At 42.2% G+C, this 57,671-nt stretch carries 57 protein-coding genes (1 of these 57 cut by a window edge); 30 read left to right on the forward strand and 27 right to left on the reverse strand.

Translation table 11 applies throughout. The features are described 5' to 3' along the window. Positions 1–37 precede the first annotated feature (37 nt). Together rpsJ and FTV27_RS03510 are read right to left on the reverse strand one after the other, a co-directional pair. Entirely contained in the window at positions 38–349 is a 312-nt protein-coding gene (gene rpsJ, locus FTV27_RS03505; protein ID WP_000070912.1) for a 30S ribosomal protein S10, read from the reverse strand. Positions 350–617: 268 nt separating this feature from the next. Continuing rightward, on the reverse strand, positions 618–1,355 hold the full coding sequence (locus FTV27_RS03510; RefSeq protein ID WP_180035663.1) for a type 1 glutamine amidotransferase: 738 nt from the start codon (positions 1,353–1,355) through the stop codon (positions 618–620). A 158-nt stretch (positions 1,356–1,513) separates the two neighbouring features. Here FTV27_RS03510 and FTV27_RS03515 point away from each other — a divergent pair, with 158 nt between their 5' ends. From FTV27_RS03515 to FTV27_RS03545, 7 genes are all read left to right on the forward strand, one after another. Continuing rightward, positions 1,514–2,716 (forward strand): PLP-dependent transferase, encoded by a 1,203-nt coding sequence (locus tag FTV27_RS03515; RefSeq protein ID WP_180035662.1) that lies wholly within the window; start codon positions 1,514–1,516, stop codon positions 2,714–2,716. Between the two features lie 14 nt (positions 2,717–2,730). Next, entirely contained in the window at positions 2,731–4,314 is a 1,584-nt protein-coding gene (locus tag FTV27_RS03520; RefSeq protein WP_180035661.1) for a helicase HerA-like domain-containing protein, read from the forward strand. A 150-nt stretch (positions 4,315–4,464) separates the two neighbouring features. Beyond that, positions 4,465–5,673 carry an NO-inducible flavohemoprotein gene (gene hmpA, locus FTV27_RS03525; RefSeq protein ID WP_078192460.1) on the forward strand — a complete coding sequence of 403 codons (1,209 nt, stop codon included), beginning with the start codon at positions 4,465–4,467 and terminating at the stop codon, positions 5,671–5,673. A gap of 86 nt (positions 5,674–5,759) precedes the next feature. Continuing rightward, positions 5,760–6,203: an Rrf2 family transcriptional regulator gene (locus FTV27_RS03530; RefSeq protein WP_180035660.1), complete on the forward strand. Its 444-nt coding sequence runs from the start codon at positions 5,760–5,762 to the stop codon at positions 6,201–6,203. An 85-nt stretch (positions 6,204–6,288) separates the two neighbouring features. Continuing rightward, complete coding sequence (yihA, locus tag FTV27_RS03535; RefSeq protein WP_180035659.1) at positions 6,289–7,149, forward strand: ribosome biogenesis GTP-binding protein YihA/YsxC; 861 nt, start codon at positions 6,289–6,291, stop codon at positions 7,147–7,149. Positions 7,150–7,306: 157 nt separating this feature from the next. Further along, positions 7,307–8,251 (forward strand): metal-dependent hydrolase, encoded by a 945-nt coding sequence (locus tag FTV27_RS03540; RefSeq protein ID WP_180035658.1) that lies wholly within the window; start codon positions 7,307–7,309, stop codon positions 8,249–8,251. A gap of 224 nt (positions 8,252–8,475) precedes the next feature. Continuing rightward, on the forward strand, positions 8,476–8,901 hold the full coding sequence (locus tag FTV27_RS03545) for a VOC family protein (RefSeq protein ID WP_180035689.1): 426 nt from the start codon (positions 8,476–8,478) through the stop codon (positions 8,899–8,901). On the opposite strand, the gene FTV27_RS03550 is transcribed toward FTV27_RS03545, so the two are convergent. Next, a complete protein-coding gene (locus FTV27_RS03550; RefSeq protein ID WP_171525930.1) occupies positions 8,898–10,157 on the reverse strand; it encodes a dicarboxylate/amino acid:cation symporter in 1,260 nt (419 codons plus the stop codon). The genes FTV27_RS03545 and FTV27_RS03550 overlap by 4 nt on opposite strands. A gap of 249 nt (positions 10,158–10,406) precedes the next feature. Next, positions 10,407–11,279: an acyl-CoA thioesterase II gene (locus FTV27_RS03555; protein WP_180035657.1), complete on the reverse strand. Its 873-nt coding sequence runs from the start codon at positions 11,277–11,279 to the stop codon at positions 10,407–10,409. A gap of 287 nt (positions 11,280–11,566) precedes the next feature. On the opposite strand from FTV27_RS03555, the gene plsB reads away from it, so the two are divergent. After that, complete coding sequence (gene plsB / locus FTV27_RS03560) at positions 11,567–14,140, forward strand: glycerol-3-phosphate 1-O-acyltransferase PlsB (protein ID WP_180035656.1); 2,574 nt, start codon at positions 11,567–11,569, stop codon at positions 14,138–14,140. 97 nt (positions 14,141–14,237) lie between these two features. On the opposite strand, the gene FTV27_RS03565 is transcribed toward plsB, so the two are convergent. After that, on the reverse strand, positions 14,238–14,849 hold the full coding sequence (locus FTV27_RS03565) for a hypothetical protein (RefSeq protein ID WP_180035655.1): 612 nt from the start codon (positions 14,847–14,849) through the stop codon (positions 14,238–14,240). Positions 14,850–14,970: 121 nt separating this feature from the next. Further along, positions 14,971–15,747, reverse strand: coding sequence for an NAD-dependent epimerase/dehydratase family protein (locus FTV27_RS03570; protein ID WP_180035654.1), 777 nt, complete (start codon positions 15,745–15,747; stop codon positions 14,971–14,973). A gap of 59 nt (positions 15,748–15,806) precedes the next feature. Between FTV27_RS03570 and recG the strand changes: the two genes are divergently transcribed. Then, positions 15,807–17,852: an ATP-dependent DNA helicase RecG gene (gene recG / locus FTV27_RS03575; protein WP_180077068.1), complete on the forward strand. Its 2,046-nt coding sequence runs from the start codon at positions 15,807–15,809 to the stop codon at positions 17,850–17,852. A 175-nt stretch (positions 17,853–18,027) separates the two neighbouring features. Then, positions 18,028–18,624, forward strand: coding sequence for a ComF family protein (locus tag FTV27_RS03580; RefSeq protein ID WP_180077069.1), 597 nt, complete (start codon positions 18,028–18,030; stop codon positions 18,622–18,624). Between the two features lie 43 nt (positions 18,625–18,667). Here the strand turns inward: FTV27_RS03580 and FTV27_RS03585 are convergent, their stop codons facing one another. Continuing rightward, complete coding sequence (locus FTV27_RS03585) at positions 18,668–19,075, reverse strand: NUDIX domain-containing protein (RefSeq protein ID WP_180077070.1); 408 nt, start codon at positions 19,073–19,075, stop codon at positions 18,668–18,670. Beyond that, a complete protein-coding gene (locus FTV27_RS03590; RefSeq protein ID WP_180077071.1) occupies positions 19,072–19,680 on the reverse strand; it encodes a TIGR00730 family Rossman fold protein in 609 nt (202 codons plus the stop codon). The genes FTV27_RS03585 and FTV27_RS03590 overlap by 4 nt, the downstream gene beginning before the upstream one ends. Before the next feature lie 155 nt (positions 19,681–19,835). Between FTV27_RS03590 and FTV27_RS03595 the strand changes: the two genes are divergently transcribed. Further along, positions 19,836–20,849: a CorA family divalent cation transporter gene (locus FTV27_RS03595; RefSeq protein WP_078189297.1), complete on the forward strand. Its 1,014-nt coding sequence runs from the start codon at positions 19,836–19,838 to the stop codon at positions 20,847–20,849. A gap of 76 nt (positions 20,850–20,925) precedes the next feature. On the opposite strand, the gene FTV27_RS03600 is transcribed toward FTV27_RS03595, so the two are convergent. From FTV27_RS03600 to dxs, 8 genes are all read right to left on the reverse strand, one after another. Further along, complete coding sequence (locus FTV27_RS03600) at positions 20,926–21,186, reverse strand: lipid asymmetry maintenance protein MlaB (RefSeq protein ID WP_218945760.1); 261 nt, start codon at positions 21,184–21,186, stop codon at positions 20,926–20,928. A 39-nt stretch (positions 21,187–21,225) separates the two neighbouring features. Further along, entirely contained in the window at positions 21,226–21,861 is a 636-nt protein-coding gene (locus tag FTV27_RS03605) for a phospholipid-binding protein MlaC (protein ID WP_078189299.1), read from the reverse strand. A 17-nt stretch (positions 21,862–21,878) separates the two neighbouring features. Next, complete coding sequence (locus FTV27_RS03610; RefSeq protein ID WP_180077072.1) at positions 21,879–22,559, reverse strand: outer membrane lipid asymmetry maintenance protein MlaD; 681 nt, start codon at positions 22,557–22,559, stop codon at positions 21,879–21,881. Next, positions 22,559–23,338, reverse strand: coding sequence for a lipid asymmetry maintenance ABC transporter permease subunit MlaE (gene mlaE / locus FTV27_RS03615; protein WP_180077073.1), 780 nt, complete (start codon positions 23,336–23,338; stop codon positions 22,559–22,561). The genes FTV27_RS03610 and mlaE overlap by 1 nt, the downstream gene beginning before the upstream one ends. Next, entirely contained in the window at positions 23,335–24,153 is an 819-nt protein-coding gene (locus tag FTV27_RS03620) for an ABC transporter ATP-binding protein (protein WP_111885426.1), read from the reverse strand. The genes mlaE and FTV27_RS03620 overlap by 4 nt, the downstream gene beginning before the upstream one ends. Before the next feature lie 407 nt (positions 24,154–24,560). After that, positions 24,561–26,372 carry a DEAD/DEAH box helicase gene (locus tag FTV27_RS03625; protein ID WP_180077074.1) on the reverse strand — a complete coding sequence of 604 codons (1,812 nt, stop codon included), beginning with the start codon at positions 26,370–26,372 and terminating at the stop codon, positions 24,561–24,563. A 456-nt stretch (positions 26,373–26,828) separates the two neighbouring features. Further along, positions 26,829–27,659, reverse strand: coding sequence for an inositol monophosphatase family protein (locus tag FTV27_RS03630; RefSeq protein WP_180077075.1), 831 nt, complete (start codon positions 27,657–27,659; stop codon positions 26,829–26,831). A 112-nt stretch (positions 27,660–27,771) separates the two neighbouring features. After that, a complete protein-coding gene (dxs, locus tag FTV27_RS03635; RefSeq protein WP_180077076.1) occupies positions 27,772–29,682 on the reverse strand; it encodes a 1-deoxy-D-xylulose-5-phosphate synthase in 1,911 nt (636 codons plus the stop codon). Positions 29,683–29,993: 311 nt separating this feature from the next. Here dxs and ribA point away from each other — a divergent pair, with 311 nt between their 5' ends. Continuing rightward, the gene (gene ribA / locus FTV27_RS03640; RefSeq protein WP_168379100.1) at positions 29,994–30,596 is read left to right on the forward strand and encodes a GTP cyclohydrolase II; all 603 of its coding nucleotides are present in this window, start codon (positions 29,994–29,996) and stop codon (positions 30,594–30,596) included. Positions 30,597–30,691: 95 nt separating this feature from the next. Here the strand turns inward: ribA and hemN are convergent, their stop codons facing one another. Then, the gene (gene hemN / locus FTV27_RS03645; RefSeq protein ID WP_180077077.1) at positions 30,692–32,065 is read right to left on the reverse strand and encodes an oxygen-independent coproporphyrinogen III oxidase; all 1,374 of its coding nucleotides are present in this window, start codon (positions 32,063–32,065) and stop codon (positions 30,692–30,694) included. Positions 32,066–32,342: 277 nt separating this feature from the next. Between hemN and hemF the strand changes: the two genes are divergently transcribed. From hemF to aroE, 3 genes are all read left to right on the forward strand, one after another. Continuing rightward, the gene (hemF, locus tag FTV27_RS03650; protein WP_180077078.1) at positions 32,343–33,284 is read left to right on the forward strand and encodes an oxygen-dependent coproporphyrinogen oxidase; all 942 of its coding nucleotides are present in this window, start codon (positions 32,343–32,345) and stop codon (positions 33,282–33,284) included. Between the two features lie 231 nt (positions 33,285–33,515). Then, the gene (locus FTV27_RS03655; RefSeq protein ID WP_078189308.1) at positions 33,516–33,737 is read left to right on the forward strand and encodes a hypothetical protein; all 222 of its coding nucleotides are present in this window, start codon (positions 33,516–33,518) and stop codon (positions 33,735–33,737) included. A 102-nt stretch (positions 33,738–33,839) separates the two neighbouring features. Continuing rightward, a complete protein-coding gene (gene aroE / locus FTV27_RS03660) occupies positions 33,840–34,628 on the forward strand; it encodes a shikimate dehydrogenase (protein ID WP_180077079.1) in 789 nt (262 codons plus the stop codon). An 85-nt stretch (positions 34,629–34,713) separates the two neighbouring features. On the opposite strand, the gene FTV27_RS03665 is transcribed toward aroE, so the two are convergent. Continuing rightward, positions 34,714–37,224 (reverse strand): hypothetical protein, encoded by a 2,511-nt coding sequence (locus tag FTV27_RS03665; RefSeq protein ID WP_180077080.1) that lies wholly within the window; start codon positions 37,222–37,224, stop codon positions 34,714–34,716. A 230-nt stretch (positions 37,225–37,454) separates the two neighbouring features. Between FTV27_RS03665 and FTV27_RS03670 the strand changes: the two genes are divergently transcribed. Next, positions 37,455–39,278 (forward strand): acyl-CoA dehydrogenase C-terminal domain-containing protein, encoded by a 1,824-nt coding sequence (locus FTV27_RS03670; RefSeq protein WP_180077081.1) that lies wholly within the window; start codon positions 37,455–37,457, stop codon positions 39,276–39,278. Positions 39,279–39,620: 342 nt separating this feature from the next. After that, a complete protein-coding gene (locus FTV27_RS03675) occupies positions 39,621–39,923 on the forward strand; it encodes a hypothetical protein (protein WP_180077082.1) in 303 nt (100 codons plus the stop codon). A gap of 42 nt (positions 39,924–39,965) precedes the next feature. On the opposite strand, the gene FTV27_RS03680 is transcribed toward FTV27_RS03675, so the two are convergent. Beyond that, positions 39,966–40,373: a hypothetical protein gene (locus tag FTV27_RS03680; protein WP_180009514.1), complete on the reverse strand. Its 408-nt coding sequence runs from the start codon at positions 40,371–40,373 to the stop codon at positions 39,966–39,968. A gap of 133 nt (positions 40,374–40,506) precedes the next feature. Continuing rightward, positions 40,507–41,661 carry a radical SAM family heme chaperone HemW gene (gene hemW, locus FTV27_RS03685; protein ID WP_180077083.1) on the reverse strand — a complete coding sequence of 385 codons (1,155 nt, stop codon included), beginning with the start codon at positions 41,659–41,661 and terminating at the stop codon, positions 40,507–40,509. Between the two features lie 125 nt (positions 41,662–41,786). On the opposite strand from hemW, the gene FTV27_RS03690 reads away from it, so the two are divergent. The 3 genes from FTV27_RS03690 to FTV27_RS03700 all read left to right on the forward strand — a co-directional run bounded on the left by FTV27_RS03690 (position 41,787) and on the right by FTV27_RS03700 (position 44,518). After that, positions 41,787–42,245 (forward strand): DMT family transporter, encoded by a 459-nt coding sequence (locus tag FTV27_RS03690; RefSeq protein WP_180010501.1) that lies wholly within the window; start codon positions 41,787–41,789, stop codon positions 42,243–42,245. Positions 42,246–42,286: 41 nt separating this feature from the next. After that, entirely contained in the window at positions 42,287–43,645 is a 1,359-nt protein-coding gene (locus FTV27_RS03695; RefSeq protein ID WP_373685866.1) for an MATE family efflux transporter, read from the forward strand. 441 nt (positions 43,646–44,086) lie between these two features. Then, positions 44,087–44,518: a hypothetical protein gene (locus FTV27_RS03700; RefSeq protein WP_180009516.1), complete on the forward strand. Its 432-nt coding sequence runs from the start codon at positions 44,087–44,089 to the stop codon at positions 44,516–44,518. Here the strand turns inward: FTV27_RS03700 and FTV27_RS03705 are convergent. After that, positions 44,515–44,727 (reverse strand): DUF1737 domain-containing protein, encoded by a 213-nt coding sequence (locus tag FTV27_RS03705; protein ID WP_180010499.1) that lies wholly within the window; start codon positions 44,725–44,727, stop codon positions 44,515–44,517. The two genes, FTV27_RS03700 and FTV27_RS03705, sit on opposite strands and share 4 nt — an antisense overlap. A 201-nt stretch (positions 44,728–44,928) precedes the next feature. Here FTV27_RS03705 and FTV27_RS03710 point away from each other — a divergent pair, with 201 nt between their 5' ends. Continuing rightward, the gene (locus tag FTV27_RS03710; RefSeq protein WP_180077084.1) at positions 44,929–46,227 is read left to right on the forward strand and encodes an AarF/ABC1/UbiB kinase family protein; all 1,299 of its coding nucleotides are present in this window, start codon (positions 44,929–44,931) and stop codon (positions 46,225–46,227) included. A 104-nt stretch (positions 46,228–46,331) separates the two neighbouring features. Next, positions 46,332–46,586 carry a type B 50S ribosomal protein L31 gene (locus FTV27_RS03715; protein WP_078189321.1) on the forward strand — a complete coding sequence of 85 codons (255 nt, stop codon included), beginning with the start codon at positions 46,332–46,334 and terminating at the stop codon, positions 46,584–46,586. Between the two features lie 120 nt (positions 46,587–46,706). On the opposite strand, the gene crcB is transcribed toward FTV27_RS03715, so the two are convergent. Beyond that, complete coding sequence (crcB, locus tag FTV27_RS03720; protein WP_078189322.1) at positions 46,707–47,090, reverse strand: fluoride efflux transporter CrcB; 384 nt, start codon at positions 47,088–47,090, stop codon at positions 46,707–46,709. Between the two features lie 168 nt (positions 47,091–47,258). On the opposite strand from crcB, the gene FTV27_RS03725 reads away from it, so the two are divergent. Next, a complete protein-coding gene (locus tag FTV27_RS03725; RefSeq protein ID WP_078192490.1) occupies positions 47,259–47,591 on the forward strand; it encodes a HopJ type III effector protein in 333 nt (110 codons plus the stop codon). A gap of 89 nt (positions 47,592–47,680) precedes the next feature. Here FTV27_RS03725 and FTV27_RS03730 read toward each other — a convergent pair whose 3' ends face one another. Continuing rightward, on the reverse strand, positions 47,681–48,106 hold the full coding sequence (locus FTV27_RS03730) for a protease inhibitor I42 family protein (RefSeq protein ID WP_257229960.1): 426 nt from the start codon (positions 48,104–48,106) through the stop codon (positions 47,681–47,683). Between the two features lie 73 nt (positions 48,107–48,179). After that, the gene (locus tag FTV27_RS03735) at positions 48,180–48,740 is read right to left on the reverse strand and encodes a hypothetical protein (RefSeq protein WP_078189325.1); all 561 of its coding nucleotides are present in this window, start codon (positions 48,738–48,740) and stop codon (positions 48,180–48,182) included. A gap of 304 nt (positions 48,741–49,044) precedes the next feature. Between FTV27_RS03735 and FTV27_RS03740 the strand changes: the two genes are divergently transcribed. Beyond that, positions 49,045–49,671 carry a class I SAM-dependent methyltransferase gene (locus tag FTV27_RS03740; protein ID WP_180077085.1) on the forward strand — a complete coding sequence of 209 codons (627 nt, stop codon included), beginning with the start codon at positions 49,045–49,047 and terminating at the stop codon, positions 49,669–49,671. 47 nt (positions 49,672–49,718) lie between these two features. Here FTV27_RS03740 and FTV27_RS03745 read toward each other — a convergent pair whose 3' ends face one another. Next, complete coding sequence (locus FTV27_RS03745; RefSeq protein WP_180077086.1) at positions 49,719–50,312, reverse strand: hypothetical protein; 594 nt, start codon at positions 50,310–50,312, stop codon at positions 49,719–49,721. A 55-nt stretch (positions 50,313–50,367) separates the two neighbouring features. Then, a complete protein-coding gene (locus tag FTV27_RS03750) occupies positions 50,368–50,838 on the reverse strand; it encodes a Holliday junction resolvase-like protein (RefSeq protein WP_078192492.1) in 471 nt (156 codons plus the stop codon). A 132-nt stretch (positions 50,839–50,970) separates the two neighbouring features. Here FTV27_RS03750 and FTV27_RS03755 point away from each other — a divergent pair, with 132 nt between their 5' ends. The 6 genes from FTV27_RS03755 to FTV27_RS03780 all read left to right on the forward strand — a co-directional run bounded on the left by FTV27_RS03755 (position 50,971) and on the right by FTV27_RS03780 (position 56,854). Next, positions 50,971–51,615 (forward strand): ParA family protein, encoded by a 645-nt coding sequence (locus FTV27_RS03755; RefSeq protein ID WP_078192493.1) that lies wholly within the window; start codon positions 50,971–50,973, stop codon positions 51,613–51,615. Positions 51,616–51,765: 150 nt separating this feature from the next. Then, positions 51,766–52,887, forward strand: coding sequence for an AI-2E family transporter (locus FTV27_RS03760; protein ID WP_162689724.1), 1,122 nt, complete (start codon positions 51,766–51,768; stop codon positions 52,885–52,887). Positions 52,888–53,003: 116 nt separating this feature from the next. Continuing rightward, positions 53,004–53,552, forward strand: coding sequence for a superoxide dismutase family protein (gene sodC, locus FTV27_RS03765; protein WP_180077087.1), 549 nt, complete (start codon positions 53,004–53,006; stop codon positions 53,550–53,552). A 124-nt stretch (positions 53,553–53,676) separates the two neighbouring features. Further along, positions 53,677–55,827 (forward strand): YccS family putative transporter, encoded by a 2,151-nt coding sequence (yccS, locus tag FTV27_RS03770; RefSeq protein ID WP_373687143.1) that lies wholly within the window; start codon positions 53,677–53,679, stop codon positions 55,825–55,827. An 18-nt stretch (positions 55,828–55,845) separates the two neighbouring features. Further along, positions 55,846–56,412, forward strand: a complete 567-nt coding sequence (locus tag FTV27_RS03775) for a hypothetical protein (protein WP_180077088.1) — start codon at positions 55,846–55,848, stop codon at positions 56,410–56,412. A gap of 142 nt (positions 56,413–56,554) precedes the next feature. Further along, positions 56,555–56,854, forward strand: a complete 300-nt coding sequence (locus tag FTV27_RS03780) for a DUF3817 domain-containing protein (RefSeq protein ID WP_078189335.1) — start codon at positions 56,555–56,557, stop codon at positions 56,852–56,854. A gap of 79 nt (positions 56,855–56,933) precedes the next feature. On the opposite strand, the gene FTV27_RS03785 is transcribed toward FTV27_RS03780, so the two are convergent. Beyond that, positions 56,934–57,671, reverse strand: partial view of an MFS transporter gene (locus tag FTV27_RS03785; RefSeq protein ID WP_180077089.1) — the 3' portion only. The gene runs 492 nt beyond the window's last position; 738 of the gene's 1,230 nt are visible here — the last part of the coding sequence; the start codon falls outside the window, past its right edge; it ends in the stop codon at positions 56,934–56,936.

Raw genomic sequence — 57,671 nt, forward strand, 5'->3', positions numbered from 1 at the left:
GGCCTAATTAACTTAGAGCGTTAATTAACCGAAAGCCTTAACCCAAAGCGATCTGAACATCAACACCAGCTGCAAGATCTAACTTCATCAATGCATCAACAGTTTTATCTGTAGGTTGAACGATGTCGATCAAACGTTTGTAAGTGCGGATCTCGTATTGGTCACGCGCATCTTTGTTAACGTGTGGTGATGTTAAAACGTTAAAACGTTCGATACGTGTAGGCATCGGGATTGGACCACAAACTTGTGCACCAGTACGTTTTGCTGTTTCTACGATTTCTTGAGCTGATTGATCAATTAAACGGTGATCAAAAGACTTAAGACGGATACGAATTCTCTGGTTAGACATACCAGTTAACTCCAAGCCAAATATATAAAGAATCACCCTTGACGCATCTCACCCCACTTTAAAAGAGGCAAGTGTCAAGAGCAGTGAAATATCACTAAGGTCACGATCGATGCCGCGACTGTCACGATGTTAACTACTTTATTCGTAGCTAACCCCCTTCATCAAAGGGTCGCCCATTATAGCTATTGTTTAATGCATAAGCAAATCCCTTTTGCTGTTTTTCTTATATTTTTCATTTTTTATGCAAGATCAATTGCTTAACTTTTAATCAACAGGCATTTTTTCTTAATACATACTCTATTGCTTGGTTTAGTATTTGATTTCCCTCAATAAATTTGTTTTTTGCGCTTTTCCGCAGATCATGTACTGGCTGTACATGTGTTCCTGAAAAAAATGCCACTTCTTCATCATTTTCCAAAAATAAATCGAGTACTTCAGGGGTAATTTCAGGATGAAATTGAAAGCCCAAAACATTTTGTCCAATTTGATACATTTGATTACGACATGCATCATTTTCCGCCAGTAATACCGCTCCTTTAGGAATTTCAAATGTTTCACTGTGCCACTGCATGACTTTAAACTCTTCCGGTAGTTTGAAACAGCCATGCGGTACGTTAGCGACCTTACGGATGGTCGTCCAACCCAATTCTTGTTGTGCATTTCGACTCACCGCACCACCCAAAGCATTGGCAATCAATTGCCCACCTAAACAAAGGCCGATTGCGGGTTTACCGATGGCTAAATAGCGTCGCAGCCAACGTTTTTCTATTTTTAACCATGGGAAATTTGCCTCATCATTTACGCTCATGGTTCCACCCATAATGATAAGTAAATCGACATCTTCAACATGCGGCAAAGCCTCGAGATCTAAGGCTTGATCGACAGGTAATGCAAAGAATTCTGTGGCCGTAATTTTGGCCTGATGCTGTTTTAAAAATTCATAACAACTGCCGAACCCTTCGCCAGCAATATGCTGAAAATAATGTACTTTTAAATGCGACTTCATGCGCTAAACCTATTGTTGTTGCTCTGATATCGGTTTTGCAAGAATGAAGCCAACTTTGCTTTTCACTTAATTTTCTATACAAAAGCATCGTAAATCCATGCGTTTTAGTCGTATTCTTTTGAACATTCATTATTATTTTGATCATTTCAGAGCGCCACGTGAAAAAGAATCCTCAAACCGAACTCATTCATGCACCAAGAAAGGCACCGCAATACATCAATAGTGTTCAACCTCCCCTGTTTCGTGCATCCACTATAATTTTCGAAAATACAGATGCGCTATTTAATCGCCATTGGACTGATGATTATGACTATAGCTATGGCACACATGGTACCCCCACAACATTTACCCTAGGCGATCAGATTGCTCAGATTGAAGGTGGCTTGTATCACTTACTCGCACCAAGCGGTTTATCTGCAATTAATTTGGTCAATTCATGTTTTTTAAGTCAAGGGGATGAAGTGTGGGTCGCAGATAATATCTATGGCCCAAATATGGACCATTTACGCAATTTAGAAACCCGCTATGGCATCGTGGTCAAGGTTTATAACCCTATTGATGTCGATTCATTTAGCCCTTCAGCGCAAGCCAAGCTTATCTGGTTAGAAGCCGCGGGTTCTGTCACTTTAGAGTTTCCAGATTTAGTTGGCTTGGTCAAAAAAGCTCAAGCGCAGAACATTCTCACTGCACTGGACAATACGTGGGGCGCAGGACTTGCCTTTAATGCTTTTGATTTTAGTGCTGAGCACCTGGGTGTCGATATCAGTGTGCATGCCTTGACCAAATACCCAAGTGGCGGCGGGGATATTTTGATGGGTTCGGTAATTACACGAGATAAAAAGCTTCATCACAAACTGTTTCGTGCGCACGCCATTCAAGGCATTAGTATCTCTGGTGATGACGCCGCGCAAGTACAACGCAGTCTGGCTTCTATGCGCCTGCGCTATGAACACCAGTCACAAAGTGCTTTAACTTTATTAAATTGGCTAAAACAGCAACCAGCCTTTGTACAGGTTTTACATCCTGCTGATGAAGCTTCCGCAGGACATCAGTATTGGAAAGAAATTTGTACAGAACAACACAGTGCCGGCTTGGTCAGCGTGGTATTTAATGAAAAATATAGCTTGCAAGATGTACGCCGCTTTTGTGATGCGCTGAAACTATTTAAACTCGGTTTTAGCTGGGGTGGCCCAGTCAGTTTAGTCATGCTATATAACTTAAAAGATATGCGTGTACTCGAACATTCACATATTCAAGCCGGCTTACTGGTTCGCTTCTGTATAGGACTAGAACATCCTGCAGATTTAATACAAGATATAGAAAACGCACTACAACATTTTAATAAACAGCAACCCGAATAAATACAGGAACATCTATGGGTACACCAATTATTATTGGCAAAAAAACACAAGACACCACACAAGATGTGGTGCTTTATTCACAATTTGCAAACCGCCATGGTTTAATTGCTGGAGCAACAGGCACTGGTAAGACGGTGACGTTGAAGGTGTTGGCAGAAAGTTTTTCTCGGCTGGGTGTACCTGTATTTTTAGCTGATGCCAAAGGGGATGTTTCTAGCCTTGCCAAAGCAGGTGAAAGCAATCCTAAGTTTGACGAACGAATTAAAAGCTTAAATATCGAGAGCATTCCTTTTGCTGCCTCCCCTGTGGTGTTTTGGGATTTGTTTGGTGAACAAGGACATCCCATTCGCACCACCATTTCTGAAATTGGTCCACTGCTCCTTGCCCGAATTCTAAATTTAAACGACACGCAAGAAGGTGTGCTATCTGCGGTCTTTCGTATTGCCGATGATCAGGGCTTATTGCTCATCGACTTTAAAGACTTAAAAGCCATGATCAGCTACGTCAGTGAACATGCATCCGAATTTAAAAATGAATATGGCAATTTATCACCTGCAAGCTTAGGTGCAATTCAACGTAATTTGCTTGCATTGGCAGATCAAGGCGGTGACAAGTTCTTTGGTGAGCCTGCGCTCAATATCATGGATTTCATTCAAACGGATGCGCAAGGTCGTGGCAACATCAACCTGCTCGCAGCCGACAAGTTAATGAATACCCCTAAGCTCTATGCGACTTTCTTACTTTGGATGCTGTCAGAACTGTTTGAACAATTGCCCGAAGTTGGAGATATGGATAAACCCAAACTAGTGTTCTTCTTCGATGAAGCGCATTTATTGTTTGATAATGCCAGCCCTGCTTTACAAGAAAAAATTGAGCAAGTGGTTCGTCTGATTCGCTCTAAAGGCGTTGGGATTTACTTTGTAACGCAAAACCCACTTGACCTACCTGAGAGTGTTTTAGGACAACTGGGTAACCGCGTTCAGCATGCGCTACGTGCATTTACCCCAAAAGATCAGAAAGCAGTTAAAACGGCAGCAGATACTTTCCGAGCTAATCCTGCGTTTAAAGTCGATCAAGTAATTACGGAACTGGCTGTAGGTGAAGCATTAATTAGCTGTTTAGATGAACAAGGCACACCACAAATCGTTGAACGTGCTTGGGTGATGCCACCCTACTCATCATTTAGCCCAATTGCTGTAGAAGAACGCAAAGCACTCATGACAAATAGCGTTGTTGCAGGCGTGTATGACACCGAAGTAGACCGTGAAAGTGCCTATGAACTTTTACAAAATAAAGTGGCGGAGCGCCAACAACAAGCCGTCCAAGCGGAACAAGATAAAATACAAGCCAAAGTACAAGAAGCGTTAGCCAAACAACAAGCCAAAGAAGCAGATGCACTCGCCAAACAGCAAGCGCGTGAACAAGAACGACTTGCACGCGAACAACAAAAAGAAGCTGAGCGTTCAGCCAAACAACGTGAAAAACTGATTCAAGACACGGTAGGAACTTTTGCAAAAAGTGCTGCACGCAGCTTGGGTGGGTCGACAGGTCAGAAAATCGTACGCGGTTTGCTAGGTTCACTGTTTGGTAAAAAATAATTCGCCATTACGATTATCTATGCTGAATTTATGGGATATTTTAATATCCCATATTTTTTTTATGGTTTTTACTAAAACATGTATTGCGCGGATGTATTTAAAAATGTATTTTAAATACATCTTATAAATAACAGCCATGAGAGATCAGCTATGACTCCGCAGCAAATTGACCTAGTAAAAGCTACTGTTCCTGTTCTACGTGAAAATGGTGTCGCGCTGACTGGTTACTTCTATAATCGTATGTTGGGCAATAACCCTGACCTCAAAGAAACCTTTAACATGGGACATCAGCGCAGCGGTGCTCAGGCACAAGCTTTGGCGGGTGCTGTATTGGCTTATGCTGAAAATATTGAGGACCCATCTGTACTTTTACCAGTTGTAGAATTAATTGCGCATAAACATGTGAGTCTTAACATTCAAGCTCCAGACTATAATATTGTCGGCGAAAATTTGCTGCACTCGATCAGTGAAGTATTAAGCATTTCAATGGAAGATCCACTGATTGCAGCTTGGGCAGCAGCATATGGACAATTGGCAGACTTGTTTATCAGCACTGAAAAAGCGATTTATGAGCAACATCAGCAAACTAAAGGCAGTTGGTTAGGTTGGCGTAATTTCAAAATCGCGAAAAAAGTGGCTGAAAGTGATGAAATCACCTCATTCTACCTTGAGCCTTCTGATGGTGGTGATTTACCAAAATATGAAGCAGGTCAGTACATCTCTGTACGTGTATTGGTCGATGAGCTGGGTCTAAAACAACCACGTCAATATACACTGTCTACCAGCCCACAAGACAACTACTTACGTATCTCTGTAAAACGTGAAGATCAGAAAGGTGACTTGGTTCCAGGTTGGGTATCAAATACACTGCATGGCTTGGAGATCGGTTCAGAAATCGAAGTGTCTGCACCAACAGGTAATTTCTTCCTGATTGATTCACAAAAACGCAATGTCTTTATCAGTGGTGGTGTAGGTCTAACACCAATGATTGCGATGCTGAATCAGTTGGTGACTTTAGACATGCCACAACCTGTAACCTTTATCCATGCCTGCCGTAGCAAACAAGTGCATGCAATGCATAAACACATTCAGGATTTGGAAGCAAAATACCCACGTCTTAGCACTTTTACAGCGTATGAGTTCCCTCATGCTAATGATAAATTAGGTGAAGATTATGATGCTGCTGGTCGTCTAGACTTAGGCAGCATGGATACTGCACTGTTACCGATCAATGCGGATTATTACCTTTGCGGTCCAATGCCATTTATGGCTGAACAACAGAAAGCTTTAATTGCTCGTGGTATTCCTGCTAGCAATATTCACAGCGAAGCTTTCGGCACTGGTGGTGTAAAACACTAACTAAGCTATTCACCTGAAATACAAAGGGTTAGTTTAGTTATGCTAGACTAGCCCTTATTTATTTCTCTCAGACTCACAGTATTATCATGCAACTCAATAAATTCACCGATTATGCATTACGCATTTTGCTCTATATCGCACGTCCTCGTGATGTGCCTTATAACATTGCTGAAATTGCAGAAGACCTGCATGTTTCGCGTAATCACTTGGTGAAAATTGTGCATTTTATGGCAAAACAAAACTGGTTAATCACCAGCCGCGGCAAAGGTGGCGGCATTCGCTTAAACCCTGAAGCACTTGACGCTCAGCTCGGTCAAATCGTACGAATTCTGCAAGGCCATCACCAGATAGTAGAATGCAATGACCCACCCTGCGTACTACGCAGTCAGTGTGGTTTAAAAAGCCTCTTAGACCAAGCTTTAGAACAGTTTTATCAAAGTCTCGATCAGTACAAACTTGCTGACGTCTTACAACCAAGCAGCGCATCTAAATTTACAACACAATCTCCGATTCAACTGCTCAATCTCTAATTTCACTTTGCCTGCGACAAAATTCGCTTGCCTGCCCGACTTCCTTTATAATGCGTGTTGTTAAATCAGTTATTGAAGTTGGGTTATGCATCAGCACAGAGGAAAATCACGAAACAGTAAAGCGGCCAATGCGCCGAAGCAAAAGATTACTTACGAGAAAAAAGTAGACTCTGCGATTACTGAATATGCTGTGCGCTCGCTCAACTGGCTACGCAAAGCTGAGTTCTTAATGAGTGCGCCTAAACTCAACCTCTGCGTTGAAGATACCGGCTATGAAATTGCCTTTGCTGGCCGCTCAAATGCTGGGAAGTCAAGTGCCATTAATGCGCTCACCAACCAAAAGCAATTGGCTCGTGCGTCGAAAAAACCGGGTCGTACCCAAATGATCAACTTTTTCAGTTTAGGAAATCCTGATCAGCGTTTGGTCGACTTACCGGGTTATGGCTATGCTGCTGTACCTGAAGCGATGAAAATCGTGTGGCAAAAAGAGCTAGAAAACTATCTAATACACCGTGAAAGTTTACAAGGTCTTGTGCTGTTGATGGATATCCGTCATCCACTACAACACTTTGATGTCATGATGTTGGAATGGGCACATTCACGTAAATTGTTCGTGCATGTACTGCTCACCAAATCAGATAAACTAAACCGTGGCCCAGCCTCTAAAGCACTACAAGAAGTGAAAGCAGCATTGAAAAAAATGAAGCTGAACTTCTCTATCCAATTGTTCTCATCATTGAATAAACAAGGCTTAGAAGAGTTAGCGAGTGTCATGGCGGGTCGTCTAAACTTCACTCTAGAACAATCGACAGAGTTTGATCTCGACAGCATACCTGAAGCATCGGAAGATGATATTGAAATCGATGTGGACGCGGAAGCATTCGATGACTTCCACACTACATCTGAAGACTTACCCCAAGCTGAAGGCAAAAATTCAGACCACTAATCGAGTAATTTTAAAGTCGGTACAAAGATGATTGTCTGACAAAAAGTATCTTCTGAAGATAATGAAATGTCCTGTATTGCTAATCACAATGCAGGATTTTTTTTGGATACTGAATACATCAGATGTGTACTCGATCACATAAAAACAAGGATAGGTCATGAAATTACTCTCCCGCTTGAGAACCACAAAACTTGGATCATCAATCGAATATAAAATTAAGCCACGTAAAGTGAAATTTGAGTGGCAAGATACTCAAGTTGACTGGGTGCCTAACCAACCTTTTGTCAGCTATTTTATTAATGAAATTAATATGATCTTACCGGCAGGTGAGTTTTGGTTTTGCCGTCTGTATAACAAAGTATTGCCACAAATTAGAGATGAAAAATTAGCAGAGGACGTTAAAGCATTTATCCGCCAAGAAGCTATGCATGCTCAGGCGCATAACTCTGCTAATAAAGAATATCTATCTCAGCGTAATATCAGTATTCAACGCAACCTTGAAATCATGGACTTCCTCTTTGGCAAACTGCTTGCGGATCAACCTTTAGGGTTCAACGTACCCAAAGCATTGGATCATCAATGGGATCTCTTTCGTTTAGGGGTGATTGCAACGGTTGAGCACATGACCTGTGTACTAGGTAAATATGCTTTATACAACAAAGAGTGGGAACGCCTCGGTGCCGATCCGAATATGCTCGATCTAGTAAAATGGCATGGTGCAGAAGAAATTGAGCATCGTACCGTGGCCTTTGATTTGTATCGTCATCTCGGTGGGGGCTATATTTCTCGCTATTATCAAAGTGTGATCGTGATTGCAGCCGTACTTGGTCTATGGGTCGATGGTGCAGCACATATCATGCAGCAAGACGCGCGCTATGCATCGATTAAACCTGCCGTATATAAACCGTGGATTTGGCGTGAATGGGCGCGTATCGCGCAAAAAGACAATCGCTTATTGCCACATCCGCTTTGGCTAGTGTCACAGCAATTGGGGTATTTAATGCCTTGGTACGATCCTGTGCATGAAGCGAAAACTGAAGATGCGATTGCTTACCTCGACAACTCTCCTGCTGCAAAACGTGCCGCACTGAAAGTTGCATAAACACCATTTAAAATCTGTATTAAGCAGGGTTCGCCCTGCTTTTTTTTGTGCTCACTTCCATTACGCTCTATTTTTTTATTGAGCAATCAACAAACTTAAGATGAATAGGGTCGTCATAAGTTCGAGGTTTAAAGTATAGTTCTTCCGAACTCCCTATTCTCTTTAAAATGCATTTATACTCAGCCTCATCCTAAAATAAAAATAAGCCATTCAGGAGCATCTCCCTGCACGCTCACATCTCCGTCATCACACTGGCCGTGAAAGATTTACACTCTGCATTCGCGTTTTATCAGGACGGTTTAGGCCTTAATAGCGCAGGGATTATTGGGACTGAATTTGAACATGGCGCTGTGGCATTATTTGATTTACAACACGGTTTAAAGCTCGCACTCTGGCCACAATATAGCCTTAGTCATGACACAGAAATCAGCACTTCAGCGTTTTGTCCAACGCAAATGTCTCTTGGACATAACTTTAAAAGTCCCGCAGCCGTCGATCAAATCATGCACCAAGCCCAACGCGCAGGTGCAAAAACAATTAACCCCGCACAGCCCACGTTTTACGGTGGTTATACAGGCTATTTTCAAGACTTAGATGGGCATCTGTGGGAGATCGTCTACAACCCACATTTTAGTTCTTTATCTGCTTAATTCGACAACGCAGGTTCATCTACATCTCGCGTATGACGATCAACCACCACGCTAATCATCATATCACCCTGTACATTCACCACAGTCCGTACCGTATCTAAGAGTCGATCTATCGGCAGCAATATCGCAATCGCTTCTGCAGGGAGTCCGACTGATTGTAAAACCATAATCATCGTCACCATTCCAGCGCTTGGAATACCCGGCGCGCCGAGTGACGCAATCATGGCGGTTGCACAGACAATTAACTGCTGACCCAAGGTTAAATCTAAGCCCATCAAGTTGGCAATAAACAAGGCAGCAGCAGCTTCATACAGCGCTGTACCATCCATATTCAACTGTGTGCCCAATGGAATCACAAAACCTGCTGTTTGAGGACGTACGCCTAAATTTTCCTGCGCACATTTCATCGACAGTGGCATCGTTGCTGAACTTGAACTAGTTGCAAAAGCAGTGATTAAGGCAGCTCGTGTTCCTCTAAAAAATGTCAGTGGGCTCATTTTCCCAAAAATCCATAGCAGCAGAGGTAACACCACTGCCCCATGGAAAATCGTCGTGCCAGTGACCACCGCAGCAAACTCCGCGAGGCGACTCAACACCGAAATATCTTCGGTAGCAATCAATTTAGCCAATAATGCAAAAATACCAATCGGTGCAAGCTTCATCACCCAGCCGATGATCATCATCATGATGTCGAAAAATTGCTGACTGAGCTTTCTCACACTTCGGAACTTTTCACCGCCTTTGACCAAGGCCACACCGAGAAATAGTGAAAACACCACGACTGCGAGTACGTTGCCATCACTAAAGGCTTTAAACGGATTAATCAGTGTATTTTGAATAAAATTGGTAAAGAATGAACCTGCTGTGAGGGTGTCAGGACTTTGATGCTGTTGCATTGCATCTTGGAACATGACGATGTCCACGCCCTGCCCGACTTTAAAAATATGCGCGCATGCTAGACCCAAGATCAGTGCCAAAGTTGTGGTAGTGACACAGCACGCTAAGGTAATTTTCCACGTTCGACTCAGCTGACCACCCGCTTGTAAATTCGATACCCCCACCACGATCGAACTAAAGATCAGCGGAACCAAGATCATTTTCAGCAAACCAATAAAAATACTACTGGCAATCCCCAAGCCATACAGGCTGGCGGATAAAAACTGCGTCTCTGGAAACTGAATTAATAAAAACCCAAATGCCACACCCAATATTGCGGCAATTAAAATCTGCGTATTTAAGCTCATTGTGCCTTGCATTTATCATCCTTTATTCAGGCACTATGCCATGCGCCCCACCGGGAATCGAGGAATTTTTTGTCACATGTACTGCTGCAATTCTGCAAAGCACGAATTCAGCCCCATTCAACGTATACTGTAACCTAACTAGATAACTCCATTCTGCAATTAAGTTCATACAAATAAATGATGGACATAAAAAAACCGAATCAGAAGATTCGGTTTTTTCCAGTATTCAGCTTTTACGACTTAACACATAGTGCTCAAAGCTTATTGGGTTTCAATTTCGCGTAAACGGATCAAGCCTTCTTGTGTCGTACTACAGACCAACTCACCGTTTTGCCACATGCGACCGAAATTTAGACCACGTGAACTAGCACTGACGGTGGCATCCATGTCATAAAGCATCCACTCATCCACACGGAATGGCTTATGGAAATACATGGCATGGTCAATACTCGCACACTGCAAACTTGGTGATAAATAACTTAAACCATGTGGACGTAGTGCAGTCGTCATCAGCGTAAAGTCTGAATAGAATGCCGCAATAGCCTGATGTAAAGAGATGTCATCAACATCGGCAGCAATCGTATCATGGGTACGAATATAGTGTGCATACGATGGCGCAGCAGGCTGCGGTTGGTACGGGTTTTGTGGATCAATCGGGCGAATTTCTACGTGACGGTCGCGCATAAAAGACGCACGGACGTTTTCAGGGACAAACTCCACCATCATTCGTTTCAGCTCTGCTTCAGATTTTAAATCTTCGACGGCTGGATATTCTGGCTCTGCAACTTGGTAGTTCAACCCGTCTTCTTGCTCTGCAAATGACACCATACACATAAAAATGGTTTTACCATGTTGAATCGCACGAACCTGACGACTCACAAAACTGCGTCCATCGCGAATACGATCTACTTCATAAATGATTGGTGCACTGATATCACCGCCAAATAAGAAATAGGCATGTAAAGAATGAGCAGGTCGATCTGTCGTATAAGATGCCGCACGTAGCGCCTGACCTAAAACCTGTCCACCAAAGACACGTTTCCCGACCAAATTTCGGCTTTGCCCACGAAAAATATTTTCTTCTAATTTTTCAAGGCTGAGTAAATCAACCAACTCTTGTGTTAAGGCATTCATAACAAACCTATCTATCATTCGGGATTAAGCTAATGCAGGCAACATCAACAGATGTTTAAATATATTTTCCATTTTGCCATAAATCCAGACTAAAACCCTAAAGATTCGCTGACTGATCTGTCACCTTGCTGATGCAATATAACTGCTAAAAATACGTTTTTTAACGATAAAATCTTACAATATCTATGCAATTTGTCAGAAAATGACATACAGTTTTTAAGTACAATTACGCAGAATAGATTCCCCTCAGAATCTCTGTGGTTTGGTCATGAAAAGTAGGAGTTTGTATGTCCAAGAGCGGCTTTGGTCAGATGTATCGAAAGCTTTCGAGTAAACTGCTTGACCTTGTGGTAACACCGCATGTTTTAGGTGAAGTCCCTGTAGAACCTGTAGTGACTGAAACCGATACAGATACCGGCGTACAGACAACGAAAATTACCTGCTACGTTCTGCAAAATCATTCACGGAGTAATGCTTTAATTGTCGATGGTGAAACCCGTCGTTTAAAGCTACACCCTGCACTCGACCCAATGACAGTGGGTACGCAAACAGAAAAAGCATCTGTGGTGTTTTTACAACATCATGATGAAGACAACTTACTCAATCCACCGCCACATGCCTTTCCACCTCGTTTATTGCGTTTAATTGAGGTTTTGGAAAAAAATCCTGATGCGGATGTTGAGCTCGTTCCTGTAACCGTGCTGTGGGGTCGTGAACCCGATAAAGAAGATTCTTGGTTTAAATTATTATTTACCGATACATGGTCTACACCAAGCAAAGTGAAGCAGCTGGTCAATATTGGTTTGCACGGTCGTCAATCGTACCTTGAATTCCATGAACCACAGTCTTTGCGTCGTTTGGTTGAATATGCCAAAACTACACATCCGAACCTGTCACCTGCGACTTATATTGTCAGCACACTGAATGATTATTTAGATGCACAGCGTGAAGTGGTTTTGGGGCCGGATTTATCTGACCGTCGTAATGTGATGCACGGCCTGATCAAATCTACGGATGTGCAAGATGCGATTCGTCGTGAAAGCATTCGCAGTAAAATCAGTATGGTTGAAGCTGAACGTCGTGCGATTGGTTATTTAAATGAAATCGTTTCTGACTATTCTGCATCAACAGTACGTTTTGCTGACTTAGCACTGACTCGTCTGTGGACACAGCTTTATGATGGCGTCGAAGTGCATAACTTCAGTACCGTTCGTGAACTGGCCAAAGACTATGAGATCATTTACACCCCATGCCATCGTAGTCATATCGACTATTTATTATTGTCATATGTGATCTATAAACGTGGCTTGATGGTGCCGTACATTGCTGCGGGTGATAACTTGAACATGCCATTTGTCGGGCAAATTTTACGTGGCGGCGGCGCGTTCTTTATTCGTCGTTCATTCCGTGGCAATGGTCTCTACACCACCGTATTTAAAGAATACCTCTACAGTATTTTGGCGCGTAATACGCCGCTGGAATACTTCATCGAAGGTGGGCGTTCACGTACCGGTCGTTTATTACCACCGAAGACCGGCATGCTCGCCATGACTGTCCATGGTCATTTACGCAATCCAGCCAAACCAATCGTGTTCTTACCGACCTATATTGGTTATGAGCGTTTAATGGAAGGTGCGACCTACGTTGGCGAAATGAATGGTAAGCCGAAAGAAGGCGAATCGATCATTGGGATTATGAAAACTCTGCGTAAGATCGAACGTATTTTCGGTAAAGTTCATTTGAACTTTGGTGAGCCAGTTTTCCTTGATGATATGCTGAAAAAGCACAATGCAAGCAACATCAAAATCGAGAAGAATGACGATCCAATTCCGCCAGAAGTTTCGGATGCCATTAACAGTTCTGCACACGTGATTTTAGAAAATATTAACCGTGCAGCAGTGGTGAACCCAGTTTCATTGCTTTCACTGATTTTATTGGCAACATCTAAACACACTTTAGATGAAGAGATTTGCATTAAGCAGTTAGATACCTATCGCGATCTTTTAACTGCCTTACCTTACGATGAGCGCATGCAAGTGACACCGCTGTCAGGTAAAGAAATCATTGCTTATGGTTTAAAACTCAAGCTGATCAAACGTGTTAATCATGTCCTTGGCGATATTATTGCCATTGCTGATAATCAAGCGGTGCTGTTAACCTACTTCCGTAACAACATCCTGCACGCATTTATTTTGCCATCACTCATTGCTGCTTTGGTTGAACATAATGGTTCTATTCGCCGTGGTGATTTGATTAATGTCATTCGTACACTGTATCCGTTCTTAAAAGCTGAGTTATTCCTCAAATGGAATAATGAAGAGCTTAAAGATCAGATCTGTGCGTATGCAGAAGTACTGATCAAAGCTAAACTGATTTCTGAAGATACAGAAGGCAACCTGATCTCCCCTGCGCCTAACTCAGAGCAGCACAATCAGTTAGTAGTCTTGGCTGCACCTGTAATGCAAAGTCTTGAGCGTTACTACATGACTTTGGCTTTAATTACACAACGTGGTTCGGGCAATATCTCTACGCGTCAGGTTGAAGAACTCAGTCACTTGGTTGGTCAACGTCTATCTGTGTTGTATGAATTTAACTCGCCAGAGTTCTTTGATAAGGCCTTGTTCCAAAGCTTTATTAAAGTCTTAACACAACAAGGTTATATCAGCACCAATGAAAACAACGCCATTGTGTTTGATGAAAATTTCCAAAATGTTGCGCAATATGCCAACCTCGTTTTGGATGATGTGACCCTGCAAATGTTGCAGCACATTACGACCTTTAGTGATGAAGAGTTAAAAGAAGCACTTGATAAAGTTGCTGCGGAACAAGCCAAAAAACGCTTGAAACGTAAGAAGAAATAAACCGTTTTGATTTTTTCGCTATAAAAGTGGAAGAATATAAGCAGAATCAGGGACAAGTTGTAAAAGGCTTGTCTCTGTTCATTAGAGATAATGAGCTTTAAATTTTGGAATCTTCATTTTTTTCAGAAGAAAAATTAAAGTAATTATTTACTATGTATCTTAAAGCATAAAAAAACTCTACAGCCTCTTTCATTGTTGGAAGTTCATAATCAATGTCATGAGTTAATGCATTTCTTCTTATTGTTAAACTTGATATTTCATTCAAAATATCATTTGGAAGCTTCCCCTCCCATTTTGCTACTTGTTTCTTATTATATGGACCATCACACGAAACCATAAAATCTTTAAAAATTTCAAATTGTTCAATCATAATCAACTTTGATATTACAGGCTCAACCCTCGATTGATGCGGTTCAAGCTTTGATGTAGGTATCTGTGTTTTCCCCGTATTATGAAATTGATTATCTAAAACAACTCCTGCTATTGCACGCATATAAATACTTGATCTCATACAATATGGCTGGCTCCTATCCATATCTTTCTGATTTGCTCCCAATGACAAATAAGGGCCTTCCTTCCAAGCAGAATTATCTTCTCCCATATATTCCCATCCCATCATTTTTTCAGCAGAACGTGCTTGATCAAAGGTCATGACAGCATCACAAATAGCACTTGTGGAAAGCTTAATATAATCAATATAGCTCGACATAAATCCCCTTATAGTTAACTGAATTGAATTATTCTTTATAAATAAATATTAAAGCACCATTTGTTTTTATCAAATAAACTCAATAATTATTTAAATTCAAAATCTAAATACCCCAAAATACTCAACACTCCAACTTAAAACCACTCTCCATCATCCGCGTTGCATAAATCTTTTTACCTGTTTCTACTTCGCTCTCTAAAACCAATTCGGGTAAATGCATAGCTCTTTGTAATTCCAAGATCCGCTCATGTAATGGTTGAGGTTGTTTATTAGAACAAATATATGATTTCTCAGGATGTTCCACGTGAAGTAGATGACACAGAAATTTTGCCAAATCATCGATATGTATTCGATTGGACCAATGGATATTGGGATAGCGATGAGTCGTTTCGGCCAGTTTCTGCATTCGTTTTGTCGATGTGCCATAAATCCCTGATGGACGTACAATCACGCATTCGGTAGGAAATGCTTGTGAGTAGCGATGCTCCATTTCGCGTAACAACATCCCCTGCTCATCGATCGGTTGTGGCACAGTGTCATCATCAATGCGCTCCCCCGCATGCTCACCATAGACACGAGTGGACGACACCACGATTAAACGTTGTATTGGATGACTTGCTAATGCTTGAACAATCGGCTGTACAGAATCGACATAAGTGTATCGATAAGCATCCACAGCATTGAATTGAGCATGACGTGCAGAAGCCAAAAGAACATAGACAGCATCAATCGGTTGAACCTGCGATAAATCCAGTTGGTGAACATCTTGGATTAAATGTTCTGCAAAATCATCCTCTTTCGCACTACGACTCACTGTGGTAATTTGGTGACCTTGCTGAAATAATTGTTTAGCAACACGTTGCGATGTTTTACCATAACCGATAAATAGAATATGCATCAAACGACCTATTCTCAGAACTGATCCATTTAGATCATATAAACCGAAGTTGAGGGGACATGGCTTCCGTCCATCAATTGCAAGGGGTTGGCAATGCCGCCGCTGCTTTACTTGAAAAACTAAATATTTTCACGACAGATGATCTTTTGTTTCATCTGCCACGCGACTATGAAGATCGTAGCACGATCATCCCCATGAACCAATTGACCGTGGGTCGAAGTTATTTACTGGAAGGTACAGTCAAAAGTATCGACTTTCCACCCGGAAAGCGTAAATCGATGGCCGCCCTACTGGATGACGACTGTGGCAAAGTTACTTTACGTTTTTACCATATCTACAAAGGCATTACTGATCGGGTAAAACCGGGAAATCGTTTACGGATTTTTGGTGAAGTCCGTGTTGGTGCTCGTGGCTTAGAAATGTATCATCCTGAACTACAGGTGATTACTGAACACACGCCTTTACCACAAACCCAACTCACTGCGATTTACCCTGCAACCGAAGGCTTAACACAGCCCAAACTACGTGAATACGTCAAACAAGCACTACAGTTATATAGTGATGACTTACCTGAATTACTGCCAGAAAAATTCACCAATGGCTATGCACTAAAACAGGCTTTGGACTATATTCATCATCCCCCTGTCGATGCCAATATGTTGCAACTGAGCCAAGGTTCTCATCCTGCACAGCAACGTTTAATTTTCGAAGAATTGGTTGCCCATCAGGTCAGTTTGCTCAGCCGCCGTGCTTATATTCAACAAATCGAAGCACCGTCATTCTCTACAAGTAAGAACTTCACCAAACAACTTTTAAGTACACTACCGTTTGAAATGACCGGCGCACAAAAACGCGTGTCCAAAGAAATTGCAGTCGATCTGAAAAAAAACAAACCTATGCTGCGACTCGTACAAGGTGATGTAGGTGCAGGTAAAACCCTAGTCGCAGGCGTTGCAGCCTGTCATGCGCTCGAGGAAGGTTGGCAAGTGGCCATGATGGCGCCAACAGAAATTTTGGCCGAACAGCATTATCTAAATTTCAAAAAATGGTTTGAGCCGATGGGTCTAACCGTGTCTTGGCTTTCCGGCAAGCAAAAAGGTAAAGCTCGAGCTGCTGCAGAACAAAGTATTCAAGATGGTTCAGCCAATTTAGTGGTCGGCACACATGCTTTATTTCAAGACAATGTACAATTTGCCAAATTGGGTTTAGTGATTATTGATGAACAACACCGTTTTGGCGTCGATCAGCGTTTGGCGCTACGAAACAAAGGTCTCAATGGCATGACACCGCATCAACTGGTGATGACAGCAACCCCTATTCCTCGTACCTTGGCCATGTCGGCTTATGGCGATTTAGATACCTCCGTCATTGATGAACTGCCACCCGGTCGTACACCGATTCAAACAGTCACTATTCCACTTGACCGTCGTGAAGAAGTGCTACAGCGGATTGCCAGCAATTGTGCTGAAGGTAAACAAGCCTATTGGGTCTGTACCTTAGTTGAACAATCAGAAACTTTAGATGCTCAGGCCGCTGAAGCGACTTTTAATGAAATTAAAGAACGCTTTCCAGACCTCAATATTGGTCTGGTTCACGGCAAAATGAAGGCCGATGAAAAACAATCAGTGATGCAGCAATTTAAAAATAATGAATTGCAATTACTGATTGCAACCACAGTGATTGAAGTCGGTGTTGACGTCCCAAATGCCTCGATCATGGTAATTGAAAATGCAGAACGCTTAGGGCTTTCACAATTACATCAGCTACGTGGTCGTGTAGGGCGTGGTGCCAAAGCCAGTTTCTGTGCTTTGCTGTATAAAAATCCTTTATCGCAAAATGGGCAAGAGCGTTTACGCATCATGCGTGAAACCAATGACGGCTTTATTATTGCTGAAAAAGATTTGGAAATTCGCGGCCCTGGTGAACTTCTCGGCACCAAACAAACGGGAGATATGGGCTTTCGTGTAGCCAAATTGGAGCGAGATGACCATTTACTCAATCAGGCACACTATGTGGCTCAACAAGTCCTAAATGATTATCCTGCACAGGCTCAAGCACTTTTAAAACGATGGCTGCCTGAAGCACCCCGTTATGCCTATGTATAATTAGGATGATGTTTCGATCATCCTAAAAATAAGATTGGCTTTAACCAATAAGCTTGTCGAACAGGTTTCTGTGGTGTTGTGATTGCACTTCACCACAAACTGTGCAGAATACTCAAAAAAGAATGATTAGAATAAAAATATGCTCCAATCTATCTAACACTTCATCCAAAAAGGGATGCAGAGCTTTTCCCCTTGCCTACTCTGTAGTATCGATCGACAACAACATCATTCGCTTTGTATTGACTGCTGGGAACAACTGCCTTGGTTTAAACAAATGGTTAATCGCCATGAACACAGCATCTCTTGTGCCTTTCACTATGATTTTCCAATAGATCGCATCATCCAAAGCTATAAGTATGAGCAACAATTGCAGTATCAAAATTTACTGGCACAGAGCCTTTTAAGCATGCGCTTAGCTCGAGTTCAGGCCATTGTTCCCATGCCTATTTCAGTTGAACGCCTCAAGGACCGTGGATACAACCAAATGCTGCTCGTTGCACACATGATGGCAAAGCAATTGCGCATCCCTGTTTGGCAACCCGTGATTCGTCAAGCACAGCACGCTCAAAAAGGCTTGAGTCGGCTAGAACGCCTAGAAAATATCGAACAACAATTTATTATCGACCCAACTGAAAAACGCCGTTTCCGTAAAGTCCTCATCATTGATGATGTGGTGACCACAGGGAGTTCAATCCATGCATTAAGCAAGCTGTTACATCAGCTACATTGCACGCAGGTATATGCCGCATGCATTGCTGCGGCACAGCCTTAGTTTCAAACATCAACCTCTAAAGAAAATGAACAAGCGAAGCGGTTTAGCTTTCAGCAAGAGATCGAGTCTGCTGCTTCACCCAAGGAATCACCACCTCACGTGTTAAAGGGGCGAGTTTTGTTTGTGTATCATCCAAGCTGACCCATTTCATCGCTGCAATTTCCGCATCAATTTTCGGTTCACCTTGCAACTGGACCAGATAGACATAACTCACCAGTAGATGATCGACTTCGTTCGCAGCAGCCGTTTCAAAACGACCAATGAATTGCTCAATCTGCGCAGCGCAGCCAATTTCTTCCTGAATTTCACGCAGCATGGTGATTTCAGGAGCTTCATGGGGTTCTAACTTGCCACCTACTTGCATAAAGAATGCCGTGTGTTTTTTACGAACCACTAAAAGTTCATGCTGTTCATTTAAAATAATGGCTGCGGCAACAGTGATAATTTTCATCTATCTTGTTCCAAATCGGCGATAAAGGCTGTACGTTCAACCATGCCCCATTTCGGCTCTGGCGCAGTGAAATGTTGAAACTGCTCAACAATCGTTTCAATATTATCTTCTGCAATTAAGCCTTCGATAAAACGCGGATGGGTAAAGCCTTTTTCTGCGGTAGTTTTCAGAAAATTCAATAAATCGTCATAAAAACCATCTACATTGAGAAAGGCACATGGCTTTAAATGAATGCCCAATTGAGCCCACGTCCACTGCTCAAAAATTTCCTCTAAAGTCCCTGCTCCACCTGGAATCGCCACAAAACCATCCGAGAGTTCAGACATTTTAGTTTTCCGTTGTTGCATATTTTCTACCACATGCAATTCGGTTAAATCTGGATGTGCCAATTCTTTATCGACCAGGACTTTTGGAATCACCCCAATGACTTGCCCGCCTGCATGCAAAGCACTATCTGCCACGACACCCATCAAACCTGAACGGCCACCACCATAGACTAATGTAATACCTTGGGCCGCTAAATGACGACCGACTTTTTCAGCAACCTGTAAATAGATAGGATTGTTACCAAGGGCGGAACCACAGAAAATTGCGATAGATTTCATTTATAATCACCATCAGATCAGGAACGCTATGCTGGAAAAATCAACTTTAAACAGATTTTTTCATAAATTAAGCATTAGAACAGTGTTTTTCAGCAAATCCTTGTCTAAAATACACCCATTCATTTTTAACTTACTGCGTAAGGGGAAAAGACAACATGCTTGAAGCCTTTTACGCGACAGAGCGCGGTAGCTTAGAAGATGTCACCATCAATGGTGACTTCGATTTACATCAGGATTTAGTCTGGCTCGATCTCATTGCCCCGTCTCAGGAAGAGCAGCAATGGATTATGGATGCCTATGATCAAAATTTACCTACATTAAAATCATTAGAAGATATTTCGTCGAGTGCACGATTCTACCGTGATGACGACGGTATTTTGCACATCAGCACCTATTTTTTAACGAAAAATAAAAATTTTCAGGTCGATGGCGAACCCGAAGAAAATGCTAGCACCTTAGCTACCGTACAAACGGTTGCCTTTATTTTGCATAAAGAGCGCTTATTCACTTTACGGGGTGAAAAGCTGGTGGCTTTCCGTGCCTTTCGTGCCCGTGCGCGTCGTAATGACTATGAAATTGACTATAAAGATCCAACTTGGATTTTATTGGGTCTTTTAGAAGCCAAACTCGATGAGCTTGCGGATATCTTGGAAGATATCCACAAGGACTTAGAAAAGTATTCCACAGAAGTGCTGAATAACCGTCATCGTGAGATGATTTTAGACTTAGATGACATGATTACCCGACTTGCGCATTTAGAAGATATGCTCGGAAAAGCTCAGCTGTGTCTGATCGATTTACGTCGTGTTCTCACCTTCCTATCACGTCCTCGCGCCTTGGGTAGTCATATTTATGATGCCGACATCCGAGAACTCAGTGAAGACGTGCGCTCTCTTGTTGAGCATGATGCCTTCTTGTTCCAAAAGGTTCGATTCTTACTGGATACCACTTCTGGGTTCATTAACACCGAACAGAACGATACAATTCGTCGATTCTCGATTTTACCAAGTATGCTTGCGCCACCGATGTTAGTAGCTAGCGTCTATGGAATGAACACCGATGTACTGCCCTTCGCGCATGGTACAACCAGTTTTATCGTGGTCAGCTTAATCATCGTGGCATTCTTTATTGGCCCATTGATGTACTTCCGCTGGAAGAAATGGATTTAATCCGTTCCTATTGCGTAGACTTGCGAGAGTTTCTTGTCCCGCTAAAATAAAAAAAAGCACCTTACGGTGCTTTTTTTTAGATCAATTGCAAGTCATGCTCAAGATGACAGGCTTGAATAATCTTCATCATTTTTTCAGGGACTGCTTTAAACTGTAAACCTTGCGCTTTTGGCGTTTGACGTAACCAACGGACCAAAACAGCTAAAGCCAAAGTACTGCCATGCTCAAGCTCAGCAAGATTGACCACCAAGGGAAAAGCTTGCTGTTGTTGAATCAATTTCAAGCCGTCTTGATAATACAATTCAGCATTGTTGTAATCGATTTTGCCTGAAACCATCAATTCTTGTTGATGAAGTTTAATCACACATCACCTATCTTATTTTTTCTTGTCTAATGCTGCATCAGCATCAGGTTTGAAGTTCGCAATTGCTTTATCAATGTTACCGCCATTACGTTTTACAGTGGCCGCAAACTGATTACGGAATTGTAGGCCTAGGTCGATACCCGAAACGTTGATATTACGGATTTTCCATTGTGAACCTTTATCCGCCAACTGGAAAGAAACTGGAATTTTTTCACCGTTGTTATGGAAATCAATCGTTACAACAGGGTTCTTACTGTTCGACGCTTTATATGGACGCATGCTATACGTTTGGTTACTAAACTTAGCAAATGCTGAACCATAGTTTTCGATCAGTGTTGCACGGAAGTTACGTTCAAACTGCGCACGTTGAGCCGCTGAGCTGTACTGATTCGTTGCATACGTACCCATCACAATACGTGTAAACGCTTGTGAATCGATATACGGGTCTAAGTTTTGACGAACAATCGTTTTCACAGCCGCAGGGTTATTTTGTAGTTTTGCGTGGTCTGCTTTTAAACGTGTAATGAGGCCATCAGCCACTTTTTTTACAAATGCAGGTGGTGCTTCGCTTGGAGCAGCAAAAGCTGTACCTGCCATCATAGTTGATAAGATACTTGCTGTAAGCGTATGTTTTAACAATGTGTTCACTTAATTTCTCCTAAAAATTATTCAACAAATGCAGGTTCTTCTGCCGTTGTTGTGTCAGCAGCTTCTGTTTTTTGTTCAGCATCTGCTGTGTTGTCAGTTTTGTTCCCTGCACCACCGGTCACAAATTTAGACACCAAATCTTCGATTTCCATCGTACCTTGGGTATTACCAATTTGGTCACCACGTTTTAAGAAGTTGACACCACCACCCGGTACAATTTTCAAATATTTCTCGCCCAATAAACCATTGGTTGCCACCATAATGTAAGCATCTTCATCGATATTGGTGATGGATTTCATGTTAGCAATCAGTTGCTGTTCCATTTCTTTTTGTTTCGCAGGTGTCGCTGCTTCATAGTCTGATGTGTAACGCAGTTCTTCGAGTGCATTCTTTTGCACTTCTTTTAATTGTTCTGCATTGTAAGAGGTTAATGAGCCATCCATAATGAGATGTGCTGTCACTAAACGCGTCACAGGATCGAGTTTCAACGATTCCACTTGACCAACTTTAACACCGCTTAAGGTGACTTTGGCACGGGGTTTAATCCCGTTTACATTTTCAAATGTCGCGGTCAATTCATAACTGTCTTCGATGTTATTGCCGACCAAACCACTCACACGCATCGCCAAGAAGAAAATAGCGATAGCAAACAGAATGACAAAAAAACCGACGGCCAGTTCACTCGTACGTGATTTCATTAAATACCTCCGAACATGACCGCAGTCAACACGAAATCTGAACCTAAAACACACAACGAAGAATACACGACAGTACGTGTGGTCGACGTTGCAATACCTTCTGAAGTTGGGACACAGGCATAACCCTGATAGACCGCAATCCAAGTACAAATTAATGCAAAAACAAAACTTTTGATGATGGTGCCATTAAAGACGTCTTTAAAGAATTGCACACTGTTCTCGATGCCACTCCAATAAGAGCCTTCATCTGCACCTAGAAAATCAACACCCACCAATTTACCGCCCATGATGCCGACTGCAGCGAAAATCACCGACAACATTGGCAAGCTAAAAATACCGGCCCAAAGTCGTGGCGAGATCACCCGTTTTAAGGGATCGACCCCGATCATTTCCATACTCGACAACTGCTCAGTGGCTTTCATCAAACCAATTTCAGCCGTTAAAGCTGAACCTGCACGACCTGCAAAGAGTAAAGCCGCAACCACAGGTGCAAGTTCACGTAATAACGTCAGTGCAACGGCGGTGCCGAGCATCGCTTCACTACCAAAAGTCGACAGAATGCTATACATCTGCAACCCCAGTACCGAGCCAATAAATAAGCCAGATACCACAATAATCAGTAATGAAAGCACACCAACACGGTACATCTGATCAATAAACAATTTCACGCCAAGTAAAGTCGGCATGGAAAAAAGAATCTGCAGCAACATAATGGTTGCTACGCCGATTCCTCGAACACGTTCAATGACGCGTCTACCTAATGCGGCAATAGCATTCATGAACGAACCTCATGATTTAAATAGGGCTGATGACTGAATTGATAATCGACTGGACCTTCTACCGAACCCGTCAAGAACTGCTTCACAAACGGCGAGGCATGTGCTTTTAACTGCTCAGGTGTTCCCTCGCCCTGCACTTTCCCTTCAGCCACGACGTAGATGTAATCTGCAATTGATAAAGTTTCAGCTACATCATGCGAGACAATAATCGTGGTTAAATCTAAAGCTTCACGTAGCGAACGAATCAAGCGGGTTAAAACCCCCATCACAATCGGGTCTTGCCCTGCAAAAGGTTCGTCATACATGATTAACTCAGGATCCAGTGCAATTGCACGGGCCAAAGCCACACGACGATTCATACCACCCGATAGTTCAGAGGGCATCATTTGTTCCGCACCACGTAAACCAACAGACTCTAATTTCAACGCAACAATTTCAGCGATCAAATGCTCTGGCAACTTGGTATGGGCACGAATTGGAAAGGCTACGTTTTCATATACCGACATATCGGTAAATAATGCACCGCTCTGAAACAACATCCCCATACGCGCACGCGCAGCGAAGAGTTCCTGACGTGACATCTGTGCAATGTCCTGCCCATCAAGCAACACTTCTCCATTATCGGGAGTCAATTGACCACCAATTAAACGGAGTAAAGTCGTTTTACCTGTACCAGATGGACCCATAATTGCAGTGATCTGACCACGACGAATTTTTAAACTGACATTGTCATAAATGACGCGCTCTCCTCGCTTAAAACTCAGGTTTTTCACTTCGATCAGTGCCTGAGTCTGAGAAGACGTTTGATTATTCATAGCTGAGGATTTTCCTGCATTTTTTTCAGCATGCATACTATAAAGGATTGAAGTTTAAAATGTTACCATTGCATGAGCGCATATCCCTGCATTCCATCAGGTAAATTGTTTTTTATTATTAATGCGATTTTATAGAGGGTGTTTTCAACCCAATAGAAGAATTTAGTTAAAATAATTGTATATATAGTAAACGATATTACACAATAAGAGTGTCAAACCGATATAAGGCATAAGTACCTCGATCATCACTGTACGCATATTTGCCAACGCGTTTCCGTTCATATTAATTATCATTAAACACATAAAGTTTGATCAAGTATACATTTTTCTGATTAAAAAGCTAATTTAAATCCATAAAAAAAACCGGTGTTTCCACCGGTTTTTTCGATATTTCTTTCGAAATTCAATTAGTCATTGAATTTACGACGTGGACGGTCTTCACCGAAAGTGCGTTCGCCACGTGGTTTATCATCACCGAAACGTTTTGGACGGTCATCGCCGAAACGTTTTGGACGATCTTCACCAAATGAACGTTGAGGACGGTCACCGTTGAATTCACGACGTGGACGATCTTCACCAAATGAACGTTTTGGACGATCGCCATAACCTTCACGAGCTGGTTTGTAATCTACACGGTTACCACGGTTGTCATCGTTAGAACGACGGTCAAAACCACCTTCACGACGTGGACGATCGCTGTTAAATTCGCGACGTGGACGATCTTCAAAACCGCCTTCACGACGTGGACGATCGTTGTTAAATTCGCGACGTGGACGATCTTCGAAACCGCCTTCACGACGTGGACGATCGTTGTTAAATTCGCGACGTGGACGATCTTCGAAACCACCTTCACGACGTGGACGATCGTTGTTGTATTCGCGACGTGGACGATCTTCGCTACCGAATGAACGACGTTCGCCATCACGGTTGCCTTCACGACGTTTGAAGTTTGATTCACCTTCAAAACGACGACCGCCACCGAAGCCACCACGACCACCGCGACCACCATCACGACGACCACGACCGCCATCACGGCTACCGCGTGCAGGAGGTGGAGATGGCTCAAGACCTTCAATTTCAGACACATTTAAACGTGCATCTAAGAAGTCTTCTAAAGCACGGATTTTACCGCGTTCACGGTAAGTCGCTAAAGTAATCGCGTTACCAGTACGGCCCGCACGACCTGTACGACCGATACGGTGTACATAGTCTTCGTTCTTCATTGGAAGACCGAAGTTAATTACGTGAGAAATTGTTGGTACGTCTAGACCACGTGCAGCAACGTCAGTCGCAACTAAGATTTTTGCACGACCTTCACGAATGCTACGTAAACGACGGTTACGTACAGTTTGTGGCATTGCTCCATGAAGAGCGACAACTGAGTGACCTGCTTCTGCAAGTTCTTCAGCCAACATATCTGTATCTTCTTGAGTAGATGCGAATACAACTGCTTGATCTACAGACTCATCAGATAACCAGTGGGTCAAAAGTTTTTTCTTGTGTTCGAAACCGTCAGTCCAATGAAGAGTCTGAGTAATGTCAGTATTTGTAGAGTGACCAGTTTCAATCGCAATACGCTGTGGATCATTCATCATGCGTTCTGCAAGTGTAATGATACGCGGCGCAAATGTTGCAGAGAACATTAATGTTTGTTTACGGTTAGCAGCCAAGTCGCTGATCGCTTCTAGGTCTTCAGAGAAACCTAAGTCAAGCATACGGTCAGCTTCGTCAACGATTAACGCATCAACGTTGTCTAGTTTAATTTGACGACGGTTCACCAAGTCAAGTAAACGACCTGGAGTCGCTACGACAACTTGTGCACCTTTAAGCTGTTGAATTTGTTTACCGAAAGGCATACCACCCATAATTGCAGCAATACGAACACCTTTCATATGACGTACTAAAGCAATTGCGTCTTGGCTAACCTGTTGAGCCAATTCACGTGTAGGGCAAAGTACAAGAATAGACGGTGCAGTTACCGCTTTCATGCGCTCTTTGAAAGACATCAAAGTGTCTTGACCAGCCAAAGCATTCACAGTTGGGAGTAAGAATGCAGCAGTTTTACCAGAACCAGTTTGGCTTGATACAAGAAGGTCTTTACCTTCTAATGCAGCTGGAATTGATTGTTCTTGCACTGGAGTCGGAGTAGTAAAACCTAGACCTTGTAATGCTAGTTGTAACGACTCATGTAAAGGAAAATCAGCAAAAGTTTTGCTCATAGAGTATTTCACCCCAAAAATGGGTGCTCCATTAAAAATATAAATTCAGATGGACATCGGCAAAAAGCGGCACAGCAAAAAACGCTGAAAATATAGAATCAGCGGCGATCCGAGAACGACGATGTGTATAACGCACACATGATTACAGCCGCAACCTGAAGGAATCGCTTAGCGATTGGGTGGGGCGCGAAATATCGTCCTCTCTTTGGACCGGAACGCGCATACACAATGATAGAAGAGAATGTTCAGGTAATGAACGAAATTTAGTGCGTGCGGCGATTATAGCAGAAAGTTTTTAAATGTCACCTGTTTTAGTCAACTTCAGAATGTTTTTTGTAAGAAGCTTTAAATTATAGGTGTTTAAGCCTTTATTTTTGACCAATTAGACAAAATAAAGCCCTCATAAAGAGGGCTTTATTTCATTATTCTGTCAATAAACTCGAACTAAGCGTTCTATTATTTAGCAGCTTCACCCCAAGCTGGAACAACAGCTTGCATAAGTGGTTTAAGCATTTTCATAGAACATGCAAGTACTTGACCATTGTCCATTGAGTCGTTACCACCACGAGCATCAACCACAGTACCACCCGCTTCTTTCACAATAAGTTCACCCGCAGCGATGTCCCATGGTTTCAAACCAAGTTCGAAATAACCATCGAAACGACCTGCAGCAACATATGCTAGATCAAGAGCAGCAGAACCTGAACGACGGTATTGAGCACCGGCTTCAGTTACATTTAACAATGAGTTGAAATGGTTTTTCGCATAAGAAACCACTTCGCCATTACGAATTTTACGATACGCATGACCCACTGAAAGCAAAGTGTTTTCTAAGCTGTCTTTTACATTTACACGAATACGGCGTTGGTTCATCATCGCACCGCGACCACGGCTTGCAGAGAACAACTCATCTTTCACAGGGTCATAAATAACACCGTGCTGAGTTACACCTTTATGTTGAACTGCGATAGAGATGCAGAAATGTGGAACACCATTAACAAAGTTTAATGTGCCATCAAGTGGGTCGATGATCCAACACCAATCAGCGTCATGACCTTTACCTTCTTGAAGACCAAACTCTTCGCCTAGGAAACTGTGATTTTTATAGCTTTTACGTAGGGTATCGATAGTCAATTGTTCCAAATAACGGTCTACACGCGTTACTGGACCATCAATTCCTTTTTCTTCGACTTGTAGATCGAGTTTATGACGATTTTGATGCGCTTTTAAAAGCTCTTGACCAACTAATTGAGCCGCACGCGCAGCCATAACCACCATAGGTTCCATTGAACACCCACTACAAATTTGAAGATACTGATAAAGAATAATGCATAAAAGCCCTTATATCTTATCAAATATAAGGGCTTTTAGGGAAAAAATGTTTCTAAAAATTAGAAATTCAGCAAACTACAGTTGACTTATGTTTTATCCAGCTTTGTGTCACAGAAGTGATAATGCCTTCAGCATCTAGTCCAGCTTGTTGTAGCATTTGAGCATGTGTCGCCTGATGCATAAATTCATCTGACAAACCTAAATTCAGCATCGGTTTAACAATACTAGCCTGCGCTAAATATTCATTTACCGCACTACCCGCACCCGCCATCACTGCATGCTCTTCAACTGTCACAAATAGTTGCGTGCTTGCCGCGATTTGATCGATCAACTGTGTATCTAATGGTTTTACAAAACGCATATTTAGCACACGAACTGCAACATCCAGTTTTTCAGCCAATACTTCAGCCGCCTCAACCGCTGCCTGAACACGGCTACCAAATGCTAAAATCGAAATTGTTGCATCTTGCTGATCATTAAAGCTTATAAGAACTTCACCACGGCCAATTTCAAGCTCGGTCATCTCTTGCTGAATCTCAACACCTAGTCCATTACCTCGTGGGTAACGTACTGCCGCTGGGCCTTTATACAAATAAGCCGTATGCAACATTTGACGACATTCATTTTCGTCTTTCGGCGCCATGATCACCATGTTCGGCACGGTACGCATAAAGGCATAATCATATGCACCGGCATGCGTTGGGCCATCTTCACCAACCAAACCTGCACGGTCGATACCAAATGTGACATCAAGATTTTGCAAAGCGACGTCATGAATCAGTTGGTCATAACCACGTTGTAAAAAGGTTGAATAGATTGCAACAACCGGTTTTACCCCTTCACAGGCCATACCCGCAGCCAAAGTCACCGCATGTTGTTCTGCAATGGCAACATCAAAAAAACGCTCAGGGAACTGCTTTGCAAATTGCACCATGCCTGAGCCTTCACACATCGCAGGAGTAATCGCTAATAAACGATCATCCTGTACAGCTTCATCACATAACCACTGACCAAAAACATCTGAATATTTCGGTGCAGTTGCCACAGCAGCAGGTGCATTCAGTTTACTGATGGCATGGTATTTAATTTGATCTGCTTCGGCAGGTGCAAAGCCTTTACCTTTTTTGGTATAGACATGCATTAAACGTGGGCCTTTGCGTTTTTTTAAGGCTTCAAACACGTGTGTTAATTGTTCAACATCGTGCCCATCAAAAGGACCAAAGTAGTCAAAGCCAATGGCTTTAAATAGGTTGTCTGCAGCATCGGTCGCAGCACAATGTAGGCGTGAGTTATACGCCCATTCAGGATGAGGTTGAATATAGGCTTCGCCATTTTCAGAAATATTCACCGATTGACCACTTTCCCAAATCGCAGCCAAATGCTTAGCAAAACCACCTGTACTGCATGAGATCGACATATCGTTGTCGTTCAATACCACCATGAGGTCAGCATTGTGTGCCACCGCATCGTTCATGGCTTCAAAAGCCATGCCCGCTGTCATCGCGCCATCACCCACGATTGCAACCACATGACAGGGATCTTGCTTGAAGCGACGTGCCAATGACATCCCAAGACCAGCAGAAATCGCGGTTGATGAATGGCCTACACCAAAGGTGTCAAATTCAGATTCTTCACGGGCAGGAAACGCAGCCAAACCATCTTTGGCACGAATCGTCACTAATTGTTCACGACGACCCGTTAAGGCTTTATGCGGGTAGGCTTGATGACCCACATCCCAAATCAGACGATCACGTGGTGTATCAAAACAGTAATGCAATGCCACGGTTAATTCGACCACCCCAAGATTGGCACCAAAATGCCCACCACTTTGTCCGGCCGCATACAAAATAAATTGACGTAACTCATCCGCCACTTGCTCTAATTGGCTGCGCTCGAGTAAACGAAGTTGTTGAGGATGGTTAATCGTATCCAGCAACGGTGTTACAGGGCGTTGAAATGGTATTTCTTTATACAGCATAATGTGGCAAAGCCTTCTAAAGCCTGGCAAATTCCTAAGCTCGGTCTAAATGGGTAACTCGATCATATCGTCGAATTGTATCACCTTACAATCAGCCAAACTTGTAGCGATGTAATTTTTAGCAATGATCTCGTTGGGGAGATTTTGAATGAGTCAGATTATCCTGAATAATCTTCCTATTTATCAACTATTATCGTTCGCTTTATACAAAAAAGAAAATGTTCTGCATAAATTCGTCGTTGCAATTCTACCAATGTCCAAGCATTACGCTATACTTTAGCCAATTTATAATCGAATAAACGGGTTAAGCAGTGCCTATAGAATTTGTCGCAACGTCAAGATTACCGACCGCTTTTGGTGAATTCAATATTACGGTTTTTCAGGATCCTGAAACCGGTGAAGAACACGTCGCACTCTCTAAAGGACTAGAACAAGCTCCCACTGAACCTGTTTTAGTTCGTATCCACTCCGAATGCCTGACTGGTGATGCCTTCGCTTCACTCAAATGTGACTGCGGCCCACAGCTTCAAGCCACCCAAAAATTAATTAATGAAGCAGGTCAAGGGGTGATTTTATATTTACGCCAAGAAGGTCGTGGTATTGGCTTGACCAATAAAATCCGTGCTTATGCCTTACAAGATCAAGGCCATGATACGGTGGATGCCAATTTATTATTGGATCTTCCTGCCGATGCACGTCGTTATGATATGTGCCCTATCATGTTGAATCATCTCAACATTACGGCTGTGCGTCTCATTACCAATAACCCATTAAAAATTGAAGCGCTCCAAGAGCAAGGCGTGAATGTCGTTGATCGTGTTCCGCTGACTGTGGGTTTAAATCCATTCAACGAACAATATTTAAAAACCAAACATGATCGTATGTCGCATATGTATCAAAAGGACGATTTTTAAAAGTCCTTTAAATTCTCCATCTATAAATCCCTCCAAACCTCCCTTTACAAAAGGGAGGCTTTCCCCTCTTTAAATAAAGAGGGGTTAGGGGAAATTCAAATCGTCATCGAAAAAATACGATTTTCCGGCACACGGCGTTTTAACCTTAAGTCAAAAGCCATGCAGATATTACGTACAAAAGGTTTGCCTTTTTCGGTAATTTGGATGCTCTGATCACCCAACTCTAATAATCCATCCGCCTGCATTTCTGTTAATTGTGCAACCACTTCATCAATTTCTGGAAATTGCATGTCTGTATTTGCCCACGAAGTATGGAATGTACACATCAAATTCAGAATATGTTTACGAATGATTAAGTCCTCATCTGTCAGCACATGACCTCGATAAACAGGAATTTGGTTTTGCTCTAAACGTGAATAATAGTCTTCAATTTTCTTTTCATTTTGTGCAAAGCTGTACCAACTATCACTGATCGAAGATAAGCCGAGTCCAATCATTACTTGGGTTTTCGATGCGGTATAGCCCATAAAATTACGGTGCAAACTGCCCTGCTGAAAAGCTTGATACATCGGATCTTGGGTTAATGCAAAATGATCCATCCCAATTTCATGATAGCCCTGCGCCAGTAGCTGTTTTTTACCTTCTTCATAGCATTGACGCTTTAAATCATCTTTCGGGACATCGGCATCTTTAAAACCACGCTGACCATTTCCCTTAATCCACGGCACATGTGCATAGCTATAAAAGGCTAGGCGATCTGGCATCAAACGATTGGTCTGTTCAATGGTATGCAACACGTCGTTTAAATCCTGAAATGGCAAACCAAAAACCAAGTCATGCGAAATAGAGGTATAGCCAATATCACGTGCCCACTGTGTCACTTGTTCGACATGTGCAAAGGGCTGAATACGGTGGATGGCTTTTTGCACCTTCTCATTATAATCCTGCACTCCATAACTTACGCGTCGAAAACCAACATCATACAAAGCTTGTAAATGCTCACGTGTGGTATTGTTCGGATGCCCTTCAAAACTAAATTCATGCTGATCTGCAACTGTTGCGTGAGCCAAAATTCCTTGAATCAACTGGGTGAGATGCTCAGGAGAAAAGAAAGTAGGCGTTCCCCCGCCCAAATGAATTTCTTTAATCATCGGTCGATCGACCAAGAGCTGACAATATAAGTCCCATTCTTTCAGCACCGCCTGAATATAAGGCAGCTCCATCTCATGTTTTTTTGTGACTTTTTTATGGCAACCACAAAACGTACATAAGCTTTCACAAAATGGCAGATGAATGTACAGACTGATGCCTTCGCTGTGATTGGTCTCATCAAATGAACGCTTTAATCCCTGTTTCCACTGTTGTAATGAAAACTCAGCTTCCTCCCAATACGGTACGGTTGGATAACTGGTATAGCGTGGACCCGGTACATTATATTTTTGAATTAAAGAACTCGCCTGCTGAGACATCGATGCACCATTTCAATCAATGAGATTCAATTTAAATCTACCTTATGATTATTGTGCTGAGCTTCAGATGTGAATTCAACCTAGCAAATTTGTCGGAATAGGCCCAATTTCAGCCGGAGCAATTGCTGCTAACTTTGCATGATCTTTTGGTTTAATCACTAGATTTCCAGATTTAAAGCAAAGATCCGATGCTGAGTATCGGGAAAAATGCCTTAAGTTTTCACGTAATTTATGCTTTGATGACACTTATCTTTAAATTATTTTAATAAAGGTCACCATGCAGAATCCAACTTCAGCCGATATTCAACGTGTAGATGAATTCCTTCGCGATTTACAGGCACGGATTTGTGCCGCATTGGAACAGCAAGAACGTGCTGGTGGCGGAAGTGCCGAATTTGCGATCGATGACTGGGAACGCCCTGAAGGTGGTGGTGGTCGCTCACGTGTTCTTCAAAATGGAACGGTGATTGAAAAAGGCGGTGTGATGTTCTCGCACATCAATATTTCAAAATTACCCGCCTCTGCGACTGAACGCCATCCCGCTATTGCAGGTGCAAAAGCGCAAGCCATGGGCGTGTCGTTGGTAATTCACCCGAAAAACCCCAACGTCCCAACCTCACATGCCAATGTGCGTTTATTTGTCGCCGAAAAAGAAGGACAAGATCCGATTTGGTGGTTTGGCGGTGGTTTTGACCTCACTCCATTTTATCCAAATGATGAAGATGTCTTGTCTTGGCATCAAACTGCCCATGACCTCTGCGCCCCATTTAGTGATACACTCTATGATGAACATAAGAAATGGTGTGATGACTATTTCTATCTCAAACACCGTGATGAACAACGTGGTGTGGGTGGTTTATTCTTTGATGATCTCAACCAATGGGACTTTGAAACCTGTTTCAAATATATGCAGGCCGTCGGTAATGGTTATTTAGAGGCAATTTTACCGATCTTCCAAAGAAACCAAGACAAAGCCTATACCGAAGCACAACGAGACTTCCAACTTTACCGTCGTGGTCGTTACGTTGAATATAACCTAGTGTATGACCGTGGCACCTTATTTGGTTTACAAACTGGTGGGCGTATTGAATCCATTTTAGTAAGTATGCCACCTTTGGCGGGCTGGTCGTATCGTCCTGAATGGGAAGAAAATTCTCCAGAGAAAAAGCTCACCGACTTTTATTTAAAACCGCATGATTGGCTTAATATATTGATATAAAATAGATAGACATGTATTTGCCTCTGTCCATCAGGGGCTTTTCATTGCCTTTTAATTAAAGTATTTATATTTCTAGGTAATATCTTGATGCATAAATAAATTTTTTAAGCATTTACTTTGTAATCATATTGCTCAACAATGACACATCTTTTAAACAGCTTTACGCTATGTCATTGCACAATGTGTCAATAAACTCATGGCTGTAACTTTCTTGTACGGAGTACAACGCACATGACACATCAAACACTCAATAAAAAAGCAGTCAGTCTTACTGCCTTGGTGTTTTGGAGCTTTGCTGTTGTGCTGATCAGCGCTATCAGTACTAATATTTTTTCCGAAACCTCTTTGAATGATAATTTGGCTATTGGCTTCATGGTCGTTGCCTTGATTGGTCTAGTCATCAGTGCTGCGAGCATCTTGATTCAAAGCGTCTTAGATATTTGTAATCCTTAATTTTCCTCCTTTATTTCACGATTTTAAGACTGCCCGAACTTTAGCCATCTTCGGTTTTGGCGTATATTGTCTGCTCTTTCACATCTACATGGACGCTGTGCAATGAGCAAACAATTTGCCGTGATTGGCAACCCGATTGAACAATCACGCTCACCTGAACTTCATCATGCCTTCGCTGAAAAAACAGGCCTCGACATTCAGTACAGCAAACGACTTGCGCCACTCGATGGTTTTCAGCACAGTGTCGAATCCTTCTTTGCCGAAGGTGGCATCGGTATGAATGTTACTGTTCCATTTAAAGAACAAGCGTATGCACAATGTGCCGTCCTTACTGAACGTGCCAAAATTGCAGGTGCGGTCAATACACTTTGGATGCAAGATGGTCAATTACACGGTGATAATACTGATGGTCAAGGCTTGGTGAATGCCATTCATGCCTTAGACTGGTCGCTCAAAAATACGGATATTTTAATCATTGGTGCAGGTGGCGCAACTCGTGGTGTCATTTATCCATTGGTTCAGGCAGGTGCGAAAAAAATTGTGATTGCAAATCGTACCCTTGCACGTGCTGAACAATTGGTCGCTGACTTAAAAACTGCTGTCCCCAATGCCGAACTTGCAGCCATTGCACTCACTGACTTAGCAGGTCAATTTGATCTGGTGATTAATGCCACATCGGCAAGCTTAACGGGTGATCCGCTAATTTTGCCTGAAGCTTTACAATTCACCCACGCCTATGAAATGGCCTATGGCAAACCATCGACATTTTTGGATCAAGCCAAAGCACGCCATGTTCCAACCTCAGAAGGTTTTGGCATGTTGGTTGGTCAAGCGATTGAATCTTTTTCCATTTGGAATGGCGTCAAACCTGATCTAAAAGACTTTCTATAATTCAAAATGATTTGCTCAATTCACTTTCTGAGCAGTCTAAACACCTAAAAAAAGAACCTCAATTGAGGTTCTTTTTTTATCCAACTTAGTTCTTGTGTTTTTGAATGGCCTTATAGGTTTCATAATAAGCCGATTGGCTGAACAACTCTTCGTGTTCTGCTGTTAGGCCTTGTAATGACGCTTCTGATAATTTTCCTTTGATATCATCAGCAAAGGCTTGCGCATAGATTTTTGATGCTTTCACCAAATGCGCTTTTTCAGTTCCTTCCAGTTCATAACTGGCTAAAAAGTTTTGTTGATATAAATGTGCAAATATCGCCTGATCAGTCTTATAGTTTTTTTGCAATTGTTTCCACTCAACCTGAGCTTTGTACTCACCAATCCCCGACTGCACATAATGATTGACCGAAGAACCTAAGTCATCAAAGTCTTGATAGCGATGCAAAGCATGCTTATCACGTAATTGATTTAAACGTTTCAGCGCATTGCCTGTTGGCTCTTTTAAGCCATCAACAAATCGATATGCATAAATTTCTGCAATTTCATTCAAATCATTGGCTGAGTAATAACGCACATACTGAGCGCGATAGTTAGCAAATGCCACGACAAATGCCGCTTGATAGGCTTTCACTTCAGATTGATGACGTTTATAACTTTGCAATGCCACAGTACTGAGATATTCAGGAAGTTCGATTTCTTCATTTGCAGCACGGACATCATCAACCGATGCAGTTTCTGCTTCAGCAAGCAGAGGATCATTTCCCGTGATCGGCGCAAGCAGGCCTTTCAACATATTTTCAAAGAGTGAATCTTTACTGACTTCCTCAATGGATTTTGCCTGTTTCATGGCTTGACGATCAATTTTAGTCGCATTGCCATAATTCAAAATTTGGTTGCTACTTTTCAGCTTTAATTGACCTAAACGTGGCTCATTAAAGGCCAATTGATAGTCCATTACTTTGACTCGGCCTTTATGATCTAAGCCTACATCCATCACGACATTCGAAGATGATTTATCCTGTGTATTCAGCACCTGCGCAATTTCAGCTTGATGCTTTTGCCATAATTGCTGAAATTGTTTTACATCGATAAGTTGTTCACTTTGATATTGCTGGAATACTGGTTTTAACTGCTCAACAGCATCCGAAATCTCTGAATCTGTATTGGATGCGTCCGCAGCAGAGGCCGATGGTACAGAATCTTCTTGCAGCGGTATCACCCGAACATCTTGATAATCCTGACACAGTGTGACTTTACCAATCGGCACCTGTTTGGTGTTCATCAAGGCTTGACAGGCTTCCTCAGATAAGTTCGCTGTTTCGTCATCTTCTTCGGAAGCCGCATAAGCTTCGGTTACTTCAGTATCCGAACTATAGGCTTCTTCGTCATCACCCGCGGTCGCCTCCGCATATGCACTTGCAGTATCAATCGCGTATTCAGCAGATTCAGCGGCAGAAGACGTTTGTTCTTCTTCCGTTTCATGTTGGTGATACATCAGGCCATGCATTTTCGCATTGAGCAGCTCATTCACACGTTCTACAGATGCATAAGCCTCATCAAAGTCTTCATCCTCAACTGCTGCCGCTACTGCAGTCCCTCCCGCAGCTTCAGCCGCAGCCATCGCCTCTTCGGAAGCACTGTGATGCACAGCAGCGTCCACAGATTCATCTTGCTCGGCGTCACTATTACGCTGACCTTTGATTTGCGTGGTGTAATAGTTGGCATTCACAAAATCGAAAAGTTCAAGCTGGGTGTATAGCGCATCGAGATCACCCACATAGCGGATTTTTTTAGTCAGCCCTGCATTTTTTTCATCACGTGTTAAAGCAATATTTTGCACTTGATTCGGTTCTGCCAAGACATAAGGCAAAGCATTCATTTGTTTTAAATAGTCAGCAAATTTTTTCAAATCGTACTGAGCAATCGTGTCTTTATGTTTTGAAAAATCCACATAAGCCAAGCTGCTTTGGCTTTCACGATTTACCATAAACGGCATGAACGCAAAGTAGTTGGTATAAAATTTATGTTGATTAAAATCAATGATCATCGGCAACTGTGCATTGACCTGCAAAGTCGGTTTTTGATAACTCAATTGCAAGGTTAAGGCAGCAAGCTTTTCTCTAAAATGTACTGAACCGCTATAGCTAAACTGTAAATCATTCAACACATTCAGCAGTGATTGAGCAATTTTAGATTGCGGAGAAACGCCATCCTCTTCATCGCTATAACGCGCTGATGGTGGGATCGATTCATTGGCAATCGCTTGATAGAGCTGTTTCTTTTCTTTTTGGCTAAATGGAATATTTTGGGTTTTAATCAACTGATCCAGTTGTTTTTTAAGTTTAGGATCCAGCTCTGGCTGTGTGCTTATCGCAGGTTTTGACTTGGTTTCAGGCTTTTTTTCATCGAACTGAATATCGGTTTGAATTGAAAATTGCCCTTTCATGTCATAACTGGCATTTTCAAACATTGCGTTTAAGCCTTGAGTGGCTTGTTGCCCGAGAGACTGATCCGTTGAATTGGTTTTTATGACATGTTGAGCACACCCAGTAATACTCAAACCCAGTAAACAAAGTGTTATATATTTTAATCGCATAATTGTACGAAAGACCTAAGTTCTTTATGATTTATTAAAAGAAAAAAATGATCAAAAGATCAACATCAAGTCTATCAGAAGTTTACATTTCACATGTTGGTTAAATATTACAATTCGCCTTTCTGACATTTTTTAAGGGCGTATTCATCAATGTTTTTTGGATAAAATTATGAATAATCAAATCATCAATACAGATAATCCAAAAAAATTTAGATATTAGGATTAAGACTATGCCTGCATATAAAGCGCCTTTACACGATATTCGTTTCTTAATGAATGAAGTGCTCGATTACCCAGCACACTACAAAACTTTGTCTAATGGTGAAGCTGCTGATGCAGATACTGTCGACATGATTTTAGAAGGTGCAGCGGATTTTTGTGAAAACATCCTTTCACCTTTAAACCAAACGGGTGATGAAGAAGGCTGTCATTTTGAAAATGGTGATGTGAAAACACCAAAAGGGTTTAAAGAAGCCTATGACCAATTTGTACAGGGTGGCTGGCAAGGTCTGTCTTTCCCTGAAGAATTCGGCGGTCAAAACTTGCCACAGTCGTTGAATCTCATCAAATCTGAAATGATGGGTACAGCGAACTGGTCATTCCAAATGTATCCAGGTCTCAGCGTAGGTTGTATCAACACCATTCTTCAATTTGGTTCAGAAGAACAGAAAAACCAATATTTACCGAACCTTGTTGCTGGAACTTGGTCAGGCACCATGTGCTTAACTGAACCTCAATGCGGTACCGACTTAGGTCAGGTAAAAACCAAAGCGGAACCTCAAGCTGACGGTAGCTATGCAATTTCTGGTACAAAAATCTTCATCTCTGCGGGTGAGCATGATTTAACAGATAACATCGTGCATATCGTACTTGCTCGTCTTCCAGATGCTCCTGCAGGTACTAAAGGGATTTCATTGTTCATCGTTCCAAAATTCCTTGTGAAAGCAGACGGTTCAGTGGGCGAACGCAACCCAGTGACTTGTGGTTCGATTGAACACAAAATGGGGATCCGTGCTTCGGCAACAGCTGTGCTGAACTTTGACAATGCTATTGGTTACTTGATCGGTGAAAAACACAAAGGCCTACATGCAATGTTCACCTTCATGAACACTGCACGTATTGGTACAGCAATTCAAGGTATTGCACATGCTGAATTGGCATTCCAAGGCGCACTTCCATACGCGAAAGAACGTATGTCTATGCGTGCACTTTCAGGTAAAAAAGATCCTGAAAAAGTGGCCGATGCGATTATTCACCATGCAGACGTACGTCGTATGCTTTTAACTCAAAAAGCGATCGCTGAAGGCGGCCGTTCAATGATTTACTATGCAGCTCAAATTGCGGACAAAATGACTGATGCTTTAACCCGCGGTGATACAGCAGCGTTTGAAGCACATGATGACCACTTAGGCTTCTACACACCGATTCTCAAAGGTTTCTTAACCGAAATGGGTTATGAAGCTGCAAACCATGGTATGCAAGTATACGGTGGTCATGGTTATATTAAAGAATGGGGCATGGAACAAATTGTTCGTGACTCACGTATCTCTACTCTCTACGAAGGCACAACAGGCGTTCAAGCACTAGACTTGATTGGTCGTAAAGTTCTGTTGACCTCTAAAGGTAAAGTGATTCGTGACTACACAGCTGAAATCTTGAAGTTCTGTGGTCAACATGCACGTAACAAATACATGCGTCGTTTTGCGTGGGACTTAACGAAGCTTTGCGCACAGTGGAATGCATTAACGGTTCGTATCATGCTTGCAGCACGTAAAGACCGTGACATCGTATCTTCTGCTTCTGTCGATTTCTTAATGTTCTCTGGCTACGTGATGATGGCTTATTTCTGGGCACAACAAGCTGCCGTAGCTTCTGAAAAATTAGCAGAAGGCAATGGTGCAGAAGTTCCTGAGTTCTATAAAGCAAAAATCAAAGTGGCAGACTTCTACTTTGAACGTCTATTACCACGCTCACAAGGTCACGCTGAAGCAATGGTTAACCCATCGAAGACCATGACTTCTTTGGCTCCTGAACACTTTAGCTTTGACTACTAAGCTTTAAACCGAGTTAAATGACTCTATAAAAAGACCGCTTCGGCGGTCTTTTTTGTCTTCTCTTTTAATTTTGATCTATAGGAATTACGAGTAGTATTCTTAATTTCTTCATGAGGTAATAACAATGTATAAAGATGAACTTTATATGGAGAAATATTGTTGTATTTTTCAACAAAAATAGAACACCTTATCGCTAAAACATAATTTTATTTAATAAATATTAAATACTTAAAGTAAATTTAACTCCATAATTTTAGCTTTACATTTGTATCTCATACAACTTCATATCTTCTCCATAGCCTCCCCCTATGATGACTTCATTGATTCATAGAGAGCGTAACCATGAAAAAATTGATGTCTTCATTGATGATTGGTCTGATTGCAACAACTGCGACAATGTCTGCAATGGCAGCGCCTGCATTCGATCATAAAAATCCACCACCTGCTCCATACTTTGATAAAAAACCTGTACCGCCTAAAGCAATACATCACAAATCTGCTGGGCCGCAAATGGTGAAAAAAGAGCATCAACAAGCTCATGCAAAATTTGCCAAACAAAATCATAAGGTAGTAGCTTTTAAAGGCAATCAACACAAACCTGTTTCGCAGCATAAGTTACCGCCTATGCCACCGAAACATCGTTAAGCTAAATTAAAAAAAGACCGCTCATGCGGTCTTTTTTAATATTTACTTTGCTTTATCAGCAATAAATTCTTTAATCTCTATGGGTTTATCTTTTACCAACTCAACAGTGCCTTCATTCACACCATTAAAGTTCTTAAAGTGAATTGAAACACCTTGGTCGTTGGCAAGTCGTACACCACTTCCTGAAACTCCTCGTTTCAATTCATACACACGATCAGAATTATCAGTCAATTGTGCGGTTTCAAAATTATCTTTGGTTTTTAACTCAAGGCTAAGATCTTGTGGCCCTGTAAAGTGAATCACTTGCTCATCTTGAGATACTGCAACATCGTTTGTTTGTGCAGTTGCGGTCGTTGCCTCTGTTGCAACATTTTGTTCTGATGGTGCTTTTTTATCGGTGCAACCCACCAAAGCTATAGTTAATAACGTCGCAGTTAAAATATATTTCATTTTCTGAAGTTCCTTTATGCCATGTAAATTCAATTATCAACTGAATAATTTCATACACATTCTGCAAATTACATTCGGAATATGAAAAATTACTTGTCGCTCAAATTTTAAAACAAGTTTGACATAGCTTTCATTACAGGAATTCTTCCAATACTGAATTTAAAAAGATATGTCCCTGCTCGGTACAAGACAAAAGTGTTGGATCACTGACCATCAATTTACGTTCACGTAATGAGTTCAATAACTCGGCAATCGGCTCTAAACTTTCCCCTGTACGCTCGCTATATAGCTTGGCTTCCACCCCATGATTTAACCGCAGCGCATTCATCATAAATTCAAAAGGCATGTCGGCTGCTTCGATGCGCTTAAACTGAAGATGTTCAGCAGGTACTTTGGCTAAATAGTCTTTCGGCAATCGGGTTTTTTGGAAACGATACACCCCGTCTGGCATGGTCACTTTGCCATGTGCGCCTGCGCCAATCGCCAAATAATCGCCAAACTGCCAATAATTTAAATTATGTGCCGACGGCTTTTCTTTACGCCATGCAGATACTTCATAATTGATAAAGCCTTGCGCTGTTAAATAGGCTTCGCCCTGTTCTTGAATATCTTCAAGCACATCATCGACAGGTAAAATCGGTTTTGTGCGGAAGAAAACCGTATTGGGTTCAATGGTCAACTGATACCACGACACATGCGTTGCGCCATTTTCCACAGCCAATTTCAAATCCAAAAGCGCTTGCTCAATGGTTTGTTCAGGCAGGCCATGCATCAAGTCGACATTTACCCGTTCAAAACCCGCCTCTTTTGCATGCTGAATGGCAGAAATCGCATCATCATTCGAGTGAATCCGCCCCAGCTTTTTCAGCTGGTCGGTATTAAAACTTTGCACACCGATAGATAGACGATTAATCCCTGCATCTAAATAACCAGCAAAAGGATCGTGCTCAACCGTGCCCGGATTGGCTTCCAAGGTAATTTCACAGTCCGCTTCAAACGGTAGCAACGCTTTGAGCTGAGCAAATAACCATTGATAGCCTTGGGCAGAAATCAATGATGGTGTACCGCCACCAATAAATACACTATGAATCAGGCGACCCTGAGCAAAATCGACTTGGGTTTTAAAGTCTTCAACCAACGCCTGTAAATATTCTTGTTCTAAGTCCAAAGACAATTCACCATTCGGCACCGCATGCGAATTAAAGTCACAGTATGGACATTTACGCACACACCACGGCATGTGAATGTATAAAGACAAAGGAACGAGTGCAGGATTTAATTCAGCCAAGGAGATTGCTCAAAATGCGTTGAAGAATGCTGCGTATTTTAACATGACTACATCAGAGTGCTTGTGAAAACTCTGATTGAATACAGTAGACTGATCATATTAAAAAAGAATTTGCTGATAACAAGATGAAAATAAGCAGCCATTTATTGTACTTACTGCCGCTCGCGATGGGTATTGGCATCGCCATGACCATTCAAACAGCGATCAATAGCCAATTGCGTGAATATTTATATTCACCGCTGCAAGCTGCCCTTTTTTCTTTTTTGGTTGGTACAATAGTCCTCGCCTTTATGGTGTTTTTTCAATCGGCCGAAAAACCGGACTTTGCAAGCTTTGCTCAAATTCCTTGGTATTTATGGCTGGGAGGATGTCTGGGCGTTTATGCCATCAGTATCAGTATTTATACCGCGCCGAAACTGGGTTTTTTATCCCTTTCGGGTCTGATTATTTTTGGACAGATCTTAATGTCGATGGTATTTGATCATTTTGGCTTGCTCGGCACTGAAAAAACCCCGATTAACTGGCAACGCTTATTGGGTGGCGTGGTGATTTTTATTGGTGTGCTTCTCACTTTCCAACGCTAAGACCTCATTCCTAAGCACCTCACAAGAAATGAGTACATTCTGTGTCTACTGTCACGGCTGTAACAAGCAGCAAGTATGAATTAAAACAACTGTTTCATTTAATGATCCCGATATTGATCACGCAGTTTGCGCAAGCGGGATTTGGTCTCATTGATACCATCATGGCTGGACACATGTCCGCCAATGACCTTGCAGCCATTGCGGTCGGGGTCGGCTTATGGATACCAGTCATGCTGCTGTTCAGCGGCATTATGATTGCCACCACCCCATTGGTTGCCGAAGCCAATGGTGCTCGGACGCCTGAAAAAATTGCCACCATCGCCCGTCAGTCTTTGTGGGTCGCATTATTTTTAGGGATTATTGCCGCATTAGTCTTACAAGCTATGCCGCTGCTTTTACCGTTATTGGGTGTCCCTGAAGTATTACTTCCGAAGGCGAGCTTATTCTTACACGCCATTAGTTTAGGTATGCCTGCTGTCACCATGTACGCAGCTTTACGTGGTTACTCAGAAGCATTGGGGCATCCACGTCCAGTCACTGTGCTGAGTCTGCTGGCCTTATTGGTGTTAATTCCACTGAACTTTATTTTTATGTATGGTTTAGGCCCAGTCCCTGAACTGGGTTCAGCAGGATGTGGTTTTGCCACCGCGATTTTGCAATGGTTAATGTTCTTTGCTTTGGCGATGTACGTTTTCAAAGGATCGGCCTATCAAAAGACCCAACCTTTCGCTGCTTTTGAAAAAATGAACAGTGAATGGATCAAACGTATTTTAAAACTTGGCTTTCCCATTGGCTTAGCTATTTTCTTTGAAGTCAGTATTTTTAGTACAGCCGCTATTGTGTTGAGTCCCTTAGGCGAAGTTACCATTGCAGCGCATCAAGTCGCCATTTCGATTACCTCGCAATTGTTTATGATTCCAATGTCACTAGCGATTGCGCTGACCATTCGGGTCGGTACCTATTATGGGGAAAAAAACTGGCTAGCTATGCGAAAAGTCCAGAAAGTCGGTATGTTGACAGGGACGGTATTTGCCCTAATTACCATGCTGCTGCTTTGGCTTTTACGTAATGAAATTGTGTCACTCTATACCAATGACTATGATGTGACTCAGCTTGCCGTGTACTTGGTCTTGTTCGCTATTGCCTATCAGTTGATGGATGCATGGCAAGTCAGTGCCGCAGGGTGCTTACGCGGTATGCAAGACACCAAAGGACCGATGTGGATCACTATGATCGCGTATTGGATCATTGCCTTCCCTGTCGGGATCTATCTTGCACGCTTCACTACGACTGGTGCTGCAGGCGTTTGGATTGGCCTGATTGTGGGTCTGACTGTCGCATGTATACTGCTACTTACACGTTTATTTATGATGAATAAACGTTTAGCACATGCGGGATAAGCCCTAAAAAATCATCTAAAAAGTTACTTAACTGATGTTACGCACATAAAAGTAATTTTGCATTTTTAAAATGATTTTTAATTTTATTCGACGGAGTCTTACATCTTAGGGATTGAATAACGGGATTAGCCTTCGGCTGGAGGTACTTTTGTTTCGGCAAAAGTACCCAAAACCATTGTCATCCGCAAAACTCGTTCACCAGCGTGTAATTATTCAAAGTCACGCAAAAACATTTTTGATTAGAAGTAGTCCTGTCTCAAACACTTGCGGATGACGTTACCGCGTATCGTTCTTTTATTTGAATCAAATGGCGCTTCTGATGTTACTACGTAACATCAGTTACTTAAAAAAGACGGCTACGCTATGCAGAAGATTAATGCAAATTAACACCCTGTATAGCAACGCCATAAATAAAAAAGCACGAAGAAGAGGAAAATAAACATGTCCCATGTATTTCGCTCGATCAGTCTCTGTCTGAGCTTGAGCTTTTCCATGTCACTACAAGCTGAACAAACGATCAACCGACATGAATTTCCTTTGTATCACGCACCCATCAAAGTCCAATCACAACCCGAATTTGATTACATCAATCAAGCACTTTGGACAGCCTTTCGCTTTTATCATGAACAACAAGCGGACTCATATACCGCACGTTTAAAATTAAGTTGTCAGCAGTCTGGTATGGCGTATACCTATCAGGACTTCATCAAGGCCAATCAAAAGTTTGCCTCTGCGGATGATCAGGATTTTATCGTGACGCAAAACCTCATCACCTTGAATGAAAATTTACACCATAATCAATGCAGTAAATATCTCAGTCCACATTTAGAACTGGAAAAAACTGAATCGAGCGAAGCAGCAAAAACCAACTAATTAAGCGCCTCGATGGCATTTTTTAAACTTTGTGGCACTTGGCTGTCGTCCTCTACGTCTTTCACGATCGCTTGCCCGACAATCACCTCTGTCCCATTAAAACTCATGGTCGGTGATCCATACAATTCATAGCCTTCATTTAAAGCTTTGGTCACACGGGCACAGAAATTGACATCATCTTTACCGGTTAAATAGCGATACACTTTCATCGTTCAGTTCTCTTCTAGCGACGCGATATTTTAAACCATTCAGCGCGTGGCTTAAATTTGCCTGAATTATTTTCAGTATTTACATTTTTGCCCATCATTTTATCAATGGAAATAAAGTCTTAACAATTTAAAGTAGGCAGTTGGTGTTTTGTCGCCTATGATCGGTATTAGATAATAAATGATGATCTTGAGGAACATCACATGGCAAAAACGGCTAGCACACCGGGTCGTCGCTTTATGAAACTTGCCAGTATGACGGCAAGCATTGCTACTAAAACCGTTTCCAATTCCATCCGCAATATCACTGCCGATGAAGAACAGAAAAATGCATCTCGCAGTAAACTTTTTCAGGACATCGGTCTGCAAATTGCAGACACTTTGGGTGAAATGAAAGGTGCGGTGATGAAAGTCGGACAAATTGCCTCGCAGTACAAAGACATTTTTCCACCTGAAGTCGCAAAAGCCATCAGTAAATTACAACGCCAAGCGCCAGCCATGCCTTTTGCTGAAATTAAGGCCCAAGTAGAACAAGAACTCGGCAAACCCCTCGCGCAAATTTTTAAAAGTTTTGAAGAACAACCTTTTGCCGCTGCATCCATTGGGCAGGTGCATAAAGCCGTGTTACCTAATGGTCAGCAGGTGGTGGTGAAAGTGCAATATCCGGGTGTCGAAGAAGCCTGTGAAAGTGACTTAAAACAAGTTCGGCTTGCACTTCGTCTGATGGGCGTATTGAAAATTGATCGGAAGTTACAAGACAAGCTATTTCGTGAAATTCAGGACAGTTTAGACAATGAACTGAACTATGAAATTGAAGCACAAAACTTAGATGTGGCCCGTGCTTTTCATAGTGCGCTGGATGGCAAAATCATTATTCCACAGGTCTATAAAGATTATTCTTCACGTCATATTTTGACTCTAAGTCTAGAGCTTGGCGACAGTATAGAAACTGCCAGCACATGGTCACAAGAAACCCGAAATGCCTTGGGAAGGCGCTTATTCCGTGCCATTGGCCGTGAAATTTTCTTCCTTAAACGTTTCCACTGTGACCCGCATCCGGGCAACTTCGCCTTTCGTGAAGATGGTTCAGTCATCGTATATGACTACGGCGGTGTGAAAACCCTGTCTCCTGAAATCGTGTCGCACTTTAAGCAATTGATCAATGCTGCACGCAAGCACGATATTCCACTGATGGAACAGCAACTTGATGCCCTACATTCCCTCAATGAACTCGGTAAATTCCCTGCGGAGTTGTATGAACAATGGCTTGAAGTACTGATGCGTCCACTGACCACACAATACGACTTTGCTGAAAACTCAGCGCACCATGACGGGGTAGAATTAATTAAGCCATCTCTTAAATACTGGGATGTGTTTAAACCGTCACCGGATACCTTGATGGTGAACCGGACTGTTTCAGGACATTATTGGAATTTGATTCATTTGAAAGTGCATGACAATCTCAATGATCTTTTTGATGAGTTGGTCCCACCTAGCGCTTAAGTGAATATGACGCGCTGATTGCCTGATGAATTTCGGGCAATATTTGCATTTTATATTGTTATGTTATAACATTTCTTCAATCAATAAATTTAAGGAACAGAAGAATGCGTGCCAACATCCATCCCGAATACCGTGAAGTGCTCTTTCATGACACCAATGCCAATGCCTTTTTTGTGATTGGTAGTACCTTAAGCACCAATCAAACCAAAGAGTTTGAAGGCAAAACTTATCCCTATGTGACACTCGATATTTCAAGTGCATCACATCCTTTTTATACAGGTGAACAACGTCAAGTGAATAACGAAGGACGTATTGCGAACTTTAATAAACGCTTTGCGCGTTTCAAACGCTCACAATAAGTTCAGTTTCGATTAAGTTTTTGCTTTTAAAATTAAAGCATTGAAGAAGTTCAGGGTTCCCCTCCTCCAGCCTGAGCTTCTTTTTTTATGTCTGAAATTTTGTGGTTTTCAAGCGTTGTTTTAAACATCTATTTTTAAAATCGACTGAAATAAGTAATATCCCAGCCCCAATACGATGACACCAATTACCACACTAGAAATGGCATAACTGAATGCCAGCCCACTTTGCCCTTGTCTGAGCAGTTGAAAGGTTTCTAAGCCGAAACTGGAAAAGGTGGTAAAGCCACCTAAGATCCCGACCATAAGCAATAAGCGTGCTTCATTTTGTAGAACGGGATATTTTTGGCTAAATGCAAAGAACACACCTGCACAAAAGCAACCTAAAATATTCACCCACCATGTAGCCCATGGAAAGAGTACTGTTGGCTTGGCCAATAACAGTCCTGCTGCATAGCGAAGTGTTGCTCCAATTGCGCCGCCACATGCGACCAAAAGCCAGTTCATAGTTATCCTACTTCAACATCATTGGTATCTACAATTTAGGCAACAGACTGCCTAAGGTCGCCCTTCAATATACACGCATTTAATTTACGCAAATAGTGTTAAATGTTTGGGCCAAAGCTTGCTATAGTCTGCAACACTTTGCGGTATTTTTTATTGAAAGAGGACATTATGGCTCAGGAATTATTAGATCAACTTCAAGCAGGGACTGCGAAATTTTCAGATGTGATTGCATTTATTGAAGCGCGTTATAACCACACACCAACTGCTTTTACCAATGGCAAACAAGCCAATGCAGCGACTGAAAACCAAGGCAGTGCCAAAGTATTTTCTTTTGCCCAATTGAATGGTCTAAACCAAGCTGAAACCTTAAGTCTTTTTGCTGAACATTATGCTGCTGTTTTGGCGACACCAGACGCAACTGACCACCAAAACATTCGCCAATTTATGCAAAATGGTTGGGAAGGTATTCAATTTGATGGTCAAGCGCTCAGCGCGAAATAATGCCTAGATAGACGTTCTAAATCAGTTCGTCTGCAATAAAAAAAGCCAGTACAAATACTGGCTTTTTTATCGTTCATCATTGGTTCAAATCAAGATACTCGAACTCTGCAAGTCCATTCAGCCATCGCGGTTTTTTCCCAAGCCCGCGCATGCTTCAAATGTAGTAATTCTTCACCCGCAGTCGTTGCGGTAAAACGATAGGTTTTTTGACCGCCTCCGCCTAGTACTGGTGTCGTATCCGCAGCATCTTGTTGTTGAGCTGACTGAAACACTTCTTCAACTTTAAAAAGTTTCGGTTGCTCAGCCAAAGACCATACATACCCAGTACTTGGATTTTCGTTTAACAGTACTTCCAAAGTCTGTCCACGATCCATCTCAAGCAAAGTCGGACAACTTTGCTGTTCAGTAAATACATGGGTTTTCCCATCTACAGTTGAACTCATACTGGTACATCCACCAAGCGCCAAACCACTCGCCATCATTAGACTCAAAATAAGCTGTTTCTTTATCGTCATTTTCATCATCAAATTATTTTACCTTGAATCTAATGCACACCGATTTCAAATACGATCTCGATGCAATCGAAATTTAGCCTTTGACTTTTTCAATCCACTGAATCGAACTGACACGAAAAACTTCACAAGCCCCATCACCCGTATCTGTTGGGGTCAAAGATGAAGTCCAAACCAAATCTTTGTCTTTCACCTCAACCAAATCCCCTTTTAAACGCACAAGATCACCACGTTTTACTTGAGTAATTTGTTTCGCAATTTGCGGGTTTGCAGGAATGATGTGCATATTAGACACCATCATCATGGCTTGTTTTTGCGGTACAGGAACACGATCCATTTTCCAATTTAAGAAACGGTCATATTGATTGACTGAAATCGTACGAGCTATTTCTGGCTCTGCAAATAAGCCCCAACTGACCGCATAATCGATCGGAGAAAATTTTGCTTGTTCATCTGTTTGATAGGTTTTTGAACCTAAAATTCGGAAATCACCTTTAAATTCTTTCAAGGTAGAAATCGACTGGCCTTTGGCAGCAGGTGCTAAACCTTTGGCAATATTATAATCTGAAGACGCTTGGACACCGACATTCAATAAAAAGCCTGCAAGCACAGTACTTAATGCAATTCGCTTGATCATCGCGTTATCCTCTTACCCTGTAATACTTCACATTACTCAATTTTAATTCTGCAATTGAGCCGACTTCATCTATACATAATGCCCCAACCTGAACATGAGCTTAAAATCGCGTAGGTTGAGCCTGATGAATGTCGTTTTCACTAGTTGTAACTCTATATTACGCACACAGTCTGCATAAACCTTATAAACTTGGTAACAAAATGCTGTTATTCAGTCAATTGGCCCATATCCACGTCCCACCACATGATTTAAAATTAAAAAGACATGATTTACACTTTAAAAAAAGCCAACAAAAATACTCGCTATGATTTATAAATTTTATCAACAACACATTTTTCCGCACCTTTTAAATCAAGTGATGCAAGTACCAAGCTTGATGGATAAACGACGCGAACTCCTGTTAGCCGTATCTGGTGAGGTACTCGAAATTGGCTTTGGTACAGGTTTGAATTTAGCGTTTTATCAAAATGTCGATACGGTTTTTGCCCTTGAGCCCAATCCCGATATTTTTCATTTAGCTGCTGAACGTGTACATGCCGCGCCCTTTGAGGTACAGCATATTTTAGCCGGTGCTGAAAAATTACCCTTTGCAGATGAAAGTCTAGATCATGTCGTGAGTACATGGACCTTATGCAGCATTGCCGATATTGAAACTGCGCTTGAAGAAATCTACCGCGTCCTTAAACCAACAGGGACATTTCATTTGGTTGAGCATGTACAACACAATGAAAATGGGAAAATTAAGCAGTTACAACACCTACTGACGCCCATTCAAAAGAAAGTCGCGGATGGCTGTCATCTGGATCGTCATATGCAAAAGTTGCTTGAAGATGCCCAGTTTGAATGTTTTGAAACGCAGTATTTTGATGCTGAAGGCATTCCACAAATTGGTCAGCGCATGTTGCTCGCCCGCGCACGGAAGTTGAGTTAAAGCGTCCAAGGCCATGTTTAAGCACAATCAAATCTAAATAAAAATACCTAGTCTTTGATTAATCGAATGGCATTAATTTTTAGGATATGACAGGGCTTTTTATTCAACACATTATAGGTGCTATACGACTTACCTGTTTTGATGGAATGTACATCCACCCATGCACCCAAAATCTCCACACGATCCCCTGATTTCAAACGCCGAATACGATTTGCGACGTCTTCGGATTGAGCAATCACACTGACATTTTGCAATTCAGACTTCAGCTTTTCAATTTGTGTCGAGGGCACGTCTTTCGCTTGCACGCTAAAACAGCGGTTCTGCTGAGACCACTCAAGATGATATTTTAAAGACTGGAAATCATTTGAGCCTGAACTCAGTAGCAGATCAATATTGCTGACATACGCCAAGTCTTGAAAGCCACCTACCACGGTCGGTGCGGCCGGATGTAATGTACGACTACTCGCACTGTAGTAGCGTTTATCCAACAGCAAATATTCACCGGAAAATGCCTGAGTCGGTGTGACCTGAAAATTTTTCAGCACACCAGTTTGCTCTAAATGTGGAATGGCACGAAAATATTCAGACCATATCCACAGCATGAGCGCAAAAACGGCTGCAGTCGCTAAGAGTTTTTCCATGTGGATATTCTGTCCTTATTACTTTTCGACGGTTCTGAGCCTGAATCACGCGAGCTTAAATATGCTCAAAATCAATTCGGATGGTTTCAAAACGCACTCGCCCTTCGGCAATGGCTTGAGCAATCGCTTGTTGCCCTTTGGTCAAACGTGCGCCACCACTTTTAATATCAATCAGCACCACTTCGATGTCTTCAGCGAGTCCATCACCATCACGAAAGTCGGTATAGCCATCAAAAACCACATAATCGATCGGGTCACCGAGAAACTTTGCATCGCTAGGTAAATATTGAAATTCGGGCATGATCGGCGCCATTTGTTCGGCCATTTTGCCTTTTAAAACAGCACGACTGGTATTTACACTGCGTTTTTGTGCGTGGGCCAATGCCTGCTGATGTTCCAATTCTAGTTCTGCAATATATTGCTCATATTCTGCCTTTATCCTTCCATTGCGACTGCCACTTAAAATTAAGGTGGTCAGTACAATCCCAATACACGCGCCAATGAGCATGGCCATCCAGACAGACATTTAAAATTCCTAATCTTTTTAATATATTACAGCGAAACCTATAGAAAAAACTTAGACTTTGGTTCTTTGTCATATTCCCCGCATTAAACAATGATATGCTAGGGATGAGCAGAATAAAATCTATTTAGGTCGATGAAAACGATATTAATTGCCAATCAAAAAGGTGGTTGTGGCAAAACCATCACAGCAATCAGTTTAGCCTCTGCACTTGCGCAAAAAGGTTATAAAGTGGCCTTGGCAGATGCTGACAATCAAAAGTCTGCACGTCAATGGCTCAAACAGCGCCCAGAGACTGCAGCCCCAATTCAGAGCCTAGATTGGCGTCATGAAAAATCGATTGGTGATGTGCCGAAAGGGATTGAATATCTAATTATCGATGCACCGGGTGCGTTATCGGGTGAACATGCAGATCAGTTGGTGAGTGAAGCTCATGCCATCATTACCCCGCTACAACCATCTTTCTTCGACATCGACTCGACCCGTCGTTTTTTAAAGCATTTGCAAGAAATTAAACGGATTCGTAAAGGTAAAGTCCAAATCCTATTGTTGGCCAATCGTGTCAAACCCAATTCTGCTCATTCCAAAGAAATTCAAGATTTTTTCAATAAAGTTGAACAGCAGCCCGTTGCTTGGATTTCTGAACGTACCGCTTATGGTCAACTTGCCATGCAAGGTCTTTCGGTTTTTGATAAAACGCAAAAATTGTACCTCGGCATGCAGCAACAATGGCAACCTGTGCTCAATGCCATTATTGAAGACGAAGCCGAGTGGTTTTAACCCATCATTCCACATTTTGCTGATATAAAGGTCAATCTTGCAAGGATCTAGCCTGAAAGATATTCACCATAAGTTAACAAGCTCTCGTTTTCGGGAGCTTTTTTTTCGGTTAAGATTGAACACAACATGATGAAAAAATCAGAGCACGCATTGCCAACGTTCGCACCTACATTACAAAAAGTCTTATTGTTCGGATTATTTTTTATCCTGATTTTTTTGAGCTTTAGCGTACTCAAATACTTTATTGTGCCCGTTGTTTGGGCAGCGATTATTGCTTATATGACTTGGCCGCTGTATCAATCGGTGCATCGTTTTTGTGGCAATCGTGCAAATCTAAGTGCGGCGCTGATGATCTTACTGGTGGTGCTCGTGGTAGGTCTGCCGGTGATTTTTGCGATCTTCTTGCTACAACATGAAGGCCGTAACTTGTATTTTGAATTACAAAAGCAAGTTTTCTCTGGTCATGTCAATGTGCCTGATTTTATTCGCCAACTGCCGTTTATTGGTAAAGAAGTCAGTCGTACCCTGCATGAGCTGAACAATGACCCAAACAGTATTATTCAATCGGTACAAATTTGGATTCAGGGGCATTTGAACTACGGTAAAGTTTTGGTCGGCGAAGTCAGTAAAAATATCTTTAAGCTGTGTTTTGCCGTGATGTCTTTATTTTTCTTCTATCGTGATGGTCAAACCATTTTAAGTCAGGTCAGTAAAGCCCTCGAAATGGTGATCGGGCCACGTATTCATCATTATCTTGCCACCATCTCGGATACCACACGTGCCGTCGTGTATGGCATCGGTCTCACCGCCATTGCCCAAGCTTTACTTGCCGGTCTCAGCTATTTTGTTGCCGATGTGCCTAACCCGATGTTATTAACCATCATTACCTTCATGTTGGCACTGATTCCCTTTGGCCCACCGATTTCATATACCGCTGTGTCGTTGTGGTTATTTTCACAAGGTCAAACCATTGAAGCCATTGGCGTCATGGCTTGGGGTGTTTGTATCGTGAGTACGGCCGATAACGTGATTCGTCCTTTAGTGATTTCAGGGGCAACGCAGATTCCATTCTTATTAATCATGTTCGGTGTTTTAGGTGGTATCGCCAGTTTCGGTCTTGTCGGTTTATTTATCGGGCCAGTGATCTTGGCGGTACTCTTGGCGATTTGGCGTGAATGGTTACATGAAACCCAAATTGAAGCCGTCATGATGCCCAAAGCAACATTGGCACATGACTTAGACAATATGGATGATAAGCCTGAACAACCTTAATTCAGGCTTGAATTCATTAAACAAATATTACAATCAAATACTTAAATTATCTGTCATCCTGTATCCGCATCTGTTTCAATGGTTGAAATTCCATAAAAACAGACAGGATGCCAAACATGTCTTCACTATTTAAATTCGGCGCGCTTGCTGCGGTCAGTGCCCTGATGTTTACAGGCTGTGCGAGTACCTCGACTTCAACAGGTCTGAATGCAAAAACCGTGACGGTCAATGCCGTGACTGCTCAAGGTATTGGTCAAAGCATCGGTCAAATTAACTTGGTTGATAGCCCTGCTGGCTTGGTTATTCATACCAATTTAACCCAGCTTCCTCCGGGTCCACACGGTTTCCATATTCATGAAAAAGGTTCTTGTGCCCCAGCTGAAAAAGATGGAAAAGTGGGTGCTGCACTCGCTGCGGGTGGTCACTTTAACCCTAAAGCGACACCTCACCACGGTACACCGTTAACCGGTCACATGGGTGACTTACCGATCCTTCAAGTTCAAACGGATGGCACAGCAAAAGTGAATTTAATTGCACCGCGTTTGAAATTGGCGGATGTACAAGGCTTAGCCATCATGGTCCATGCCGGTGGTGATAATTACTCTGACGACCCTAAACCTCTAGGCGGTGGCGGTGACCGTATTGCCTGTGGTGTGATTCAATAATCGACCTTGCACATAGATTTGAATAAGCGGACTTTAAGTCCGCTTTTCTTTTGAATAAAAATTGACAGTTCACAGAAAAAAGCTCAGTCTAATTTACAAAATCATTCGAATACTTCATAACTCTGTGAACACGCGACTCTCTTGGTTTCAACAGTTTCAATCCAGTGCAATCATTATGTATTGCCTGCAAATTTGTATTGTTTTGAGTGGCACCACGCTCGGATTATATTTTCTCGGTTTTCATAGTGTTATTGTTCCCGTCACCTTAGGTGCGATTGCCACCGCGCTCACGGACTTTGACGACCGACTCAGCATCCGACTGCGTAATTTGCTCTATGTCTGCGTACTCTTCTTTAGTGTCAGTAGTATTTTAGATTTTCTCTATCCCTATAAGCTGCTGTTTATATTGTATCTTTCACTGTCTAGTGCAGGATTTATTTTATTAGGAGCTTTGGGGCAACGCTATGCCACGATTTCTTTTGGCACGATTTTACTGTCGATTTACACCATGTTCGGCTTGGGCGAATATGACACCTGGTATTTTCAACCCAGCTGCTTTGTTCTAGGGGCCTTATGGTATGGCCTGACCTCAATTCTCTTTTACCTGATTAAACCTACCCTACCTGTACAGGACAATCTCTCGCGTTGTTTTTTACAAATCGCCGAAGTACTGAATGCAAAAGCACGCTTATTTGACCCAGATAATGTCAACAATGTGGAACACTTACTGTATGAATTATCGCTCAAAAACAGTGATGTCATCCCGAGTTTAAACACGACCAAAGCTTCTTTACTCACCCGTTTAAAAGCCTCAAGAGCAAATAAAAACACCATCTACTGGCTGAATTTATATTTCTTGGCACAAGATATTCACGAACAGGCCAGTGCGAATTATTTACACTACGAACAAATTCATCAAAATTTTAGCCGTACCGATTTAATTTTCCGTTTTCAAAAAAATATTCGATTACAAGCACAGGCTTGCCAACAGTTGGCCTATTGTATTTTGCATCGGCAGCCCTATCAGCCTGATCCCATTACCGCACAAGCACTGGCACATTTGCATGCCTCTTTGCAGGAGTGGATGGCGAATAATCCGCAAAATATAGAAGTGAAAAACCTACAGCTGATCTTGAGTAATTTGGACAGTGTACAAGAACGCTTTTCGCATGTTCAGGATTTAGATCATTCACAGCAACAGGCCTATCAGCAGCATATCGACAACCTCAATTTACTCGATGACGATATTCACGGTTTGCACGATTTATGGCTCAAACTGAAACAGCATTTGAGTCCAGAATCTGCCTTATTTCGCCATGCTGTTCGCATCGCTTTTGTCTTTGCTATGGGCTATGCCATTTCCCTCTTGCCCTTTGCCAAAAATGGCTACTGGATATTATTGACCAGTTTATTTGTCTGTCAGATGCGTTATTTTGCGACCAAAAGTCGTTTAAAAATGCGGACTTTGGGAACCATATTAGGGGTCTTACTTGGCATTCCTATTTTGTATTTTGTGCCGAGTGTCGAAGGTCAATTACTACTGACGATTATTTTTGGCGTGTGCTTTTTCTATCTGAGTGCCAAAAAATATGCCATGGCGACCCTCATGGCAACCTTAATGGTCTTGCTGATTTTTAATTTAAAAGGCGCTGGTTATGCGGTCATTTTACCGCGTATCGTTGATACCCTACTCGGCTGTTTTATTGCATGGTTCGCGGTGAATGTAATCTGGCCAGATTGGGACTTTCGCAATATTTCCAAGACCATTCAAAAAAGCTCTGCTGCGACCCTGCATTATTTTGATGCCGTAGTTGAGCAATATCTCCATGGGAAAACCAATAGCATTGATTATCGGCGTGCCCGTCGTTCAGCCCATAATGCTCAAACTGAATTGTCGAGCATGATTTCAAGTTTAAGTACCGAGCCTGAACCCGACCAAACTTTGATTCAACATGCTTTTCGCTATTTGGTCTATAGCCATAGTCAGCTCAGTTATATTTCGGCATTGGGGAGCCACCGTGAACAGGTACAAGACCAACAAGTCCTTGAACTGCTGAAATGGTGTCAAAGCACCTTAGACGAGGTCTTAATTCAGCAAAAACCGCTCAATCCTGAGAAAATTCAGCAAAAACTTTTCGAAATTCAAACACTCAGCACTGAAGAAATGCGGTCTAATCACCTACAACTGGTGCTCAAGCAAATCAGTTTATTATTAGAAACATTAGCCGAACTGATTCAGCTTCGAACACAGCTGATTCAGGCGGAAATTAAATAAAATCATTCGAGACTCATGATGAAAATGCTTAGTTTAGGTTTTAGACGCCTCATATTACCTACGATTGTGGCGACCTCATGTTTAGCTGCGTCTTCTGTTTTTGCAGCACCGACAGCACAAGATTTGAAGCGTATTTTGGAATGTCAGGCCGATTACGACACCTACCATAACACTTTGCTCGATTATGAAAAGGCTCTGGGGCAATTGGGCTGGAAACGCCATGATGACCTACATCAACCGTTTATTTATATCTATAAAAATAAGCAGCCTGTTGAATTTTTTGGCATGCCAACCCAAGAGATTGGCTTGTCTTCCAATGCAGTATTCGCGATCTATCGACAAGCCGATGTGAAAAAACTTGCCCAAAAATATGGTATTGAGCAGCATCCAATGTTTGCCAATATGCCGTTTTTCCGTGGTGAAAAAATCCTACGTACGGAAGCTGAAACGGATGATCTGCATGCCATCAATCACAAACTGAGCCTGTCTGAAATGACCGGAAAAAGCCCGATGATTTTATTCGGCTGTAACTATGAATTTGATCAAGGTTCGATTGAAGACGCCTTAGCGGATCTAGAGGATTAATCCGAGTAGATGAATCAGAATTAACTTTAAAAACATTTACTTAGATTCAATATGCGAATCAATTATTTCAACAGGAACGCTTCGTTCCTGCTGTGCTTTCAGGTACACTCAAGACTGAAATCACTTTGAATTTAGACTTCGCATGAATATCAAGACCTTACGCTTTGTGGGCCTACTCGAAGGCATCTCCTTTTTATTATTGTTGTTCATTGCTATGCCAATGAAGTACCTGATGGATAATCCAATATTGGTCAAATACGTCGGTATGGGACATGGCGTCTTGTTTATTGCCTTCTTGGTGGTGCTATTTGTGGTCTGTGAAAAGCAAAAATGGTCGCTTAGCGTATTTCTAATGGGCTTAATTGCATCGATTTTGCCTTTTGGCCCGTTTATTTTCGATCGCAAATTAAAAAATGCAGAACAACCTGCAACATCAAATTAAGACGGTATAGAGCAAATAAAAAAGCCCAATGTTGTTCTACACAGCATTGGGCTTTTTCTATAATGGCATTAACTCGAATTTAAAATTCACCCGTCAATTTACGTTGTCGCATAATATCTCGCACCACTAAGCGTGGTAGGCTGAACCACAAGATAATAAGGGTAAATCCTGCCAAACTATAGGCCCAAAGGCCGAAGTTTTCATACAGCACGCGCACGATTTCGATCACGGCAAAGAACGTCAGCATCATGATCACAGACACTGCCGCAGCCACTGTGCCCTTCGACATTTCAGACGACATTAAGGCAAAACGATAGAGCACAGAAAAGCTAATCCCTTCACCAAAACTGACCAAACTCATACCAAGAATGAGCAATGTCAGAAAATAACTTTCAGTCATCGTCCCAATCACCACGAGGCTCGTTCCGAGTAACATCAGCGGTAGCCCGATCATCACAGACTGACCCAGAGGCAATTTGTCGATGATTTTAATCAGGACAATATTACCGATGATCAGCCCGCCCAAAACAGGAAACTGTGCCATGCCGTATTGCATACTACTCAGTCCAAGCTGCTCCACCAATATGACTGGAGATAGTGCAATCCAGAGCATCAGTGGCATTGCCACCATCGGTAGGCCCAGTGTCAGTGCCAAAAAGCGTTTATTTTTTAACACCTGTTTAAAGTCATCAATGATATAGCCCACCGGTTGCTTTGGAATGCTGATGTGCTGAGTCGGCATCTTGGCTTTTAAACCAAACCAACTCAGAAAAGATAGAAATGCAATTCCTATAAAGCCCCAATGCCATGACACGTG

This window comes from Acinetobacter sp. YH12251 (assembly GCF_013417465.1).
Lineage (GTDB): Bacteria > Pseudomonadota > Gammaproteobacteria > Pseudomonadales > Moraxellaceae > Acinetobacter > Acinetobacter amyesii.

Excerpts from the sequence above, each read along its gene's own strand:
- rpsJ (WP_000070912.1), bottom strand. The coding sequence starts at position 349 with ATGTCTAACCAGAGAATTCGTATCCGTCTTAAGTCTTTTGATCACCGT.
- FTV27_RS03510 (WP_180035663.1), bottom strand. The coding sequence starts at position 1,355 with ATGAAGTCGCATTTAAAAGTACATTATTTTCAGCATATTGCTGGCGAA.
- FTV27_RS03520 (WP_180035661.1), top strand. The coding sequence starts at position 2,731 with ATGGGTACACCAATTATTATTGGCAAAAAAACACAAGACACCACACAA.
- hmpA (WP_078192460.1), top strand. The coding sequence starts at position 4,465 with ATGACTCCGCAGCAAATTGACCTAGTAAAAGCTACTGTTCCTGTTCTA.
- FTV27_RS03530 (WP_180035660.1), top strand. The coding sequence starts at position 5,760 with ATGCAACTCAATAAATTCACCGATTATGCATTACGCATTTTGCTCTAT.
- yihA (WP_180035659.1), top strand. The coding sequence starts at position 6,289 with ATGCATCAGCACAGAGGAAAATCACGAAACAGTAAAGCGGCCAATGCG.
- FTV27_RS03540 (WP_180035658.1), top strand. The coding sequence starts at position 7,307 with ATGAAATTACTCTCCCGCTTGAGAACCACAAAACTTGGATCATCAATC.
- FTV27_RS03550 (WP_171525930.1), bottom strand. The coding sequence starts at position 10,157 with ATGCAAGGCACAATGAGCTTAAATACGCAGATTTTAATTGCCGCAATA.
- FTV27_RS03555 (WP_180035657.1), bottom strand. The coding sequence starts at position 11,279 with ATGAATGCCTTAACACAAGAGTTGGTTGATTTACTCAGCCTTGAAAAA.
- plsB (WP_180035656.1), top strand. The coding sequence starts at position 11,567 with ATGTCCAAGAGCGGCTTTGGTCAGATGTATCGAAAGCTTTCGAGTAAA.
- FTV27_RS03565 (WP_180035655.1), bottom strand. The coding sequence starts at position 14,849 with ATGTCGAGCTATATTGATTATATTAAGCTTTCCACAAGTGCTATTTGT.
- FTV27_RS03570 (WP_180035654.1), bottom strand. The coding sequence starts at position 15,747 with ATGCATATTCTATTTATCGGTTATGGTAAAACATCGCAACGTGTTGCT.
- recG (WP_180077068.1), top strand. The coding sequence starts at position 15,807 with ATGGCTTCCGTCCATCAATTGCAAGGGGTTGGCAATGCCGCCGCTGCT.
- FTV27_RS03580 (WP_180077069.1), top strand. The coding sequence starts at position 18,028 with ATGCAGAGCTTTTCCCCTTGCCTACTCTGTAGTATCGATCGACAACAA.
- FTV27_RS03585 (WP_180077070.1), bottom strand. The coding sequence starts at position 19,075 with ATGAAAATTATCACTGTTGCCGCAGCCATTATTTTAAATGAACAGCAT.
- FTV27_RS03590 (WP_180077071.1), bottom strand. The coding sequence starts at position 19,680 with ATGAAATCTATCGCAATTTTCTGTGGTTCCGCCCTTGGTAACAATCCT.
- FTV27_RS03595 (WP_078189297.1), top strand. The coding sequence starts at position 19,836 with ATGCTTGAAGCCTTTTACGCGACAGAGCGCGGTAGCTTAGAAGATGTC.
- FTV27_RS03600 (WP_218945760.1), bottom strand. The coding sequence starts at position 21,186 with ATGGTTTCAGGCAAAATCGATTACAACAATGCTGAATTGTATTATCAA.
- FTV27_RS03610 (WP_180077072.1), bottom strand. The coding sequence starts at position 22,559 with ATGAAATCACGTACGAGTGAACTGGCCGTCGGTTTTTTTGTCATTCTG.
- mlaE (WP_180077073.1), bottom strand. The coding sequence starts at position 23,338 with ATGAATGCTATTGCCGCATTAGGTAGACGCGTCATTGAACGTGTTCGA.
- FTV27_RS03620 (WP_111885426.1), bottom strand. The coding sequence starts at position 24,153 with ATGAATAATCAAACGTCTTCTCAGACTCAGGCACTGATCGAAGTGAAA.
- FTV27_RS03625 (WP_180077074.1), bottom strand. The coding sequence starts at position 26,372 with ATGAGCAAAACTTTTGCTGATTTTCCTTTACATGAGTCGTTACAACTA.
- FTV27_RS03630 (WP_180077075.1), bottom strand. The coding sequence starts at position 27,659 with ATGGAACCTATGGTGGTTATGGCTGCGCGTGCGGCTCAATTAGTTGGT.
- dxs (WP_180077076.1), bottom strand. The coding sequence starts at position 29,682 with ATGCTGTATAAAGAAATACCATTTCAACGCCCTGTAACACCGTTGCTG.
- hemN (WP_180077077.1), bottom strand. The coding sequence starts at position 32,065 with ATGTCTCAGCAGGCGAGTTCTTTAATTCAAAAATATAATGTACCGGGT.
- hemF (WP_180077078.1), top strand. The coding sequence starts at position 32,343 with ATGCAGAATCCAACTTCAGCCGATATTCAACGTGTAGATGAATTCCTT.
- FTV27_RS03655 (WP_078189308.1), top strand. The coding sequence starts at position 33,516 with ATGACACATCAAACACTCAATAAAAAAGCAGTCAGTCTTACTGCCTTG.
- aroE (WP_180077079.1), top strand. The coding sequence starts at position 33,840 with ATGAGCAAACAATTTGCCGTGATTGGCAACCCGATTGAACAATCACGC.
- FTV27_RS03665 (WP_180077080.1), bottom strand. The coding sequence starts at position 37,224 with ATGCGATTAAAATATATAACACTTTGTTTACTGGGTTTGAGTATTACT.
- FTV27_RS03670 (WP_180077081.1), top strand. The coding sequence starts at position 37,455 with ATGCCTGCATATAAAGCGCCTTTACACGATATTCGTTTCTTAATGAAT.
- FTV27_RS03675 (WP_180077082.1), top strand. The coding sequence starts at position 39,621 with ATGAAAAAATTGATGTCTTCATTGATGATTGGTCTGATTGCAACAACT.
- FTV27_RS03680 (WP_180009514.1), bottom strand. The coding sequence starts at position 40,373 with ATGAAATATATTTTAACTGCGACGTTATTAACTATAGCTTTGGTGGGT.
- FTV27_RS03690 (WP_180010501.1), top strand. The coding sequence starts at position 41,787 with ATGAAAATAAGCAGCCATTTATTGTACTTACTGCCGCTCGCGATGGGT.
- FTV27_RS03700 (WP_180009516.1), top strand. The coding sequence starts at position 44,087 with ATGTCCCATGTATTTCGCTCGATCAGTCTCTGTCTGAGCTTGAGCTTT.
- FTV27_RS03705 (WP_180010499.1), bottom strand. The coding sequence starts at position 44,727 with ATGAAAGTGTATCGCTATTTAACCGGTAAAGATGATGTCAATTTCTGT.
- FTV27_RS03710 (WP_180077084.1), top strand. The coding sequence starts at position 44,929 with ATGGCAAAAACGGCTAGCACACCGGGTCGTCGCTTTATGAAACTTGCC.
- FTV27_RS03715 (WP_078189321.1), top strand. The coding sequence starts at position 46,332 with ATGCGTGCCAACATCCATCCCGAATACCGTGAAGTGCTCTTTCATGAC.
- crcB (WP_078189322.1), bottom strand. The coding sequence starts at position 47,090 with ATGAACTGGCTTTTGGTCGCATGTGGCGGCGCAATTGGAGCAACACTT.
- FTV27_RS03725 (WP_078192490.1), top strand. The coding sequence starts at position 47,259 with ATGGCTCAGGAATTATTAGATCAACTTCAAGCAGGGACTGCGAAATTT.
- FTV27_RS03730 (WP_257229960.1), bottom strand. The coding sequence starts at position 48,106 with ATGACGATAAAGAAACAGCTTATTTTGAGTCTAATGATGGCGAGTGGT.
- FTV27_RS03735 (WP_078189325.1), bottom strand. The coding sequence starts at position 48,740 with ATGATCAAGCGAATTGCATTAAGTACTGTGCTTGCAGGCTTTTTATTG.
- FTV27_RS03740 (WP_180077085.1), top strand. The coding sequence starts at position 49,045 with ATGATTTATAAATTTTATCAACAACACATTTTTCCGCACCTTTTAAAT.
- FTV27_RS03745 (WP_180077086.1), bottom strand. The coding sequence starts at position 50,312 with ATGGAAAAACTCTTAGCGACTGCAGCCGTTTTTGCGCTCATGCTGTGG.
- FTV27_RS03750 (WP_078192492.1), bottom strand. The coding sequence starts at position 50,838 with ATGTCTGTCTGGATGGCCATGCTCATTGGCGCGTGTATTGGGATTGTA.
- FTV27_RS03755 (WP_078192493.1), top strand. The coding sequence starts at position 50,971 with ATGAAAACGATATTAATTGCCAATCAAAAAGGTGGTTGTGGCAAAACC.
- sodC (WP_180077087.1), top strand. The coding sequence starts at position 53,004 with ATGTCTTCACTATTTAAATTCGGCGCGCTTGCTGCGGTCAGTGCCCTG.
- FTV27_RS03775 (WP_180077088.1), top strand. The coding sequence starts at position 55,846 with ATGAAAATGCTTAGTTTAGGTTTTAGACGCCTCATATTACCTACGATT.
- FTV27_RS03780 (WP_078189335.1), top strand. The coding sequence starts at position 56,555 with ATGAATATCAAGACCTTACGCTTTGTGGGCCTACTCGAAGGCATCTCC.